Source organism: Bacillus sp. JH7, from assembly GCF_001563515.1.
GTDB lineage: Bacteria > Bacillota > Bacilli > Bacillales > Bacillaceae_G > Bacillus_A > Bacillus_A cereus.
This window is the reverse complement of the sequence record NZ_LPUS01000022.1, coordinates 1-57356: the sequence shown is the minus strand read 5'-3', so window position 1 is coordinate 57356 and position 57356 is coordinate 1. Positions and strand designations below refer to the sequence as shown.

The window sequence follows — 57356 nt, the reverse complement described above, 5'->3', positions numbered from 1 at the left end:
TATCTAATCCGCGTGATTTAAGCGCATGTTTGCCTTTTGATGTGCATCATCATTCTCTTATAAGTGAAGGAGATAGGCAAACGCTATTAGATGGGAAAACTGTGACAAAAATAGGATATGAAGAACATTTTGACCGTAATATTATGGGGGTTGTCATTCCTGTATTGGAAAATAAAAAATTAGTCGGAATTGTCTATTCGTATATTCCTTTAAAAAGTATAAAAGATTTAATCTATGATATGGGTCTTATTTTAGCACCGTTAGCAATTGCTATGATTTTAATTACGATATGGGTTGGAAGAAAAATTATAATTGCAATTACGAAGCCACTTTCGCAAATGGAGCGGGTTGCAAATCATTTGGCTACGGGAGATTTTTCGGAGCGGATTACAGTTTCTTCAGAGGATGAAATTGGACGATTAGGAAAAGCATTTAATAAAATGGCAAATTCATTAGAAACAGAAGATGTAAAGCGTAAGGAATTTTTAGCAAATGTTTCGCATGAACTTAGAACACCACTTAGTTATATAAAAGGGTATAGCGAGGCTATTTTAGATGGTGTTGCAAAGGGAGCTCAGCAGGAAAAAGTAACGCAGCTAATTCATAAAGAAGCAGGTCGTATGCAGCGTCTCGTTCATGACTTGTTAGACTTAGCACAATTAGAAGGTGAGCACTTTCCGTTAAAGAAGCAACCTATCGTTTTTTCACAGCTGATTGAAGACGTATTAGATACGTATGAGATTAAGTTTATAGAAAAGGAAATTCATATTTCAACCAATTTAAATCCAGAGGTCATTGTCATGATTGATGAGGATCGTATGCAACAAGTGCTTCATAATGTGTTAGATAATGCGATACGATATACAAAACAAAAAGGAAATATCGTTATAACTTTAGAGCAAATCGATGATTACTGTGAATTAAAAATAAAAGATACAGGAATTGGCATTGATATAGAGCATTTGGAGAATCTTGGGGAACGCTTTTACAGAGTTGATAAAGCGAGAAGTCGTCAACATGGTGGAACAGGTTTAGGCCTTGCTATTGTGAAACAAATTGTTCATATACATGGTGGACAGTGGAAAATTGAAAGTGAAAAAGATAAGGGAACAACGGTTATTATTAAACTGAATGTACAGGATGAGGGGGGCATGTTCTAATTTTTAGGGCATGTTCTTTATATTGAAGAAAATATTTATCCCGCTATTCGCCGGTCAGTAAGACCCTCACCTCAAAATTCAGCGGAAGCAAAGTAGTTAGGTGGAGGCACTGCTGCCCGTAAAAGCCCGATTGGTGAGGGCTAATAATCAGTGGGGGATGAACAAAACCCTCACTGATTAAAGTTTCACTTTATACGTAAAAATATAAATTAATATGTAATAAATATCGAAAATTTGACTATTTTATGAACAAAACATTTGTACTTCTTATCAATTCGGTCTAAAATAGTTATGATGCAAAGTTCTTATAAATCGTTTCAATTGTTGTTTGGAAGATACTGAGGTGATTTAACTGGAGTACAAATCTATTAAACCGAAAAAAATTTACGAAGAAGTATCTGAAGCTATTTTAACAATGATTAAAAATGGTACGTTAAAACCTGGTGACAAACTACTCCCTGTGCATCAATTAGCTGAGCAGTTTCAAGTTGGCAGATCTGCTGTTCGTGAAGCGCTAAGTGCGCTAAGAGCGATGGGCTTAATTGAGATGAAACAAGGAGAAGGTACATATGTGAAGAACTTCGATTCTTCTTCATTAACGAAATCATTAAACAATAGATTATTAATGAAGAAAGAAGATATTTTGAATTTATTAGAAGTACGAAAGGTGCTTGAAGTGGGGGCAGTTCGAGTAGCGGCGGCAAAACGTACGGAAGATAATTTACAAAATATGAAACATTGGTTAGATGAAATGGCAAAGAGCATTGGAGATGAAAAGGCTGGCGAAAAAGCCGATTTTCAATTTCATATGGGAATTGCAGAGTCTTCGCATAATAGCATTTTGCTTGAACTCATGAATCATGTTTCAGAGATGATTGCTGAAACGATTGGTGAATCAAGACGCATTATTTTATATGGTGAACAAACGACATCAGAACGACTTATAGAAGAGCATCAAGTTATATATGATGCGGTGTTAAAACAAGATGTAGAATTAGCGCAGCAAGCAATGCTAGATCACTTAACAAATGTAGAACATATTGTCACAGGTAAAAACGATATAAATTCGTAATTTAATCTTTTAAAAATTTAATTTTCTGATAAAATAGAGAAAGATTAAGTAAGCGTTTTCTTTAGAAGAGGGAGAGGATAGGCCATGGTTGAGCCTATTTCTTCTCTGCTTAGTCATCTGATGACCATATGTTTGTTGGTGAAGTTGTAAAAAGGGGGAGTAATAGTTATGAAAGTTACTTTATTTGTTACTTGTTTAGTCGATATGTTTGAAACAAATGTCGGTAAAGCAACGGTTGAAGTGTTGGAGCGTTTAGGTTGTGAAATTGAATTTCCAGAAGCGCAAGTTTGTTGTGGTCAGCCTGCTTATAATAGCGGCCATGTAGAAGCAGCAAAAGAAGCAATGAAACATATGATTGAAACTTTCGAAGATGCAGAATATATTGTTACGCCATCTGGTTCTTGTGCGACAATGTTTCATGAGTATCCACATGTTTTCAAAGATGATCCAAAGTGGGCTAAACGTGCACAAAAAGTTGCTGATAAAACTTATGAATTTACACAGTTTATTGTGGATGTTTTAAAGGTTACTGATGTTGGTGCAAGTTTACCAGGGGTCGCTACTATTCATAAATCATGTCATATGACACGTATGCTTGGAATAAAAGAAGCACCAGGAATTTTATTATCAAATGTAAAAGGATTAACTGTGAGAGATTTGCCAAATGTGCAAAATTGTTGCGGGTTTGGGGGAACGTTTTCAGTTAAGATGACTCCAATTTCTGAGCAAATGGTAGACGAAAAAGTAGATAGTGTAATGGAAACAGGTGCAGATTATTTAATCGGTGCAGATTGTGGGTGTTTGTTAAACATTGGCGGACGTATTGAGCGTTTAGGAAAAGAAGTAAAAGTAATGCATATTGCTGAGGTACTGAATAGTCGCTCATGAAGGGGGAACATAAGCTATGTCTATGAAAATCAGTGAGAAAAAATTTAATGATCGCGTTGGTGATGGAATTCAAGATTCGTTTATGCGCGGAGCAGTATCTTCTGCACAAACGCGTTTATATACGAATCGCTTAAAAGCCGCAGATGAACTAGGAAACTGGGAAGAGTGGCGTGAACTAGGTGAACAAATTCGTCAACATACGTTAGAAAATCTTGATTATTACTTAATGCAGTTAAGTGAAAATGTATCAAAAAGAGGCGGACACGTGTACTTTGCGAAAACGAAAGAGGAAGCAGCAAAGTATATTCAAGACGTTGCAAAAAAGAAGCAGGCAAAAAAGATAGTAAAATCAAAGTCGATGGTAACAGAAGAAATCAGTATGAACCATGCGCTTGAAGAGATTGGCTGTGAAGTGTTAGAGAGTGACTTAGGAGAATATATCTTGCAAGTAGATAACGATCCACCTTCACATATTATTGCACCTGCACTTCATAAAAATAGAACGCAAATTCGCGATGTATTTAAAGAAAAGCTAGGCTATGAAAATTCTGATGACCCGTATGAAATGACAAAGTTTGTTCGTAAACAACTTCGTGAGAAATTTATGGATGCAGAAATTGGTGTAACTGGTTGTAACTTTGCTGTTGCAAATACTGGCTCTCTTTGTTTAGTAACGAATGAAGGTAATGCAGATCTTGTTATGTCAATTCCTAAAACACAAATAGCGGTAATGGGTATGGAACGTATGGTTCCGACAATGGAAGAATTAGATGTTTTAGTTGGTTTACTATGTCGTAGTGCAGTAGGTCAAAAATTAACAAGTTATGTAACAGTAGCGGGGCCAATTCAAGAAGAGGAAGTTGATGGACCTGAAGAATTTCATTTAGTTGTTGTTGATAATGGTCGCTCTCAAATTCTTGGATCTGAATTCCGTTCAGTATTACAATGTATTCGTTGCGCTGCTTGTGTTAATGTATGTCCTGTATATCGTCACGTTGGTGGACATTCATATGGATCGATTTACTCAGGACCAATCGGTGCGGTATTAACACCGCTTCTAGGTGGATATGATGATTACAAAGAGCTTCCTTATGCATCTAGTTTATGCGGAGCATGTACAGAAGCTTGTCCAGTAAAAATTCCATTGCATGATTTATTATTAAAACATCGTCAAGTCATCGTTGAGCAAGAAGGTCGTGCACCACTTGCAGAAAAACTGGCTATGAAAATGTTTAGTATGGGTGCTTCTTCAGCTGCTTTATATAAAATGGGTTCAAAAATGGCACCAGCGGCAATGAGTCCATTTACATCTGGTAATCGTGTATCAAAAGGTGTTGGACCACTTAAAAACTGGACGGATATTCGTGAATTCCCAGCTCCAAGTAAAGAACGATTCCGTGATTGGTATAAAGATCATAAGAAAGGCGGGGATAAATAATGACAGGATTAATTCAAAACCGTGATGCCTTTCTAGATAACATTGCAAAAGAACTTGGGCGCACGCGTAAAACAGAAGGTGTAGAGCGTCCAGTATGGAAAAGTAATGTGAATATAGAAACGTTAAAAGATTATTCACAAGAAGAATTACTAGAAGTGTTTAAAGAGCAATGTACAAACATTCATACAACTGTAGTAGAAACGACAAACGACCGTTTAGGTGAAGACCTTCAAAAAGTAATCATGGAAAACGGCGGGGGACCTATTTTATTATCAGCAGATGCGCGTTTTGATGCATATGGTTTAACATCTTTATTTAAAGAAGAACTTCCAAAACGAGATGTTGAAGTAAATGTATGGGATCCAGAGAGAAAAGACGAAAATATGCGTTTAGCTGAAAAAGCGAATATTGGTATTGCATTTAGTGATTATACATTAGCTGAATCGGGTACAATTGTTGTACAAAGTCATAAAGGTCAAGGGCGTTCTTTACACTTTTTACCGACTGTATATTTTGCTATTATTCCACGTGAAACACTTGTGCCTCGTATTACACAAGCAGTTCAGGATATGAACTCACGCGTAGAAAATGGGGAGACAGCGGCATCTTGTATTAACTTTATTACAGGGCCAAGTAACTCGGCTGACATCGAGATGAATCTTGTTGTCGGAGTACATGGACCATTAAAAGCAGTTTATTTCATCGTATAAAAGAGGGGAAAGCAGGCCAGGAAATGGCCTGCTTTTTAGTAGAATAAAGGATAATATGAAGTAGAAGTTCTCTCCTTTTTTTGCTATGTTTTTTGGGAAAGGAGAGGAAGGGATGTTCACTTATTTATATGCACTGTTAGCAGGGATGGTGTTTGGTTCTTTTTTTATGCTAGTTGCGATGAGGGTTCCATTAGGTGCTTCTATTATTACCCCGCGTTCACATTGTGATTATTGCAAATATGTGCTAAGGACAAAAGAACTAATCCCCATCATTTCATTTTATATACAAAGAGGCTGTTGTACGAATTGTAAGAGGAAAATTCCAATTATGTATGTAGCATTTGAATGTATAACAGGAGGTATATTTCTTCTTACAGTGTATATGATTGGAATAGAACGAGAGCTTATTATTATTTTATCCCTTTTTTCGCTGCTTCTTATTATTTCAGTTACAGATTACTTATATATGTTAATTCCTGATTGTATTTTAATTTCGTTTGCCTTTTTACTCACTCTCGAAAGTGTTTTTGTACAATTAGTTACTTGGACAGATAGTATAGCTGGTAGTGGTGTTATATTTATTTTGTTATATTGCATGCAAAAGATATATCCAGAAGGGCTTGGCGGAGGAGATATAAAACTACTTTCGTTACTTGGATTTATAGTAGGAGTGAAAGGAGTTTTTATCGTTTTATTTTTAGCATCTTGTTTTAGTCTTTGTTTTTTCGGGATTGGTATCGGATTAAAACGTATAGAAGTACGAAAGCCACTTCCATTTGGTCCTTTTATTAGTCTCGGGGCAATATGTTATGTATTGGCCGCATATTCAAATTAGAGAGGGAATCGAAAATGAACGTATATATGGATGATCAAAGAAGTTGCCCGTTCGGGTATGTGCCCGCAACTACAGTAGAATGTGCTTTGCAAATGGTTCGGGATTATGATGTGAATATTCTTTCTCTTGATTTTAATATGGGATGGGGAGCGAAAAATGGACTAGATTTTGTAGAAGCTTTTTGTACAGAGGGGTTATATGTAAATGAAATTCGCTTTCATACGAATGATGTCATCGGTATGTACAAGATGAAACAGAGAATGGATAAGGGAAAGGAAGAAGGAGAAATTACTCCTCACCTTGTTATTAAATACGTGGGAAGCTAAAAACTCCAAAGTAAAACTTTGGAGTTTTTAATGTTTCATATGGGCTTGTAAAGGAATAATCTCTTCTTGTTGAGCTGTTGCGATTTCAGTTTCTTCCTGTTGAACTTCAGGCGTTTTCTTTGTTAAGTAGTGGTATACCATACCGACAAATACTGATCCGCCAATAATGTTACCAATTGTAACAGGAATTAAGTTATGAATAGCACCTGAAAAAGAAATTGTCTCAGGATGCGGTGAAACTAAAGATAAAGCAAAGAGTGATAAGTTTGCAATACTATGTTCGTAACCAGATAAGAAGAATGTGAAAACAAGTAGCATCATGACCATTATTTTTGCTGTGTCACCTTTAACCTGAGAAGGTAAGAAGCAAGCAAGACATACGAGCCAGTTACATAAAATGGCTTTAAAGAATAACTGCATCGTAGGTGTATTCATCTTTCCTTCAACGACTTTACTCATTAAGTGACCGTGATCAATTGCTTCAAAAATTCCAGTTGCGTAAAATAGTAAGGCAAAGAATAATGCGCCGGCTAAGTTACCTGCATAACAAGCAACCCAGTTACGAAGTGTATCAGAAATCGTTGTTTCTTTTCTTAAAGTTGCGACAGTAAAGTACATTGTGTTCCCAGTAAACAATTCAGCACCGCCATATATAATAAGTACGAGAGCAATCCCGAAAAACATAGAAGCGGCTAAATAAGTTGCTGGTGAATCTGCAATGTGAAAAAAGTTACCTAATTTAAAACATAGTACAATAATAAAACCGATATAAATACCAGCAAGTGCAGCACGAATGAAATATTGCATTGGGTTTGTATCTAGTATTTTCTTTTTGCTTTTAGCCAGTTTGACAACATAATCTAGTCCTTGTTCTAGCATGAGTAATACGCTCCTTTAGTAAATCTTCTATAAATACTCCTTATATGAATAAAGTACATGGAATTGTTCTTACTTTCAATAAGTTTGTGCAATGTTTCACAAAAAGGACATACATACATTAAGAAAACGTTTACAAAAGGTAGTATAATGGAATTTTTTCTGGACATTGCGAGGAAGAAAGGAAAAAGAAAAAGCGCTGTAATTACAGCGCTTTTTCGTCTAAATTCTTTTCCACTTTTACTTCTACTTCTTTTGAGAAGAACCAACCACCAACTGCGATTCCGACTAATACAATCCAGAATGTAAGCTTCCACGGAGTAGATTCTGGGAATGAATGTGGAATTACATTTAATGCAGGATGTGCTAATGTATAAACTGCTAGCTTCACACCAACCCAACCTACAATTAAGAATGCTGCAGTTTCAAGCCCTGGTTTACGTTTTAAGATTTGTACGAAAGCAGTTGCTGCAAATCGCATAATGATTAATCCGATAAGTCCACCTACAAAGATAACAACGAATTGCCCAGTATCAAGACTACCAATTGTACCTAGTCCTGTTTTTGGTAAAGTCATTGCTAGTGCAACAGCAGCTAAAATTGAATCAACTGCGAAGGCGATATCAGCAACCTCAACTTTAAATACAGTCCACCAAAAGTTCTCTTGTTTTTTCTTTGCTTCTTTTTCTTCTGTTTCTTCATCTGTATTCTTTTTAACATATGTTTTAAATAAGTGATTACCAGCGATAAACATAAGGTAGATGGCACCGATTGCTTGCACTTGCCATACATCGACTAAGAACGAAATCATAAATAACGATCCAAATCGGAAAACGAATGCCCCCGCTAATCCGTAAAATAGTGCTTTCTTTCGTTTTTCTTCTGGTAAATGTTTTACCATAATTGCAAGAACAAGAGCGTTATCAGCCGCTAAAATCCCTTCAAGTGCAATTAGGATGAGTAATACCCAACCATACTCCAATAATAATGATACATCCATGTACATTCTCCTCTCATCTCTATAACTTCTAAATAAGTGAAGAATTTCCCCACTATTTAGTTTCCCCATACTCCTGCCTATTAACTTTGGAAGAATCTGGAAATGAATGCAAAAAAGACCTCTGCCGTTAATAGGCAAAGGTCTTGCTAGACATATGTAATAAAAATGCCAACAAAGCCGGAAGAACTAAGTTCTACGTAATGACGACTTTGTTTCCAAGATATATTCTTGGACGCTACTCCCCTTTGGAGATATGTTATTGTATTCTCATTATATGGATAATTTATACGGTTGTCAACCTGTTAAAATATCTTCATTCGGATATTTTATTTTTCGGTTCTTTTTACGAGCAAATGAAAATGCCAATGTTAAAGGACCCATTTTCCCAAAAAACATCATAAAAATAATAATCGCTTTTCCAATTATAGTTAAGTGGGGTGTTAAGTTCATACTGAGGCCAACAGTCCCAAATGCTGAAAATACTTCGAAAGCACTCATCAATAGAGGAACTCGTTCAGTAATACTCAAAATTAAAATAGCAAAAAAGATAAATGAAATAGAAATAATAGTAATGGTTAATGATTTGACAATGAGAGTATCTTTAATGGATTTTTTAAATACGACAATATCTTCTTGTTCTTGTAAAAATTTAAATACACCAAAAAATATGATTAAAAATGTTGTTAACTTAATCCCCCCACCCGTTGAAGCACTACCAGCACCAATAAACATAAGTAGCATCATTAATAGCAGGGAAGGTTTTGACAATGTAGAAATATCAACTGTATTAAACCCGGCAGTTCGCGTTGAAATTGCTTGGAAATAAGAGGCCATTCCTTCTTCAAATGGGGTAAAACCTCTCATAGAAAGAGAGTTATGGAACTCGAATATAAAAATAAAAAGGGTAGCAATAATGTTGATGATTAGAGTAGAAGAGAGCATAAGTTTTGAATGTAGTGTAAGGTTTTTAAAGTTTTTCTTTCTTTTTATGTCTACGATCACTGTAAAACCAATTCCACCTAAAATGATGAGAGAGGAAATGACGAAATTGACAATAATGCTATGAGAATGGGACATTAAATTATCGCTCCACACAGAAAAACCAGCATTGTTAAAGGCTGAGATTGAATGGAAAAAACTATAATAGATCCCTTTGGTAACCCCGTATTTTGGTACCCACTCAAAAGAAAGAATTAAAGTAGCGATACATTCGACTGTAAAAGAGAATAAAAATAATGCTTTGGCAAGACGGATGACGCCGCCTATATTCGTTTGATTTAATGCTTGTTGTAATAAAATACGGTTTTGAAGACCGATTTTTCTGCCGAGCATAATCGCAATTAAGACAGCAAAGCTCATAATACCAAGTCCGCCAACTTGTATAAGCGTTAAAATGATACATTGTCCAAACAAAGTAAATACTTTTCCAGTGTCCACAACACCAAGCCCTGTAACCGTACAGGCAGAAACTGTTGTAAATAAAGCATCGAGCCATGAAATAGACGTTGTTGTAGCGATTGGAAGCTTTAATAAGCATGTACCTATAATTGATAACATGATAAAAGACAAAGTAAGAACGCGGGGAGGACTCATACGAATGTTAATCCGTTTCATGTTATATATCGTTCCTTTCTGTTTGCTCTTACTAGTATGTGAAAAAGTCCGATTATGTATGTGAAAAATAGAAAGAGGCAGAGAATATCTGCCTCTAAGCCATATGTTATATTATTATCCGCGTAATTGTTGTTGAGCTAAAGAAACAAGACGTTTTGTTACTTCACCGCCAACTGATCCGTTAGAACGAGATGCTGTATTAGACCCTAAGCTTACGCCGAATTCTTGTGCAATTTCATATTTAAATTGATCAAGTGCTTGTTCAGCACCTGGAACTAGTAATTTGTTTGTTTTTGCCATGATGATACACATCCTTATGAGTAATCCAGTCCAGATAAGTACTTATCTGAATTGGTACTGTTATTTTATGTGGAACCGGCGTGCTCATACGCGGAAGTAATCGGTGTGATTAGAAGTTATTGGATAGAAAAAAGAGTAGCAAATTTGCTACTCTTTTTTTAGTATTGTCGCTGTACCTTCCACGACAATATCATCCGATTGATTATATATATTTGTTTGCAACGTAATGATTTTTTTATCGTCACGCTTCTTAATAACCTCTGCCACAACGCGAAGTGTATCACCGATTTTGACAGGGGCACGGAATGAAACATTTTGGGATAAATAAATTGTATTTTTGCCTGGGAGTTTCGTTCCAAGGATGGTAGAAATAAAACTCGAAACGAGCATACCATGGGCAATGCGTTCTTTAAACATTGTCGTTTTTGCAAAAGAGTCTAAAATGTGAATAGGATTCACATCCCCAGTCAATTTTGCAAAATTGATAACATCTTCATCTGTAATTGTTTTTGTAAGGGATGCTTGATCACCGACTTGAATCTCATCATAACGAAGCTCCGGGACGGTTTGTGCTTCTTGGAATGGATTCATTTTGTCCTCCTTCTTTTCCATATCGAAAAATGCCAGCCATCTTGATGTAGTAGGAGGAAGAAAGAGTTTTGTTTGTGCTGCAGTTAGCTCCCACATTTTTCTTACTTGATGGAAGTAAATAGATTTTTTGAGTTTTCCTCGAACTTTTTTGCGAGTTCCAACTGTTTTGACTTGAACTCTTCCAAAAAACCCTCTAACTGTTTTTGAGCCTCTTCACGTTGTAATTGTTGTTGCTCAATAAATTGTTTTGTTGTTTCTTCAAATTGACCGCTTGTTTGTGTAAGAATTGACAAAGATGTTTTTGTAGGAGAAACAGTAAGTTGATGCATATGAGCAGAAAGTTCCTTCCATTTGTCCTGCCACTCGTTAATTTGATCATTTAAGGAGTTTCCAGTTAATTGTTTCACGTAATCTGTATATTGGTTGTTGAACTGAGCAGTGAGTTGTTGTAGTTCTTTTTCTAGTTCATCTACTCCTGATGTTAATTTATGCAAAGCGTCTTGTTGTTGTTTTAATGTTTCTAAAGTAAGCTGCTCTAATTGTTTCCCAGCTGAAGAGAAAAGGGAAAGTGATTGAGACCAGTTTTTCCAAAATGCATCGACTAATTCGTATGGTTTAGTTTCCATTGTTTGACCCCCAAATGTTTTTTTGCATATTGTGAACGCAGATTACTCTGCTGTACCACCAGGTGAAGATGAAGAATCCTTTTCATCCTTTTCTGGAGAAGTAGAAAATGGAAAGAATGCATTGGTGTATAACGTGAAAAACGTTCGCAACATATTTTGATAATGTTCAAAAGAAGTCGCACATGTTGTTAAATATTGCTCTCCATATTCAGTTAAAGAATAAATTCTTTTTGCCGGCCCTCCATCGCTTGTATCCCAAGTAGAAGAAATAAGGTTTTCTTTTTCTAATTTGCGTAGTGTTCTATAAACATTACCTTGGTCAACAGAAGAAAAGCCGATATCCATTAGCATTTGAATAAGTTTGTAACCATGAAGACTCCAGTCTTTTAGACAGAGAAGTAAGAAGGGAACTAAGAAGTTTTTTGGCATGGAGTTTGGTTGCTTCGCTTGGTTGCTCTCCAAACTTTCGCGTTGTTCTGGTTCATTTTGTAGCATGATTGTGCATCACCTCATGAATCAGTTAGATGGAATTTTTTGCTTATAAGTGCAATTTACACCTATCTGTTTTTAAAGTCAACACATTTGTTAGAAAATAGAAAAAAATAAAATATAGACTTGAAGTTTTATTCAGAATATTAGAAAATAGTGAATAGGTTGAATTGTTTCAAAAACGAAAAAGGGAGTGTAGGTAAAGTGATTGATCAAAAATTCGATCCACTACAAGCATGGAAAAATGCTTATGAACAAACCGAAACATTTTGGGGAAAAGCGCTCAATGAAACAATTAAAACAGAAGAATATTCTGCTTGGATGGGCAGCGTTCTAGATTTGAATTTGTTTTATCAAAAAGCATTAAATGATACGACAAAAAACTATTTAGAACAAGTAAATGTGCCGACGAAAGAGGATATCGCAAGAGTAGCTACGCTAGTTATTAACTTAGAAAATAAAGTAGATAACATTGAGGAGTTTCTAGAGGAGAAAGTCGATTCTTTAGGACAAGCTCCTACATTAAAGCGTGATGTGACGAAAGTGAAACAAGATATTCGTACGCTTGAAACAAAAGTAGATCAAATTTTAGAATTGCTAGAAAAGCAAAATGCAGTACTAGCTAAACTACAAGTACCTGTAAAAGAAGAGGTAAAGCCTGCGAATAAGCCAGAAAATAAAAAATGATAAAAGCGCTTGTTTATAACAGATAAAAGAGAGAGGGAGAATCTCTTTTCACGTATAAACAGCGAAACATAATTATATATGGACTCTATAGTATGAGTACCAAAATGATTCATAACAATCGTTCACAAATTCATTTAAGGGGGAAAAGAAATGGTTCAATTAAATGGAAAAGTAGCAATCGTAACAGGTGGAGCAAAAGGAATTGGAAAAGCAATTACAGTAGCATTAGCACAAGAGGGAGCAAAAGTAGTTATTAACTATAATAGCAGTAAAGAAGCAGCTGAAAATTTAGTAAATGAATTAGGAAAAGACGGACATGATGTTTATGCAGTGCAAGCGGATGTTTCTAAAGTAGAAGATGCAAACCGACTTGTAGAAGAAGCTGTGAATCATTTTGGTAAAGTTGATATTCTTGTTAATAATGCTGGTATTACAAGAGATCGTACATTCAAAAAGTTAAATCGTGAAGATTGGGAGCGCGTAATTGACGTGAATTTAAGTAGCGTATTTAATACGACAAGCGCTGTTCTTCCATACATAACAGAAGCGGAAGAAGGAAGAATTATTAGCATTTCTTCTATTATTGGTCAAGCAGGTGGATTTGGCCAAACAAACTACTCAGCAGCAAAAGCGGGTATGTTAGGATTTACAAAATCATTAGCGTTAGAACTTGCAAAAACAAATGTCACTGTAAACGCTATTTGCCCAGGATTTATTGATACTGAAATGGTAGCAGAAGTACCAGAAGAAGTACGTCAAAAAATCGTTGCAAAAATCCCGAAAAAACGTTTTGGTCAAGCCGATGAAATTGCAAAAGGTGTAGTATACCTATGCCGTGACGGTGCGTATATCACAGGTCAACAATTAAACATTAACGGCGGATTATATATGTAATGAAGTAAGAAAAAAGTGCATATCCATAGCAGGAATGCACTTCTTTTTTTAAGAAGGAAATCGACCAAAAAGGAGATAGAAAAATGACTACATTCGCAACAGAATGGGAAAAGCAATTAGAGCTATACCCAGAAGAGTACCGAAAAGCATACCGCCGAGTGAAAAGGGCGAGTGAAATTTTATTACGTGAACCAGAGCCGCAAGTAGGGTTAACGCCGAAAGAGGTTATTTGGACGAAGAATAAGACGAAGCTTTATCGCTACATTCCAAAACAAGAAAAAACACAAAGAGTTCCAATTCTGTTAATATATGCTCTTATTAATAAACCATATATTATGGATTTAACTCCTGGAAATAGTTTAGTGGAATATCTAGTGGATCGTGGTTTTGATGTGTATATGCTTGATTGGGGCACATTTGGTTTAGAAGATAGTCATTTGAAATTTGATGATTTTGTGTTTGATTATATTGCAAAAGCAGTAAAAAAAGTAATGCGAACTGCAAAATCGGACGAGATTTCTTTACTTGGTTATTGCATGGGTGGAACGCTAACTTCTATTTATGCAGCACTTCATCCGCACATGCCAATTCGTAATTTAATTTTCATGACAAGTCCTTTTGATTTCTCTGAAACAGGATTGTATGGCCCTTTATTAGATGAGAAATACTTCAATTTAGATAAAGCGGTTGATACATTTGGAAATATTCCGCCAGAAATGATTGATTTCGGAAACAAAATGTTAAAGCCAATTACGAACTTTGTTGGTCCATATGTTGCTTTAGTAGATCGTTCAGAGAATGAGCGCTTCGTCGAAAGCTGGAGATTGGTTCAAAAGTGGGTTGGTGATGGTATTCCGTTCCCAGGTGAATCATACAGACAGTGGATTCGTGATTTTTATCAAAATAATAAGTTGGTTAAGGGTGAACTCGTTATTCGCGGACAAAAGGTAGACCTTGCAAATATTAAGGCGAATGTCTTAAATATTTCCGGGAAACGTGATCATATCGCTTTGCCATGTCAAGTAGAAGCATTACTAGACCATATTTCTAGCACAGATAAACAATATGTATGTTTACCAACAGGGCATATGTCTATCGTTTACGGTGGAACAGCTGTAAAACAAACATATCCGACGATTGGAAATTGGCTTGAAGAGCGTTCTAATTAAAAATAAAAAAATCCAACTAGCCTATGTTAGTTGGATTTTTTTATGAAAAATAACAAAACATAGAAAGGAGAAATTTATATTTTAGGAGTATAATTATGAAACTTATGATGGGTAAGTTGTTTTGGAATACAGGAGTTTCTGTACCTTGTTATCCACTGTTAGAAAATGATATGATATGTGATGTGCTCGTAGTTGGAAGCGGCGAAGCCGGTGCTCATATAGCGCATTCGTTAGCGAAAATTGGCATGAGTGTTACACTTATTGAAAAAAGAGCAATTGTGTGTGGTAGCACAGCTGCTAATACAGGTTTACTACAATTTCTTCATGATAAATCGTTAACCTCTCTTATTCATACATTTGGTAAAGAAAAAGGGGTACGAGCATATAAGCTTTGTTATGAAGCGCTAAGAACAATGGAAGAGGTTATACCGACTCTTGATATTAATCCCCATTTTATTCCGCGAAATAGTTTATATTATGCAAGTAAAAGTGAGGATGTCTCATTTTTACAAGAGGAATATAATACGTTACAGAATTATGGATTTCCAGTTGAATATTTTACAGAAGCTGATATTAAGAAACGTTATTCTTTTGCAAAACAAGCAGCGTTATATACGCAAGGTGATGCTGAGGTGAATCCGTATTTACTAGCGTATAGTTTTTTGCATAAAGCAAACCAAATGGGAGCTAATATATATGAACATACAGAGGCAATACATATAAAAAAACGCAAAAATGATTTAATTTGTTACACGAAAACAGGAAATCAAATTGTAGCAAAGAATATTATTATGGCGACAGGTTATGAGGCGCTTTTTGGAAAGAAAGAAAAAAATACAACAGTAGACACCTCTTATGCAATTGTAACAAATGAAATAGATCAATTTGAAGGCTGGCATGAGCGATCGTTAATTTGGGAAACGGCACGGCCCTACTTATATTTTCGAACGTATCGAAACCGCATTATTGTAGGCGGATTAGATGAAGCGCTACAAATTCAAACAATTGGTGATACGAAATTATTGCATAAGCGTGATATCCTTATTAATATTGTAAAAGAGATGTTCCCGCAGTATAAAAATATACAGGCAGACTACTATTGGGCAGCCGCATTTGGTGGTACTCATGATGGTCTCCCCATTTTAAAAGAAGACGAAAAGATACATAATTTGTTTTATGCATTGCCGTATGGAGGTAATGGAACTGTATATGGAATGGTCTTTGCCAAATTATTTGAGCAGTTATTTACAAATAAAGAAAGTAAAGATTTTTCTTTATTTAATCGATAGAAAAAAGGTAGCGAAGTGATGGAATGAGAGATATAAAAAAGTTTTTACAAAAATTACGTCCTGTACAACTCATCGTTTTGTTTTATTTATTAGCGGTAGTTGTATCGGTGATATTGCTTAGTTTACCGTTTGTTACGAAGCCTGGTGTGAAATGGACATTTATAGATGCGCTTTTTACATCGGTTAGTGCGGTAAGTGTTACGGGACTGTCTGTTATTACGATTTCAGATACGTTTACTACAGCAGGAATTATTGTTTTAGCTCTTATTTTACAATTAGGCGGCTTAGGAATTATGGCGCTTGGGACATTTGTTTGGATCATTACGGGGAAAAAGATTGGTTTGCAAAGAAGAAGATTAATTATGGCAGACCATAATCAAGGAAATTTATCGGGTCTCGTAGAATTGATGCGTTCTATTTTAATTGTAATTATTTCAATAGAACTTATTGGAGCAATCTTATTGGGGACAAGATTTTTACTTTACTTTCCGACTTGGCAAGAAGCTTATTTTCACGGTTTCTTTGCAGCTGTTAGTGCGACTACGAACGGCGGATTTGATTTAACAGGACAATCATTAATTCCTTATAAAAAAGATTATATTGTTCAAATGATTCATATGTTACTAATTATTTTAGGAGCGATTGGTTTCCCTGTGCTAATGGAAGTGAAACAATTCCTTAGTAAAAGGAGACAACAATTATTCCGTTTTTCATTATTTACAAAATTGACGACAACAACATTTTTTGCACTCGTTGTTGTGGGTACAATTATGATTTTTTTACTGGAGAGAAATCATTTTTTAGTAGGAAAGTCATGGCATGAAACTGTATTTTATACATTATTCCAATCTGTGACGACGCGAAGTGGTGGACTTGCAACAATGGATATACGTGAATTATCACAACCGACGCTTTTATTTATGAGTATATTAATGTTTATAGGGGCATCTCCAAGTTCGGTTGGGGGCGGAATACGTACAACTACATTTGCTGTTAGTATATTGTCACTATACACCTTTGCAAGGGGCGGTAGAACAGTTAGAGTCTTCAAACGTCAGCTACATGAAGAGGATGTACTGAAAGCATCTGTCGTTATGACGATGGGGATTTTGTTATGTGCTACTGCGCTATTCATTTTATCTATTACGGAAAATGTACCGCTTATGAGCTTAATTGTTGAAGTTTGTTCTGCTTTCGGAACGACGGGACTATCAACAGGTGTCACGCCAGATTTAACAACTGTTGGGAAACTTGTACTTATTGTGCTTATGTTTATCGGACGCGTTGGTATTTTAACATTTATTTTAGCTAGTGGTGGAAGGGAACAACCACCTCGCTATAAATACCCGAAAGAGCGGATTATTATTGGATAGTATGAAACCATTCTACCTACGTTAGGTAGAATGGTTTTTTAGTCGTTAATTCCAAATTGTGGATGCATGAAAGCTTCATCTTTATTATCCGCTTCGTTTTTTAGCAACTCTTGATTTTCTTCTGAAATCCACCCAATATCATTTGTAGGATGGATCCACTCATCGCCAGCCATAATGGCAGGATCTACTTCATCACTCCAATTGTTAAGCGGACTGTTCTCGGAATTATATTTACTGTCTCCAATTACAACATTATATTGATTCACAAAAGGTTGTTGCATCGTTTTTCCTGTTCCTTTAAAAGATGGAAAATTCATTTGATGCGGGAGCGTTTCGTCTAAAATGGGTGATTGAATCTTTTCTTTTTTCTTCAAAATTATCGCTCCTTTTTATAATGATTTCTTCATATGTAGTATTTCCATCTAACGCCTCTTATGTACTTGTTAACACTTGCCAGTAATAATTATTTTAAGTTGTTTCAAACTAGAGTAGAAAGTGATTTCTTGAGAGCAGGTGAATGTATTGGTAAAAAGAAAAGTGAAACAAAATGCGGCAATCAATAATAATAAAACTCCGAAAGAAAGCTTACCAGATGCAGAATTTGCATTAGAGTATGAAGGAGAAAATAGCGCAAAGTATGCGAATCGTAATTCAAAAAAAGGGAAACAAAAATGAGGCGTTTTTTACAAACGCCTCATTTTTTTGTGGGATTATAAAGGTTTTTTTAATTATTTGTAAATTTAGTGTTTTCTATTAGCAGAAAAATGCGAAAAAACATAGAAGTAGCAACGTATTACACAAAAACAAACAACAAACAAAAGATTAATGTTGGTTTAATACTGCTTTTACACTAGTTGTTTATATTTGAGTTGTACATAAGATTTGTAAAAGGAGAGAGAAACAGTGAAAAAAACAATCTTTAAAGCTGTAGCGACTGGAATGGTATTTTCGTTATTAATGGGGTGTGGTGCAAAGAAGGAAGAAAGTGCTGGAGCGAAAGTGAAAGATGACAAATTATCTGGATCATTAACTGTTTACACAGCAATTGAAGAAGAGCTTGTACCAATTTATCTTGATTCCTTTAAAAAGAAATATCCTGATGTGAAATTGAACATTGTACGTGATTCAACAGGAGTTATTACTGCGAAATTGCTAGCTGAAGGGAAAAATACACAAGCAGATGTTGTATGGGGAACTGCGGCATCAAGTCTATTAGCTTTAGATAAAAAAGATATGTTAAAAGGATACTCTCCAAAAGGAGCAGATCGTGTTCTTCCACAATTTAAAGATGATAAGCAACCTGAAAAATGGGTAGGAAATACTGCATTTATGACGGGGATTGCTGTAAATAAAGAAGAGTTAAAGAAGAAAAATTTACCGATGCCAGAATCATATGAAGATTTAACGAAACCAGAGTATAAAGGAACACTTGTTATGCCACATCCAGCATCATCTGGAACAGGATTTTTAACAGTTTCTGCATGGCTACAAATCATGGGTGAAGATAAAGGCTGGGATTACATGAAGAAACTTCATGATAATATGGCAAGTTATACGCATTCAGGATCAAAACCAGCGAAATTAGCAGGAGCGGGTGAATATCCAGTTGGCGTATCAATGGTTTATAGTGCTTTGAAAGAGAAACAAAAAGGTGCACCAGTTGAAGTTGTATTGCCGAAAGAAGGATTAGGTTGGGAAGTAGAAGCGAACGCACTTATTAAAAAAGATAATGCAAAAAATGAAAAATTAGCGCAAGCATTTTTAGATTGGGCGATTACTGATGATGTAATGAAGTTATACTTCGAGAAAAATGGATTTGCGACAATTAAAAATGATTATAAACTTCCAGATGGATTCCCTAAAGATGTAACAGAAAAGTTATACAAAAAGAATGACTTTAAGTGGGCAGCAGAAAATCGTGACAAAATTTTAGAAAAATGGGAAAAAGAGTTTGGCCAAAAAGCAGAACCGAAAAAGTAAGTGAGTGGGAGAGAGAAAAAATGAGCGAATATTTATCAATTCAACACATTCAAAAACAGTTTGATGCATTTACAGCGTTAAAAGATATTTCTTTTACTGTGAACAAAAATGAGTTTGTATGTTTATTAGGCCCAAGTGGTTGTGGGAAAACGACATTGCTTCGAATTTTAGCAGGGCTAGAAGAGGCAACAACAGGTAGTATAGCTGTGAATGGAAAAGATATTACAGCATTACCTCCTGGAAAGAGAAACTTCGGAATGGTGTTTCAATCGTATGCATTATTTCCGAATTTAACAGCACTTGAAAATATTGAATACGGCTTAAAGACAAAAAAATATGGAAAAGTAGAAGTAAAAGAGAAAGCGCTAGAGGCGTTAAAACTTGTAGATTTGCTGAATGTAAAAGATAAATATCCTGCTCAAATGTCTGGTGGACAACAGCAGCGAGTGGCACTTGCACGTGCGCTCGCTCTGTCTCCAGATATTTTGTTACTCGATGAGCCGTTATCTGCTTTAGATGCAAAAGTACGTGAAAAGTTACGTAGAGAAATGCGTGATTTGCAAGAGAAAGTAGGAGTAACAACTATTATGGTCACGCATGATCAAGAAGAGGCATTAACGATGGCTGATAAAATTGTTGTAATGAATCATGCGGAAATTATGCAGATTGGAACACCAGAGGAGATTTATCAAAGACCGGCCAATCCGTTTGTGGCAGATTTTATTGGTTCTATTAATTTCTTTTCGAAAAATAACGAAGAGCATGCAATTCGTCCTGAACATGTAACAATTGTACAAAAGGACGGTATTAAAACAGTTGTGGAAAGTATGGAATTTCGTGGATCTGTATATCGAACGGAAGTGCGAGTCGTAGAAGAAAACACACACCTTTATAATGAGAAAATTGTAGTGGATATATTAGCATCAGAAGTAGAAGTAGCTGATATTAGAAAAGGAAAGCCGATTCAAATCTCTTTCTCAGAAAATCATATGTTGTCATATGGAAAGAAGGTCATTGTATAGATGGAGATGTTAGAAAACTACAAGGTAGAAAGTGCGAAAAAAAAGATTAAGAGAAGTATAGGGAAAGAGGAATGGATCCAAAGGCTTGTAATTATCGGTATGATTCTTTCCTTCCTTGTCATACTTGTATTACCACTATTACAACTATTTACACAAGCTTTTTATAATAAAGATGGAGTTTTCATTGGTTTAGCGAATTTCAGTAAATATTTTACAACACCAACTTTAGTTCAGTCTTTACAAAATACGGTATGGATTTCGGGCGCAACAACAATTATTTCAGTTTCAATTGCATTCGTTTACGCATATGCAATTGCCCGTACGAATGTTTTTGGAAAGCGTGTATTTCAGTATGTAGCGTTATTACCATTGTTTGCACCAACGATGATGCACGGTATAGCACTTACATATTTATTTGGTAATCAAGGGCTAGTAACGAAAGGAATGTTTGGGTTATTTGAAGGTATACAAATCCCTTTATATGGACCAGTAGGAATTGTAATAGCTGAAGTTATGTATACATTTCCGCAAGCCTTTCTCATATTACTAATTGCCTTTCAAGGATCCGATTATCGTTTATATGAAGCTTCTAATATGCTAGGGGCGAGTAAAACAAAACAATTTTTCACGGTTACTTTACCTAGTGTAAAGTACGGATTAATTAGTGCAATGTTTGTTGTGTTTACACTTAGTTTCACTGATTTTGGGGCACCAAAAATTGTTGGTGGACAATATAATGTGCTTGCTACTGACGTATACAAACAAGTAATTGGACAGCAAAATATGTCGATGGGTGCAACAGTTGGAATGATTTTATTAATCCCAGCTATATTCGCATTTGCAGTTGATCGTATTACGCAAAGAAAGCAGGCGAATTTCTTATCTTCAAAAGCAGTACCATACAGAATAATAGCTAATAAGAAAAGAGATGTCATCTCATTCATATACTGTAGTGTGATTACATTTATGATCATTCTGTTATTTGTGGCAGTTGGTATTGCTGCAAGTGTGAAAGTATGGCCATATAATATGAGTTTTACATTTGAGCATTTTAATTTTTCGAGTTTAACAGGAGATGGACTTGAAGCATTTAAAAATAGCGTAATTGTTTCAGCAGTTACAGCAGTTATTGGGGCGATTTTAACATTTGTATTTGCATATGCAATTGAGAAAATAGACCAGCTACAATTCTTCCGAAAAACAGGTTACTTTTTCTCTATCGTTCCTTTAGCCATACCAGGTTTAGTACTCGGATTAGGATATGTCTTTTTCTTTAGTCAACCAACGATTCAAATTTTGGGACTATCAGTAACGAACCCGTTTCATTCTTTATACGGAACAATCGCTGTGTTAGTACTAGTAAATATCATTCATTTTTATTCTGTAACATTTGTCACGGCAACGACTGCTTTAAAGAAATTAGATCGAGAGTTTGAGCTTGTTTCGCAGTCGATGGGTATTCCGTTTTATAAAACATTCTTTAGAGTAACGGTACCAATGTGTTTACCAGCAATTTTAGAAATGGTAATGTACTACTTCGTAAATTCAATGGTAACTGTATCGGCAGTTGTATTCCTATATGCAGCTGATTTTAAACTAGCTGCCGTATCAATCGTAAATATGGATGATGCAGGAAATGTGGCGCCAGCAGCTGCAATGAGTGTGCTTATTGTTGTTACAAATATTGTAGTAAGAGTTGTATATGAATGGGGAACGAAAGCACTTCGTAACCGAACTTCACAATGGCAAAAAAGATAAGTAAGAAAGGTGATGGACAGAATGAAAATTGAAGCAGTTATTTTTGATTGGGCAGGGACAACAGTTGATTACGGATGTTTTGCACCACTAGAAGTATTCATGGAGATTTTTCATAAACGGGGTGTAGCAATTACAGCAGAAGAAGCTCGTAAGCCAATGGGGTTATTAAAAATAGATCATGTAAGGGCACTTACTGAGATGCCTCGTATTGCGAGTGAGTGGAATCGTGTTTTCCAACAATTACCAACAGAAGCAGACATTCAGGAGATGTATGAAGAATTTGAAGAGATTCTCTTCGCTATTTTACCACGCTATGCTTCGCCGATTAATGGAGTAAAAGAAGTGATTGCTTCTTTACGTGAAAGAGGAATTAAAATTGGTTCAACGACTGGTTATACGAGAGAAATGATGGATATTGTAGCAAAGGAAGCAGCGTTACAAGGATATAAACCTGATTTTCTTGTTACGCCAGATGATGTTCCAGCAGGCCGTCCATATCCATGGATGTGCTATAAAAATGCAATGGAACTTGGTGTGTATCCGATGAACCATATGATAAAAGTTGGGGACACAGTATCAGATATGAAAGAAGGTAGAAATGCTGGAATGTGGACAGTTGGTGTAATTCTTGGCAGTAGCGAGCTCGGTTTAACGGAAGAGGAAGTGGAGAATATGGATTCGGTAGAACTTCGTGAAAAAATAGAAGTAGTTCGCAATCGTTTCGTTGAAAATGGGGCGCACTTTACGATAGAAACGATGCAGGAACTCGAAAGCGTAATGGAACATATCGAGAAACAAGAACTTATTATTTCATAAAAGGGGAATAGGATCATGACTGAAAATCACTACTTATTATTAACACCAGGACCATTAACGACAACAAAATCAGTAAAAGAAGTTATGCTATACGATTGGTGTACGTGGGATGATGAATATAATACGATGGTGCAAGAAGTAAGAGCTAAACTTGTATCGTTAGCGACGAAGGAAGAAGAGAAATATACAACAGTGTTAATGCAAGGAAGCGGTACGTTTTCAGTTGAAGCAGTAATTGGTTCTGTTATTCCGGCAAATGGGAAGATTCTCGTTTGTACAAATGGTGCGTACGGTAAGCGCATTGTGCAAATGGCAGAGATGTTACAGATTGATGTAGTGGTCAGTCAAACAGAAGAGTGGGAACCTACTAATATTGTAGAAGTAGAGAAGTTATTGCAAGAAGATAAAGAGATTACGCATATTGCAGTTGTTCATTGCGAAACGACGACAGGCATTATAAATCCAATTGTAGATGTATGTAAATTAGGAAAACAGTATGGAAAGGTTACAATTGTTGATGCGATGAGTAGTTTCGGCGGGATTGAAATAGACATTGCTGATTTACAAATTGATTTTTTAATTAGTAGTGCGAATAAGTGTATTCAAGGGGTTCCTGGATTCGGATTTGTAATCGCAAAACGTGATGAATTATTGAAGTGTAAAGGGCAAGGACGCTCTTTATCTCTTGATTTATATGATCAATGGGAAACGATGGAAAAACAAAATGGGAAATGGCGTTTTACTTCACCTACACATGTTGTACATGCTTTTTATCAAGCACTACTTGAACTAGAAAAAGAGGGAGGAGTAAGAGCGCGTTACAATCGATATTACAACAATCAAAAACTACTAGTAAATAGAATGGGAGAAATCGGATTTAAGCCACTAGTAGATGAGGAATACCAATCTCCTATTATTACATCTTTCATTTATCCAAAAGAGGGATTCGAGTTTCAACAGTTATATAACGAATTAAAGCGTTATGGATTTGTTATTTACCCTGGGAAAATTTCGAAAGTAGATACGTTCCGCATTGGAAATATCGGTGATGTACATGAACAAGATATTAATCGCTTAGTTGATAGTATTGCTAAAGGAGCTGTTATTGGGTGAAAGTGTTTTGCTTAGGTGGAGCAGGTAAAATTTGTCGCGAAGCTATTTTGGATTTAGTTCAATTTTCATCTTTTGAGACAATTACAGTAGCTGATTTTAACGAGGTAGAGGGCCGTAAAGTAGTAGAATGGCTCAACGACCCTCGTGTTGATTTTGTAAAAGTAGATGTAACGGATCACGAGGATACGGTTGCAAAAATGATTGGTTATGACATTGTAATGGACGGTACGACGATAAAGTTAAACAGATTGTCGACCCGCTGTATTGCAGAAGCAGGATGTCACGGTGTGAACTTAAATGGATTTGGTGAAGAAAATGAATCGCATGCTATATTTGTTGAAAATGAAAAGATATGTTTACCTGGATTTGGCATGACGCCGGGTGTAACGCAAATGATGGCAATGCATGCAGCAAATCAATTGGATACTGTAGAGTCTGTCCGTGTAAGTCACGGTTCGTATCGTCCGATTGCTTTTTCTGCATCAATTACAGAGACAACGACATATGAATATGATCCATATTTACCATCGCGTACAGTGTATGAAGATGGTGAATTTAAGCAAGTACCTCCGTTTGCGCGTCCGAGAGAAATAGAATTGCCAGAGCCTTATGGTAAGGCAACGCAGTATATCATTCCGCATTCTGAAACGATTACGCTAGCAAAGGCATTAGAAAATAAAGGTGTCAAACTGATAGAGACGAGAGGAACTTGGCCACAGCAAAATATGCAACTTGTACGTGCTTTATATGATTACGGCATATTGCGTAATGATCAGATTGAAATAAACGGGAAAGAAATAGGCATTATGGATTGTATTTCACAGTATTTATTGCAATCGAAAGAAGGGCAAGAAACAGAGCTTTATGGTTATGCACTTCATGTAGAAGTAATAGGTATGAAAAATAATGAGAAGCAAAGACATGTGTTATATCATACACATCCGTTATCTGATGGTTCTGTTGTAGGATGGGAAAAATTAAGAGCGTATACGAGAAACGTCGGTATTCCATTTGGGATTGCTGCAGAGTTAATTGCAAATGGAAATGTAAATAGGGTGGGTGTTGTTACGCCTGAAGAAGCCTTTGAAAATCCACAATTGATTTTTGATGAGCTAGCAAAGCGCGGTATTCATATTCATGAAGAAGTTTCTACTTATAAAGAAAATTATAGCTTTGTATAAGTAAGGACGTTTATAAGGGAGATATAAATGAGGTGAAGCTATGTCTGTAGTAGGAGAAGAAAGAAAGCGAACCATTCTTGAAAAGGTAGAATTTAAAGGGAAAGTAAAGGTTTCAGAATTAGCGAGAGAATTTGCTGTATCAACAGAAACGATTCGTCGATATTTAGAAGAATTAGATCGTGAAAAGAAGCTGAAAAAAGTGTATGGTGGAGCTGTTCAACTTCCAGGCGCTGGAGTAGAGGCACCAATGTTAGAAAGAGAAATGCTACATATAGAAGAGAAGAAAAGAATTGGTTATAAAGCAGCGACATTTGTAGAAGACGGTGATGTCATTGCAATTGATGATGGAAGTACACCGCTTCAAATGGTTCCATACCTTGTTCATCGTAAAAACTTAACGATTGTAACAAGTTCATTTCCAGTCGCAACACAATTAATTTCTTCTATTAATAAAAAGATGTTTCACGGTGAAGTTTTGTTTATAGGTGGAAAAGTATCTCCAAAGCATTCGCGTGTATCAGGGTCTATTTCTCAGCAAGTCATACAGCAATTTCATTTTCATAAAGCGTTCGTTTCGATTGATGGGTTATTACCTAGTTTTGGAGTTTCCAGCTTTGAATTAGAGAAAGCGAAATTGTCAGAGGCGATGATGAAATTAGCTGAGAAAACATATATTTTATGTGATCATACGAAGGTAGGCGTGAAAGGGAATTATCGTATAGCAGCAATTTCGCGTATTCAACACGTAATTTGTGATAAAAAAATGCCATATAGCTTTGAAGAAGAACTTAAGAAGCATAATATTCAGTGGACAGTTTGTTAAATACAGTGAAAGCACATAAACTCCCGCCTAATTTTTAGGAGGGAGTTTTATTATCTGTAAATTGTAAAATAAAAGATTTGCAGTTATGCAAAAAGTGGACACATTTTCTCACCTCTTTCATATAATTTACCAATACAAAAAAAGTTGGTCGAAGGAAAGAAGGGAGAACATGTCAGAACGAATATATAATAAACTTGTATTGTACGCGAATATTTTGCAAAAAATCGGTGTCATCAATGAGAAGGAAAAAAGTGAAATTCTTCATACGATAGGTAAAAAAGCCCTTTGAATAAAGGGCTTTTTTATTTTTTTATCTTTAAAAATATAAATTTAATGTAATATTCTCATTGACAATGATAATGATATTCATTATCATTTATTTGTGGATAATTGATAATACTTATCAATTGTAAAGATTATATATGATAGGGGATATTATTTTGAAAAAAAATTACATGAAGGCGCTAGTAGTAGCGACAACATTAGCAATTCCATTTGCTACGTACTCTACTCCAGCATTAGCGGCATTAAAAGTTGAAGCAAATCAATCGGTAGCAGCAGCGAGTGATCGCACGTATGATACTGAGATTAAAATATATAAGGACCAAAAAGATGAGCCATCTATGGTTTCTCAATATATAAAAGATCCTAAAGTAACGATTGCAGCTGGCAAAAAAATTGTCACTGTAACAATGCAAGATAGTGATTATTTTCAATATCTTAGAATAGAAGATAGAAACCAGCCTGGTGTATTTCATGATGTGAAGGTTTTGTCAGAAGATAAGAGGAAGAATGGAACGAAAGTAGTTCAATTTGAAATTGGTGAGTTTGAGAAGAAGCACAATATGCAAATGCATATACTTATTCCAGCTATTGGATATGATCACAAATATCAAGTTCAATTTGAAATTAAAGATCCAACTGTAGGTAACAAAGAAACAGAGAAACCAGATGATAACTCTAATTCAGGCAATACGGAAACGGATAATCCAGTTGATAATCAAAATATGATAACAGATAAGAAATTAAGAGAGCTTGTTAATAAAAAAGTATTTAATAGAAAAGATTTAAATACACCAATTACGAAAGAAGATTTATTACAAGTAAAGGATTTGTTTTTAAATACAAATGAGATACTTGATTATAGTGCATTAAAATATATGCCAAATTTAAAATCTTTAACAGTTGCGAATGCGAAGATAAAAGATCCGTCGTTCTTTGTGAACTTAAAGCAATTAAGTCATTTAGCTTTGCGTGGTAATGAATTTTCAGATGTAACGCCACTTGTTAAGATGGATAATTTAGAATCTCTTGATTTAAGTAATAATAAAATTACAAACGTTGCACCACTAACTGAAATGAAAAATGTAAAAAGTTTATTTCTATCAGGCAACCAAATAGAAGATGTAACAGCATTAGCGAAAATGGAACAACTAGATTATTTGAATTTAGCAAATAATAAAATTACGAACGTTGCTCCATTAAGCGCTTTGAAAAATGTAACATACTTAACTTTAGCAGGTAATCAAATTGAAGATATTAAAGCGTTATATTCATTACCTTTAACAGACTTAGTATTAACACGTAATAAAGTTAAAGATTTATCCGGCATTGAGCAAATGAAGCAATTAGAAGAATTGTGGATCGGGAAAAATGAAATAAAAGATGTTACTCCTCTAAGTAAGATGACACAGTTAAAACAATTACACTTACCTAACAATGAGTTAAAGGATATTACGCCATTATCAAGTTTAGTAAACTTACAAAAGCTTGATTTAGAAGCGAATTATATTTCAGACTTATCACCAGTTAGTAATTTGAAAAAATTAGTATTTCTAAGTTTTGTTGCAAATGAAATCCGTGATGTGCGACCAGTTATAGAACTAAGTAAGACGGCTTATATTAATGTCCAAAATCAAAAAGTATTTTTAGAGGAAACAGAAGTAAATAAAGAAGTAAAAGTACCTATATATGAAAAAGATGGTGAGGTTTCTACGAAAATCCGTCTGAAGAGCGATAACGGTACGTATAGTAATGGTGTAGTGAAATGGAGTACACCAGGTGAGAAAATATATGAATTTGGTGTGAAAGATCCATTCGCGGATACAGGAATTTTCTTTACAGGGTCTGTTATTCAAAATGTAGTAGAAAGTAAAGACGGTAATACGTCTAAAGAAGATGAGAAAACAGAAGTGGTAGAATTTAAAGATGTACCAAAGGGACATTGGTCAGAAGAAGCAATTAATTACTTAGCGAAAGAAAAATTATTTATAGGCTATGGAAATGGTGAATTTGGATTTGGTGATAACATTACTCGTGGACAAGTAGCTCTTCTAATACAAAGGTATTTAAAATTAGAAAATAATCTAGTACCAAAAACGGCATTTACAGATACGAAAGGAAATATGTATGAAACGGCTATTGATGCAGTGGTTCAAGCTGGAATTATGACAGGCTATGGAAATGGTATGTTCCGTCCAGATGGAGTATTAACTCGATATGAAATGTCAGTAGTATTACAAAGAGTATTTCAGTTAAAAGAAAATGAAAATAGTGCAGAGAATTTTAAAGATATACCAAATGACCATTGGGCGAAAGGATATGTGAAAGCTTTAGTGGATAATAAAATATCAAAAGGCGATGGGGAAGGGAATTTTTTAGGAGATAATTTCGTAACACGTGAACAATATGCACAGTTTTTATATAATGCAATAAAGAAATAAAGTGAAACTTTAATCAGTGGGGGTTTTGTTCATTCCCCACTGATTATTAGCCCTCACTAATCGGGCTGCCCGTTAATGCGGAATAAAAAATGAGGAAAATACGCTATTCTTTAATTAAAGAGTAGCGTATTTTTATGTACAAAATGAAATAGGAAATAGATAGGAGTATAGACATATGAATAGCCTATTTTAAAGAAGAACCACGAAACTATATTGACAAAAAAGCGTTCTCATGTGATAATTCAATTAATTTTTAGAATAATCAAAAAATATTCCTTTTACATAGAAAGGATTTGAACCTTATATGAATATTATGCCGGGGGTGACGAAATGTTATTTTTTCTGAAGAAATGGAATGAATTAAAAGATGTGAAATCTGAATTGGCACTTCGTGATTGGTTTTATGGTACCAAAATTAGCTTATCGCTATGTACGTCAAAAGAGCCGTTAACATTCTTAGTAAATGTTGAAGGAAGAGATAAAGGGCTATTTTCGGAAGAAGATTTTATTGTCGTAAATTGCATGTGCGAGTCAGTATTTGAAAATGAAGAAAAACCAGCTGCAGAGTCATTTATGCATGCGGATATTTATAAAAAAAGTAGTGCAGGATGTATTTTACAAGTGCAGACTGTAGATAGTCATTTAATATCAGAGTTATATGGGGAAGAAGGAGAAGTAACGTTCGATAAACGCAGTGTGGAGCGTGTTTTCGGAAAAGAAGGTATAACAGAAATGACAATTCCAATTGTAGAAGATGAAAAAAAATTCGCTGATTTATTAGAAAGGAATGTTCCGAATTTCATTGAAGGTGGAGGGGTAGTTCTTGTTCATAATTACGGCATGATTGTGTGGGGAAAAACGCCAGAAGAGGCGAAAAAATGGCTAGAGGGTATAGAATATTTAATGAACTATCATGTAAAGTTATTAATGATTAAGGGGGCAAGAAGCTCTGTTATATAAAAATGGATGTGATATAGCTACAAGTTAATAAATAAATGAAAGCGTTTTAAAAATAATTTCACTCATAAAATATAGGTCTCCTTATTATATATAGACTACATGTTGACATGTAAGGAGGAACATATTTTGCGAGTTAAATATCATTTTCTGCCAAAGCAGCAAGTAACATTTTGCAAAATAAATGATTCTGGTGAAGAGGCACTGCAAATGATGAACGAAACGGGATTTCGAGCCATCCCGGTATTAGCAGAAGATGAGAAGAAATTCACGGGGATTATTTATAAAGTAGATTTATTAGAAAAAAAATGCAATAGCGGATTAGAGCATGTAAGTGCAGGGGATATGCTCGACGATTCCAATGCATTTATTTTTGAAAAGGATTCCTTCTTCAGAGCCTTTTATGTAATTCGTCGGCTTCCGTTTTTAGCCGTGCTAAATGATTATAATGAATTTGTCGGTATGTTAACGCATTCGAATATATTTGATGTTATTGAAGATTCATTTGGTATGCGAACAGGTGGTTATATATTAACAATTGCAACACAAGATTGTAAGGGAACGATTAAAGAGCTTGGGACATTGTTAAAAGCATATAATATCGGTGGCCTATTTACGCTAGATAACGGTGATCAATATATCCGCCGCGTTATTGTAAATATATCAGATGAGTTAGATGAAACAAAATTAAAGCAATTAATCGGAAAAATAGAGAAAAAAGGATTCAGAGTGAGTCACGTAGATTATATTTAAGTTAAAAAGAAAAGTACCTATCTGTTATATATAGATAGGTACTTTTTTGTCCCACTATTTGTGGGTAGTAAAATCCACGCCTCAAAATTTGGTGAAAGCAAAGAAGTTAGGTGGGCGGGTGTTACCTGTAAAAGCCCAATTGGTGAGGGCTGATTATATGTGAGTAATGAACTTTATTTTGAAACAGGAGGCGGGGATAATGCTAGATCAGATAAGAAAATAAAGTCTGCATGCTCACGAATTTTAGGGATAGAAGTTTCAATAACGCGTGATGTAATTTCACCTGGGGGGCCCACATGCCCGATAGCTACCATAATAGGTTTTTCTTGAATTTTTTTGATGAGTAATTGGGCTTGTTTTGAAATATGCCCTGCTGTATATACATCATCAAAAAATAGTTGGTTTTCAATAATAGGAACTCCTAATTCTTTTCCGATTTTTGGGACGACACTATTAGGATTCGTTTTACTATCTAAGTAAAATAAACCGTGTTTTTTACAAGCAGCAAGTATAAGGCGAACAATTCTTTCATCCGCTGTTACTTTTGACCCCATATGATTGTTCATTCCAATTGCATGCGGTACTTCTTGAATCGCTTGTTCAAGTCGGTTGTTTATTTCTTCATCGCTTAAATCAGTTGTAATTGCTTTCGGCCCAAGCCATTCTTTTTTACCTTTTATAGGTTCCATTGGCATATGTATAATAACTTCATGTCCTTTCTTATGGGCAGCTATTGCGTCTTCTTTTGTGGAAGGAAGAAAAGGCATAACAGCAACAGTGAGTGGAATGGGAAGTGATAACATTTGATTAGTCCCCTTCATATTATTACCGAAATCATCAATGACAATAGCAACTTTATTCGTATGAGCATTTGCTTGAATAGGAAATAAGAAAGACGGTAAAAACAAAACAATGATGAATAATGCAATCGTATATTTTCGCATATAAATATTTCCTTTCTATTGTTATCCTGCTATTTGTGGGTAGTAAGACTCCCACCTCAACATTGGGCTGGATAGGTGGGAGATTCACTGCCTACCCGATTGGTGAATGCTAATTATCAGTGGGGGCTGAACAAAAAAACACTGATTAAAGTTTCACTTTATCAATCATCATTATGTTTTGCTTTTTTATATAAATTAAACAAAAAATGTCGAAGAAAAGTAGGTGGAAAATTAAGAATCCCCGGTTTACGTAGAATTTATAAAAAAAGAAGATGAAAAAAATGTCTATTATTGCGAATGTATTTACAAAGATAGAATAATTTGTAATAATTCTCAAAGTGAGGGTAAAGATTTGTAAATTACAGGGAGAAAATGTTAAATTTTCTGATTCTTCAAATTTGCATATGATTAAGTAGTTAAAAAAAGTCAATGGAGAAGTGAAGTTAAGAGCATGGAAGTATAATAAGGGGGATATGGATGTTTACTGTAAAAAGGAAGTACACATTAGAAAAGCTTTCACGTGATATTCATATGAAACGTGAAGAAATGATTCAACTAGGATTAACAAGTGGGCTAAATAGTAGGGAGACAATTCAAGTTAGTCAAGAATTGGACAAGCTTATTTTACAATATCAATGTTATAAAGAAAAACAAACACCGAAATGGTTTTCAATTATAAAAATACCTATTTTCCAAATCGGGTATGAAGGAAAATCAAATAATTTTTGGCGAATGCTTGTGGCTGGTTTTATGAAATAAGTATAATTACCCTTATAGGATAAGGATAATTATACTATGTGTAACGGAATTTCGATATGAACTGTCGTTCCTTCATTTTCTGTACTGTCGATAAAAATATGCCCATTATACATCTCTACAATTCGTTTACATATGACAAGTCCAAGACCTGTTCCAGTATCTTTATTAGTAAAGAACGGATGAAAGAGGTGTTTTTGAATATGTTGCGGAATCCCTTTTCCAGTATCTGTAATATGCAGTTGTGCGTGTGTTTCATTGTTTTTTACTACAATGGTTAGTGTATCATTAGAAGTCATGGCCTCAATTGCATTTTTGGTAATGTTTAAAACCACTTGTTTCATATGGTCTTTCGAACAACGGATATGAACAGGATGGTCTGGCAAATGTAAATGGAATACAATGTTATGTAAATTCGCCTCAGATTGAATAATTAATGCTACCTCATTTAGAATTGTTCTTACATCATATGTTTGTTCGATGATGGCGGTTGGCTTTCCTAGAATAAGAAATTCACTTACAATTTCATTGATTCGCTCTATTTCTTGTTCAATTACGGAAAAGTAGAACTGATCTTGTTCATCTTTATATTTCTCTTTTAATAGAGCGACGAGTCCTTTAATTCCAGTAAGAGGATTACGGATTTCGTGTGCTGTACTCGCTGCAAAAGTTCCAACTAATTCAATTTTCTGTAGTTCATTTTGTTGTCTTTCAAGTTTTGTTTGACGTTTTAACAACATATATTGAGCAAGCAAAAATAAAATAGACATTAAAAATAAAGTAGCTATACACTCTATTGCAACCCACTGGTATAAGGTTTTTTGATGAATGGGTAATGGAGAAACAGAGACCTTCCAATTTAATCTTTGGAGTGGGGTAGTAAGCATATTAGAATGCGTATCACTTGTGTCGTTATTATCATCGGTTAGAAAAACTACATCATGTTTATCAGTTACCTCAAAATGGTATTGTGGTTTAATGGCATTTAAAGAAGAGGAAATGTAATCAAAGCGTAAACTAGCTAATAATAATCCTGAGAGCTCCTTCTGTTTATTAAATATGGGGGCAGCAATCATAATAGCTTTATGTCCAAGAACGCGATCAGTAATGACTGATGATACAGTGGTTTTTTTAGTTTGGAGCGCGTCTTGAATATATTTACGGTCTGAAACATCTATAGGCTTTGATTCATCTTCAGATGCGATTGTAATGACTCCTTCTGGTGTAGCGTAATATAGACCAGAAAAGCGTGCATCGTTTCCATCTGTATCATGTACAATTTGTTTAATGCCATTTATATTACCAGTCTCGGTGCCTACAACTTTTGCAAGCATGTCTAAAGCAGAAATTGCTTCACCAAGATGATGATCCAAATAATCTCTATATAAAAAGAGAACTGTATGAGCAGATAATTTGTTTTCCTGTTTCATTTTATATGTATGATACGAATAAAATGTAGCACCAATCCCTATTGTCGGTAGGATAACAAGCAATATATATATAATTATGCTTTGGAATTTGACTTTCAAATGTGGTACTCCTTCTTTTTTTATTATCATTATATATAAACTATGTTAAAATTGTCATGTTTTTATTCAAGAATGATTTTTAATATATTAGGGGAGAGGAAATGGATGAGTGAATGCTCATTCGGAATTCACATGAAGTATGAAGTGGTATTTTCTTTTTATTGCTGAGAATTTAAGTGAAGGGTTGAAAGTTGTATGACATCAAATAATGAACGAGAAGATATTTCTCAATCTTTAAAAGTATTTATTGCATTATCTCGTGTACATCGTTCTGTTATGGATACTACAAATAAATCTATACAAAGTAACGGGTTAAATCCAACTGAATTTGCTGTATTAGAACTGCTATATCATAAAGGCGGTCAACCACTCCAGCAAATTGGTGAGCGCATTTTAATAGCTAGTGGCAGCATTACATATGTTGTAGATAAGTTGGAGAAAAAGGGATTAGTAAAGAGAATCCCATGTCCGAATGACAGACGTGTTATTTACGCGCAATTAACTGAGTCTGGCGAGAACTTTATTGCTTCTATTTTTCCGGGGCATGAGAAAGTTATACATCAGTCTTTTGAAATGTTAACGAAAGATGAAAAAGATGAATTACTTGATTTATTAAAAAAAATTGGGAAGTATGAAAAATAATATGTTCCAAAGGAGCTTTGGATAAATAAATCCAAGGCTTTTTTATTTGTAATGAACTCATGGCAGTCACTGCCGAAATTTGTTGAAAATTAAGAGGGGATTCGAGAATACGTATTGAATTATAATAAAGGTATGTAATGGAGAGGAGGCTCGTTCATGTCATTTAAAGACTATGAATATAAACGCCCAAATATTGAAGAGTTAAAAGAGAAATTTACTGTTGCTTTAGAGAAGTTTGATAACGCAAAAACTGTAGAAGAACAAAAACAAGTCATTCATTCAATTAATGAGATTCGCAACGATTTTGGTACAATGGGAAACCTTTGTTACATTCGCCATTCTGTTGATACGACGGATACTTTTTATAAGGAGGAGCAGGATTTCTTTGATGAATTCTCTCCAGTTGTACAAGGATATGGTACAAAATATTATAAGGCACTCATTAATTCTCCATTTCGTGAAGAATTAGAGGCGTATTATGGAAAACAATTATTTGCTCTAGCAGAATGTGATTTAAAAACATATTCAGATGAAGTCGTGAAAGATTTACAATTAGAAAATAAATTATCATCGCAATATACACAGTTATTAGCATCTGCAAAAATTGACTTTGCTGGAGAAGAAAGAACGTTATCGCAACTGATTCCGTTTATGCAAGGAAAAGAAAGAAGCGAACGTAAAGCAGCAAGTGAAGCATACTACGGATTTTTAGCTGGAAATGAGGAAGAACTAGATCGTATTTATGATGAGCTTGTTAAAGTGAGAACGAAAATCGCAAAATCTTTAGGTTTCAAAAACTTTGTTGAACTTGGATATGCAAGAATGTACCGTACAGATTATAATGCGGAGATGGTGGCTAATTACCGTCAGCAAGTGCTAGATTATATCGTTCCCGTTACAACGGAATTAAGAAAGCGACAACAAGCACGTATCGGTGTAGAGAAGTTAGCTTATTACGACGAAAACTTGGAGTTTGCTACAGGTAACCCAACTCCAAAAGGAGATGCGGATTGGATTGTTGATCATGGAAAGACAATGTATAAAGAGTTATCGGTTGAAACAGATGAATTTTTCAATTTCATGCTAGATAATGATTTATTAGATTTAGTTGCGAAAAAAGGAAAAGCTGGTGGCGGATATTGTACATATATTGAGAATTATAAAGCGCCATTTATTTTCTCAAACTTCAATGGAACATCTGGTGACATTGATGTATTAACACATGAAGCAGGTCATGCTTTCCAAGTATATGAAAGTCGTAAATTTGAAATTCCAGAATATAATTGGCCAACATATGAGGCATGTGAAATCCACTCTATGAGTATGGAATTCTTTACATGGCCATGGATGAAGCTATTCTTTGAAGAAGATGCAGATAAATATTACTTCTCTCACTTAAGTTCAGCACTCCTGTTTTTACCTTATGGTGTATCTGTTGACGAATATCAACATTATGTATATGAAAATCCTGAAGCATCACCGGAAGAGCGTAAGACAGCATGGCGTAACATAGAGAAGAAATATTTACCGCATCGTGATTATGAGGATAATGATTATTTAGAGCGCGGTGGTTTTTGGCAACGTCAAGGACATATTTATAGTTCGCCGTTCTATTATATTGATTACACGCTTGCTCAAATCTGTGCGCTACAATTTTGGAAACGTGCAAGAGATAATAGACAAGAGGCTTGGGAAGATTATGTGAATCTGTGCCAACAAGGTGGAAGTAAATCGTTCTTAGAATTAGTAGAAGTTGCAAATTTAACATCACCATTTGCTGAAGGCTGTGTGAAAAGTGTTATTACAGAAATTGAAGCATGGTTACATGCGATTGACGACACAAAATTGTAAAAAACATGCGCTTTTTTTCACATGTTTAACATCGACATAATGGGAAAATGATGAGATAATAAAAGAAAATTCAGAATACTAAAGAGGTGTTTCTAATAAGGAGCACCTCTTTTCACAAACAAAAGGGGGGAACAAGTATGCTTCAATCTAATATGGATGTAAGTTTAGAAAGTTTAGTAAACTCATTACAGTCTACTCGAAGCACGCTATTATCAGAAATTGAAATGTTAAATGACACAGAAGTGAATGTAAAGCCACGCCGTGATAAATGGAGCATTATTCAAATTTTACACCACTTGCATTTAGTTGAACAATCTGTCACGTCTGCCCTTGTATATGCTTTACAAAAAAAGGAAAGAAACATGACTCCATTTAAAGACCTCCAACTTACGCTTGATCGCACACATAAACGAGAAGCTCCTCAGCAAATGCAACCAACAGAAACTTTAATGAAAAAACAGCAAGGAATTCAATTGCTAGAACATTCACGCCAAGAACTATTACACGCGCTTCATAGTGTTATAGATGAAAAAGATTTATTTGAAAATGGATTAAAGCATCCTGTTTTTAATGATCTGAATTTGTATCAATGGGTTCAATTTCTTGATTTGCATGAACAAAGACATCTTACGCAGTTAAAAGAGGCGAAACATGCAATTTTGCAACGCTAAAGTGGAAGAAGTGGGAAACCACTTCTTTTTTGATACGTGCATAGTTTTCTTTCTTATTTTGGAATACTACATGGAGAAAGAAAAGAAGGAGTTGAAAAAACATGTCTAAAAAGAAGCGAGAAGAAGAGCGCGCCTGGAAAGCACGTAAAGAAAATCAACAACCGCACGGAAAAGTGAAAGCTTTTGCTGAATTAGTTGAAGGAACAGAAAAAACGTGATGAGTATTTCATCACGTTTTTTGTATGAGTGGAAAAGTTAATAAAAAGGTTGTACCGATTCCTTTTTCACTTATAATATCAATTTTTCCATTCATAGCTTGAACAACACTGAATACGACCATCATTCCAAGTCCAGTACCTTTTTCTTTCGTTGAATAAAAAGGAGAGCCAAGACGTTTTACTTGTTCTGAATCCATACCGACTCCTGTATCTTTTATATATAACTGAATATGCTTATGATCAGGAACTAATGTGAAATAAAGATCACCGCCTTTTGGCATAGCCTCAATGCAATTTTTTAAAATATTTAATAAACATTGATTTAGTTTTTGCTTTTCTCCAACGATAAAAAAAGAAGTGCTTTGCTTTATATAATGAGTACGTACATTTGTTAAATTAGCAAGCGGTGTAATTAACGACAATGCATGTAGTAATTCTTCTTCTAACTGTAATGTTTGTTCTTTTTCAATGCTTGGTTTAGCAAAGGTTAAATAATCTGTAAGAACATGATTTGCTTGTTCGATGCCATTAATGGCAATGTCGATATATAATTTTCGTTCCTGCTCAGTGCATGTACCTGATTGTAACAGTTGTAAAAAACCTTTCGTTGAAGTTAATGGATTGCGAATTTCATGAGAGATAGACGCTGCCATTTCACCAATTAAATGAAACTTTTCAGCATTTATAAGTTCGTTTTGGAGACGAACTTGAGTTTGTAATATGTGTAGTAAATATAGAATTAGAATCGTACCAAGCATTGAACATAATTCATACACAATAATATGCGGTATATAATCAGTCTTATTTGTAACCTTTGAAAGGAAGAAGGGTATCCAACTAAATCCGTATGTGAGACTGTAGATAATAGCAAGTGTTATTTTTATACGATTAGAAGTTCGATTGAAAAATTTATATGTTAATAATAGAACAATAAATAGAAGAACAGAACCGATAAGAGATGGGAAAACACCTACCCCACCTAATAATAAGCGATATATGTTTAATACAACTAAGATAGAACCACCAGCAATAGGCCCTCCCGTTAATGTACCGACAATTAATACAATATGGCGCATATCAAATTGAAAACCATTATTTGTTTTTGCTGCAAATGTAATACAGAGTACGGTAGCAAGGCAACAGAGTACAATGAATATAGCTGAATTTAATTTAGGAGAGCGTTTCCCTTTTTGATTCCAAAATAAATGATATACGAGCATTGTAATCAGGATGAATAATATATTTAAAAAGAGATAAATAATAAAGGATTTCAGTGGGATGCCTCCTCTCTTCTTAGATTAAATTAATCATACTATAAAATGAAAGAAATGAAATAATAAATAGCGGAAAAATCAGAAATTTTTACGCTAGTATACAATATGTTACAATAAGCTGTGTCAATGAAAGAAGAAATTCCGTGCATCGCGCGGGAGAGGTTCGCGAACTCCCTCTATAAAAAACTATGGAAACAACAATATCCTTAGGTATTGTTTTGTTTTTTTATTGTGACAGTTCAAGAACGTTCTTTCTTCTTATTTATAGTAGAGAAGGAGAATGAGTGAAATGAAAAAAGAAAAAGCAGTTGTTGTTTTTAGTGGAGGACAAGATAGTACGACATGTTTATTTTGGGCAATAGAGCAGTTTGCAGAGGTAGAAGCTGTAACGTTTAATTACAATCAACGTCATAAGCTAGAAATTGATTGTGCAGCGGAAATTGCAAAAGAACTAGGAATAAAGCATACGGTACTAGATATGAGTCTATTAAATCAACTTGCTCCAAATGCGTTAACGAGAACGGATATGGAGATTACACATGAAGAAGGTGAATTGCCATCGACATTTGTAGATGGACGAAATTTACTCTTCTTATCATTTGCTGCTGTATTAGCAAAACAAGTTGGAGCACGTCATATTGTAACGGGTGTATGTGAAACTGATTTCAGTGGTTATCCAGACTGCCGTGACGTGTTTGTGAAATCGTTAAATGTTACTTTAAATTTATCTATGGATTACCCGTTTGTCATTCACACGCCACTTATGTGGATTGATAAGGCTGAAACATGGAAATTATCAGATGAACTTGGAGCATTTGAGTTTGTTCGAGAAAAAACATTAACATGTTATAACGGAATCATTGGTGATGGTTGCGGTGAATGTCCAGCATGTCAACTTCGTAAAGCAGGATTAGATACGTACCTACAAGAACGCGAAGGAGCGAATAACTAATGGATAACTTTTTTGGATTTCGCATCGTAGAGAATTTGCAAAAAATGGACAAGGATATTCAGCGTAAACAACTCAAATACCATAATAAAAGAGTAATGGTCAGCAAGGAATTTACATTTGATGCAGCACACCATTTACACTGTTATGAAGGGAAATGTAAAAACTTACACGGTCACACATATAAAGTTGTATTTGGAATTAGTGGATATGTAAATGAAATAGGTCTTGCAATTGACTTTGGAGATATAAAAGAAATTTGGAAAAATGAAATCGAAATTTATCTAGATCATCGTTATTTAAACGAAACGTTACCTGCAATGAATACGACTGCTGAAAATATGGTCGTTTGGATTTATGAAAAGATGGCAGAAGCACTAACAAAAGAGAATCGAGTGAACGAATATAAAGGAGCTCGCGTTGAATTTGTTCGTCTATTTGAGACGCCGACTAGTTATGCGGAAGTAAGACGGGAGTGGATGCTTGATGAGTAAAATCCCTGTCTTAGAAATATTCGGTCCGACTATTCAAGGTGAAGGAATGGTTGTAGGGCAAAAAACAATGTTTATCCGTACAGCTGGTTGTGATTATAGCTGTGCTTGGTGTGATTCTGCTTTTACGTGGGATGGATCAGCTAAAGATCAAATTAGACAGATGACACCAGAAGATATTTGGGATGAGCTTGTTGCAATTGGAGGAGAAAATTTTTCTCATGTTACGATTTCAGGTGGAAATCCGGCATTGCTGAAAAATATTGAGTTTCTTCTTTCTATATTAAAAGAAAATGGAATGCGAACGGCAATTGAAACGCAAGGGAGTAAATGGCAAGATTGGTTACTTCAAATTGATGAGGTAACAATTTCTCCAAAACCACCAAGTTCAACGATGAAAACAGATTTTCATAAGTTAGATGCTATTATTCAGAAACTAGCAGGAAAAGATATTAGTTTAAAAGTAGTAGTATTCGATGATCATGATTTTGAATATGCAGTTAAGATGCACGAACGTTATCCAAAGGTACCATTTTTCTTACAAGTAGGAAACGATGATACAAAAACAGTGGATGATGCGATGCTTATAAAAAATTTATTAGATAAGTATGAATGGCTGATTGATAAAGCTGTAAATTGTAAAGAGATGAATGATGCAAAAGTATTGCCTCAGCTTCATGCGTTAGTATGGGGAAATAAGCGCGGCGTATAACGAGAAGGGATGTTTAAAATGACAGGAAGATTAGATGAGGATTTAAAAGATGTAACATTACTAGGGAATCAAAATACAAAATATTTATTTGAATATAGCCCAGAAATATTAGAGGTATTTGATAATAATCATCCAAACCGTGATTATTTTGTAAAATTCAATTGTCCTGAATTTACAAGTTTATGCCCGAAAACAGGACAACCAGATTTTGCAACAATTTATATTAGCTATATTCCAGAGCAAAAAATGGTAGAGAGTAAATCTTTAAAGTTGTATTTATTTAGTTTCCGCAATCATGGTGATTTCCACGAAGATTGTATGAACGTTATTATGAACGATTTAATTAAATTAATGGATCCGCGTTATATTGAGGTATGGGGGAAATTCACACCACGTGGTGGCATTTCAATTGATCCATACTGCAACTACGGGCGCCCAGGTACGAAGTATGAACAAATGGCTGACTACCGCATGATGAACCACGATCTATATCCGGAAACAATTGATAATCGTTAATAGAAAGAAAGGGCCTGTATACTATACAGGCCCTTTCTTTCTATTATATTATGCATTTTGATTAATGACAGTATAGTTTTTATGACTTACAACTGTAAGAGGTTCCATATCTAGTTCTCTAAAATTCTTCATAATTGTTATATCAACAATAACAGAGTTTTGATTTACTTTTTGAACACGGCCTTGCATTCCACCTTTAAATTCGATGATATCTCCAGTTTCTGCGATCTGCATAAGCAACTCTCCTTGTTACAGTTTTCCCAAAAAAAGAATAAATTTGGGTTTTTTTATTTCCTCCTATTTTGAACCATATTTCCTACTTTGTAAATGTTTCCAAAGTAAAAATTCGAAAAATATTCACTTTTTGTAAGAAAATATGTAGAAAATCCATGTTTTTTAGAAAAAATAGCAAAAATGCGAGAATCTTTATATCGAGGTATAATGAAAAAGTAGAATAACCTGCTGAAGTGGGAGAAATTAGAGGCGGTAAAATGATGTTTGAATTTGTGGGGAGTGTTATAGCTTTAATTTTATTTTTATTTTCTTATATGCATTTAAAAAAGATTCGTCAATATGATACGAGTACATATTTTGATGGGATGGATGGTATCCATGCTTCGATAACACATGATAGTGGTGGGGAGATGTAAAGGGATATAACTTTATTTTCTTGCGTGGTATGATGTTTAGAACTAGTGCATAATAGAGTTCATAAGTGATGAATGGAGAGTGAAAAGAATGAAGATTTCTTTTATTCGTCATGGTTGTTTAAGTCGTATAAGAGAACCGATGACAATTAATTCATTTCACGAATGGATGAAACAGTATGATTCCGAGTCAATGATACAAAAAGCTAAAATGCCGATAGAAACAATAGAGGCAATTGAAGCAGCGAAATTTGTCTTAACAAGTGATCAAAGGCGTGCTGTACAATCAGCAGCTGAATTGACGGATTCTTTATCTTTTATGCAAAATTCTCTTTTTAGAGAAGCTGAAGTTCCTTCATGCTTTTTTGCTCCGAAGTGGTTGAAATGCACAATTAAGGTATGGATGTTCATTGGACGAACATTATGGATACTTGGCTACCATAAAGATGTTGAGTCTTATAAGGAAGTAAGAGAGAGGGTAAGGCAAGCGGCTTACCTGTTACATCGTTATGCTCTCGTACATGGAAGTATAGCTCTTGTAGGTCATAATTATGTGAATGTAATGATTGGTGCCGAACTGAGAGCGATGGGATGGTCTGGTTCTCCTATTTTGCACAGAGAGCCATGGGGATGTACAACATATACGTTTCACGAGGCGATGGATGGAAATATATTAAATACAAATTTAACATAAAAGCACACGATTTATATAAATCGTGTGCTTTTATGTTAAGATATAGAAATTTTGACGTTTAATGGTTTTACGAGATGAGCATAAGGTTCCCCTACTAGCATAACAATTTCATCTTTTTTATAACCTAACTTTTCGTATAGTGAATAGGCGCGTTTGTTTTCTAAATTAACAAGTAAAGCGATTTTTTTATGCCCTTTTTCAGTTGCATAGATTTCGGCAGCTTCAATTAATTTAGAACCTATACCTTTTCCGCCGTGTGCACTTGAAACTGATAATGTATCAATGTAATACTCATCAAGCTCAGCTTCTTTTTCTAACGTAATTGATTCATCTTTATGTAATGCTCTTAAGTGATGTACAATTGGTGCGTCAAGCTGTGTTGCTTCACTACCGTGATAAGCGACAATAATTCCAACTGCACTCTCGTCTTGTTCATAGACAAAACAGTTTTCGTAGCTCAGACGGTTATTTTCTTTTGAGAACCATGTCTCAAGTCCTAGTAATACTTCTGCTTCAACTGTGCTACCTGTGATTTTTTCAGCAATTTCATGCAGAGCATTATACAATAAAGGAGCTATTGCCATCGCATCTGTCTTTTTTGCTTTCCGAATCATAGTATCCCTCCTAGTTCTATTTGTATATTGTAGCATAGTGGTATGGAACTTTGCATAATTGAATGCCGAAATGTTTGATATAGAGAAGTAGCTATGTTAGTATATGATATTTAGTGGACATATAGTAAAACAATATTGTTTGCGAAATAACGAAAATAAAATCATGGCATAACAACGAGATAAAGTGAAACGTTAATCAGTAAGATTTTTTGTTCATTCTACGACTGATTAGTAGTCAACACCAATCGGACTACCTGCAAATAGCGGGATAAATTTACAGTTGTTGACCTATAGAATATAAGATAAAATAAAATATTGCAGAGAGGTGAAATACATGGATAAAGAATTAGCAAATACAATTTTAGATCAGCTAAAAAATGGTGAAATAAAGGAGTATGTTGTTACGAAAGATGTATTTTATACGTTCAGAGAAGTTGTTGTAAATAGAGAAGACTTTAAGCATTTCATTGGTAACGCACAGCGAGGCGGGCAAGTGATTTATACATATTCAGAAACGCCACGTTCATAAAGGAGAATTTTGATCAGCAGGGCATCTCTCACTGATTAGTAGCCTTCACCAAATGGACGTTTAATGCGGGATAAATAAAAGATAAAGGAGAGGGGAATTATGGGCGATTTTAAACAAGGCATTTTACCACATTGGGATTATATGTGGAAAGATAGAGCCGGCAATCGATTTATGGGAATGGTTATGTATCCAGAGAAACGAAAATGTTCAGCAAAAATGCTTCAGAAAATAAAAAGAGCATATGAAGAAGCAATAGAAATTAAAGTAACTGTACAAGTTCAACATACATATCAGTACGTAGAAGGACTGATTGTATACTTTGATGAAGAGGCTCCTGTATGTACAATGCTGGATAAAGATGAAAATCCACATCATATATTTGTAAAAGATATTTTGCGCATTGAGTACTCTGAATAAACTTTTCATAAATAAATTGAAGTTCCATAATAATAATCTTTTTCTATAATAGTTATCTTTTAGTATGTAACGAAAAACGAAAGTATATGTATAATATATTTAATAAGGTAAATTTGATAAATGTAATCGTTTTTTAGAGCAGATTATAGTTTCATATCTGTTCTTTTTTGCGTAATGCTGGAGAAATATATTTCTTCAGCATCTACCGTTTTATGACAAAATATATTGTTAACTTTTTTAAAAATAAGGTTAAATTCGTTGACAACTTTTTTGAAAAGCACTTTATTGACATGAGTTTTAGAATGTTGTTTCATAGTCATTGTATTGAAAAAAAACGGCTATCATGTCGAAAAGTAAAAGTTAAAAAAAGAAAGAATTTATACATATATCTTGTGTCTTATTTTGAAACGTAATACAATATATAGAGAAATCAAGAACAACATATAGAGAATATAGATTTGAGAGGGAGGGTCGGAAATGTTAGTTGCATATGATTCTATGACAGGAAACGTGAAGCGTTTCATTCACAAATTAAATATGCCGGCCGTTCAAATTGATGAAGATCTAGTAATAGATGAAGACTTTATTCTTATTACGTATACAACAGGTTTTGGAAATGTACCAGAACGTGTTTTAGACTTTTTAGAGCGCAATAATGAAAAATTAAAAGGCGTATCTGCAAGCGGCAATCGTAACTGGGGAGACATGTTCGGTGCAAGTGCTGACAAGATTTCTACTAAATATGAAGTGCCTATTGTATCAAAATTTGAGTTATCTGGAACAAATAACGATGTAGAATATTTTAAGGAAAGGGTGCGGGAGATTGCGACACATTGAACTGAATAATGAAATCACGCAAATGCAGGACGGTTTTTATCAGCTTCATAAAGATAAAGAGGCATTAGAAGTCTTTATGGAAGAAGCTAGAGAGAATACCGTTCCTTTTAATAGCGTGGCAGAGCGAATGGAGTATATGAAAGAACATGATTACTATTACAACGTTCTGGACGAGTATAGCTTGGAGGAAGTAGAGGAAGTATATAACATCGCTTATGGTGAAAACTTCGAGTTCCAATCTTATATGGCAGCATCTAAGTTCTACAAAGATTATGCGTTAAAAACGAATGATCAAAAACAATACTTAGAAAGCTATGAAGATCGTGTAGCAATTGTTTCATTATACTTAGGACGCGGTGATGTTTCGAAAGCAAGACAATTCGCAAGCATGATTGTAAAACAAAACTACCAACCAGCGACACCAACCTTTTTAAATGCGGGAAGAAGCAGAAGAGGAGAAATGGTGTCTTGTTTCTTGTTAGAGATGGATGATAGCTTAAATTCAATTGGCTTTAACATTAATACTGCGATGCAATTATCAAAAATCGGCGGGGGAGTAGCTTTAAACTTATCTAAGCTACGCGCACGTGGTGAGCAAATTAAAGGTATCGACAACGCTGCAAGTGGCGTAGTACCTGTTATGAAATTGCTTGAAGATTCGTTTTCATATGCGAATCAGCTTGGCCAACGAAAAGGTGCCGGTGCAGTATATTTAAACATTTTCCATTGGGATATTATTGAATTCCTTGATACAAAAAAAATAAATGCCGATGAGAAGAGCCGTATTCAGTCTCTATCAATCGGAATTATCGTTCCAAGTAAGTTCTTTGAGCTTGCTGAGAAAAACGAACCTTTCCATGTTTTCGCGCCTTATACGGTTTATAAAGAATATGGCAAGCATTTAGATGATATTGACATTGATGAAATGTACGATGAATTAATGAGCAATCCGAAAGTGAAGAAGAAGCCACTAGATATTAGTGCACGTGATATGCTTATTAAAATCGCTATGATTCAGCTTGAGTCTGGTTACCCATACTTAATGTTTAAATCAAATGCAAATAATCAACATCCATTGAAGGATATTGGAACTGTGAAGATGTCGAACTTATGTACAGAAATCTTCCAGCTTCAAGAAACTTCAGAAATAAATGATTACGGTACAGATGACATTATCCGTCGTGATATTAACTGTAACTTGGGATCGTTAAATATCGTAAACGTAATGGAAAATAAAGAAATTCGTGAAGCAGTTCATGCGGGAATGGAAGCTTTAACAGCTGTTTCTGATATGACGATTATTCCGAATGCACCAACTGTGAAAAAAGCAAATGACGAGCTTCATTCAGTTGGACTTGGAGCAATGAACTTACACGGATATTTAGCAAAAAATAAAATCGCTTATGAAAGTGCAGAAGCGAAAGAATTCGCTCGTACATTCTTTATGATGTTAAATTACTATTCTATTGAGAAAAGTATGGAAATCGCTACAGAAAAAGGCGAGACATTTAAAGACTTCGATAAATCTGATTATGCGAATGGCACATACTTCGAAAAGTATGAAACGACAGATTACAGTCCTGTAACTGAAAAAGTTCAGCAACTATTTGAAGGAATTCATATTCCGACAAAAGAAGATTGGACAAGTTTAAAAGAGCAAGTGCAGAAGAATGGTTTATACAACTCATATCGTCTTGCCATTGCTCCAACACAATCAATCAGTTACGTTCAAAATGCAACTTCAAGCGTAATGCCGATCGTAAGTCAAATCGAATCAAGAACATATGCGAATGCGACAACATATTATCCAATGCCGTATTTATCAAAAGATACGTTCTGGTACTATAAATCTTCTTACGATATGAATCAGTTTAAATTAATTGATTTAATCGCAGAAATTCAAGAACATATTGACCAAGGAATTAGTACAATTCTTTACGTTAATAGTGATATTTCAACACGTGAATTAGCACGTTACTACATCTATGCACATAAAAAAGGCTTAAAGAGTCTGTATTATACGAGAACACGTAAATTAAGCGTGGAAGAGTGTGTGGCTTGTACCGTTTAATATAAAAAGTGAGACATGATGAGCAGGGTTTTCTGAACCCTGCTCATGCTTAGTTATCATATTTAGAGAAGGGGCGATTTAATGCGTGCGGTAAACTGGAACAAAAAAGAAGATGATTTTAGTTTAATGTTTTGGAAGCAAAATATCGCTCAGTTTTGGACAGAAGAGGAAATCGCGGTATCTTCTGACAAAAATACTTGGGCACAATTATCAAAAGAAGAGCAGATTGCTTATAAGCGTGTATTAGGTGGTTTAACACTTTTAGATACGAAACAAGGCGGCGAAGGTATGCCTCTTGTACTTGTTCATCTTGAAAATTTACAAGCGAAAAGTGTATTAGCTTTCATGGGTGCTATGGAAGAAGTACATGCGAAGAGTTACAGTCATATCTTTACAACGTTAGCTACTGAAGAAGAAATTGATGATATTTTTGAATGGGTAGATACTCATCCATTACTTGAGAAAAAGGCCGGTATTATTACTGGTTACTATCGTCGTTTGCTAAAGCCTGAAGTAACGAAAAAAGAGTTATACATGGCAATGGTAGCAAGTGTGTTCTTAGAAAGTTATTTATTCTATAGTGGATTCTTCTATCCGCTTTACTTAGCTGGTCAAGGAAAACTAACAGCAAGTGGTGAGATTATCAACTTGATAATTCGTGATGAGTCAATTCACGGCGTATTCGTCGGTATTTTAGCACAACAAATCTTCGCAGAACTTTCTGCAGAAGAGCAACAAGAAGTGCAAAAAGAAACACAAGAGTTATTAATGGAACTATATGAAATTGAAATGGCCTATACAGAAGAAATTTACACTTCTATCGGTCTTGTAGAAGATGTAAATCGTTTCGTTCGTTACAATGCGAATAAAGGGCTTATGAACTTAGGACTTGAGCCGAAGTTTGAAGAAGAAGAAATTAACCCAATCGTTTTAAATGGTTTACGTACAGATACGAAAAACCATGATTTCTTCTCTGTAAAAGGAAATGGTTACGTAAAAGCAACGAACGTTGAAAAGTTAGCTGACGATGACTTCGTGTTTAACTTTTAATATAGAATTATAAAGAAAAGCTGTCTTATTGATTGATAAGACAGCTTTTCTTTATAATTTTGTTTACATAACACTATTATTTTTGTATAGCGATTTATATTTGGGAAGTTCTATTCGGTTAACGGATAGAACTTTTTTGTAATTAAATGGGTATTTACAAACCTTTTGTATCAGTGTATTATTTAACTAGTACACCGATACAAAAGGAGGGAAGAAATGAAAATAGAGTTTTCTCCAAATACACCAATTTACATTCAGGTAATGGAATACATAAAAAAAGAAATCGTAACAGGACATTTATTGCCTGGTGATAAAATTCCCTCTGTCCGTGAATTAGCGAGTGAATTACAAGTTAATCCAAATACGATTCAGCGTACATTTCAAGAGCTAGAACGGGATGGAGTTGTTGTAACACGTAGAGGAATGGGACGGTATGTAACGAATGAAGGGGAGAAAATTATGGAGCTGCGAAAAGAGATGGCGAAAGAATTACTTCATTCTTTTATAGATGGAATGGACAATTTAGGTTTTTCAGAAGAAGAAATTCTTACAATTCTTCGTTCTTCATTACATGATAAGAGGGAGGAGAGCCAATGACAGAGCTATTGAAAATAGAAAACTTATGGAAGAGATACGGATTAAAAGCAGTGATCCGTGAATTAAACATAGAGATTACGGAAGGGAAAATCGTTGGGCTTGTTGGAGATAACGGGAGCGGGAAAACGACGTTATTGAAAATGATTGCAGGCTTGCAACACCCTTCTGAAGGTAGTATTACAATAGACGGTAAAAAGGTAGGATTACAGACGAAAGAAATCGTTTCATTTATGTCCGATAAGCCAGTCTTTGATGATTGGATGACTGTAAAAGACGCTTTATTTTTTTACCGAGATTTTTATAAAGACTTCGATATTCAAAAAGCGGTAGATACGATTGCAGAATTTAAAATACCGTTAGAAGAAAAAATTACAGCATTGTCAAAAGGTATGGTTGAGAAGCTGCAGATTATTTTAACGTTTTCTCGAAAAGTGAAGCTATACGTACTGGATGAGCCGTTGGGCGGGATTGATCTTGTTTCTAGAGAACATGTACTTGAGCTAATACTTAAATTTTATCGTGAAGATTGTACGCTACTTATATCGACTCATTTAATAAGAGAAATCGAAAATATATTCGATGAAGTAATCTTTTTGAAAGATGGAGAAATAATATTGCATGAAAATGTGGAAGAACTACGATTTCAAAAGGGTAAAGCAGTACATGAGCTGTTTAAGGAGGCCTATGAGAAATGAGTCAGCTTTTTCGTTATCTGTATAATTGTAATAAGAGAAAGATAGCCATTATTTACTTTGGTTTTATTACAGTTTCATTCATTCTTTTATTTAATATGAAAGGAGTTTCAGGAGTTAGAATTTCAGGTAGGCAAGATATAATTATTATTATATTCTTTATCGTACTAGGTATAAATGGATTTGCAATTCTTTTAACAGGTATATCGTCTTTTCGGAAAATGTTAAAAAACTCTATGCTACGTTATACTTCTATTTCAGCAAAAAAGTATATATGTGTAAATATTTTATTCTGTGTACTACTCTTTATGATTTTACTAGGAATAGGAATCATTTTTCTATACTATTTTTCTTTAAATATTTACAATGGAAAAACTAATTTAGGTATTCAGCAAGCAATACACAGTTTATATAATTATGGAATATTACATCATATATTATCTATTTTCTTATGGGGACTAGATTTTCTTAATATGCTAGTTTCTATTTATTTTATTATAGTAATTGTAAAACTATTCAATGTGAAATCATCGATGAATAAAGTTGCTTGTTTAGTTTTATTCGTCATTTTTACCGCATTTAATGGAGGAATAACGTATATTTTTCAGCAAATAGAAAAGTATGTGTTTGCTATAAATAATATTGGATTTATAGATCAAAATGGTTTTTTAAATACATCATTTTATTCTGGTACAGAGGTTACAATTTTAAATCTATTTTTTAATTGTTTATTAACAATTATATTACTAGTAGTTACAGGTCACATTATCGATAAAAAACTAGAAGTCTAAAGGAGGAATCAGCATTGGGAAACGTAGTAGTAAAGTTAGAGAATGTTCGAAAAAGGATTGGTGGAACGGAAATTATTCGTGGTTTATCATTTGAGGTTCGTGAAGGAGAAGTATACGGATTCCTTGGACCGAATGGTAGCGGTAAGACGACGACGATCCGTATGATGACAGGTCTTATTTCAATGACAGAGGGCGATATTACAATTTGTGGACATAGTATTCGCTCGGAGCGTGAAAAGGCACTAGAGCAAATTGGAGCGATTGTAGAAAATCCTGAACTATATGATTATATGACAGGAATGCAAAACTTAAAGCATTTTGCGAACATGGCCATTACACCAATTAGTAAAGAGCGCATTGCTGAGATTGTCAAGCTTGTTGAATTAGAGCATGCGATTCATAAAAAGGTGAAAACATATTCACTTGGTATGAAACAACGTTTAGGAATTGCACAGGCATTACTTCATCAGCCGAAAATCTTAATTTTAGATGAGCCGACAAATGGATTAGATCCAGCTGGTATTCGCCAAATTCGTGATTATTTACAACGTTTAGCGAAAGAAGAGAATATTGCTGTAATCGTATCAAGTCACTTATTGAGTGAAATTGAATTAATGTGTGATCGCGTCGTTATTATTAAACAAGGTGAGTTTGTACAAGAGTACAACTTACATGAAAAAGTGAAACATGATGAGGCAGCCGTTGTAGCGTTTGAAGTAGGTGAAGTTCAGAAAGCAAATGAAATCATTAAAGGTAAAGCAAAAGGGAATGTAATTGTAGCATCTGTAACAAAAGACAACATTCCGCAACTTGTAAAAAAACTTGTTCATGCTGATGTGCTTGTATATGGCGTTACTGTTCAAAATAAAACGTTAGAGGATGAGTTCTTAGCGATTACTGGGGGAGTGAAAGCGTAATGTTTAAATTAATTCAAAATGAATTTTTAAAGTTGCATGCGAAAAAAGGTATGTATATTTTAATTGGTGTCATTGCGGCACTCGAAATTTTAGGTACTTTAGCAATGTTGAAGTGGGGAAAAGGTGATGAGTTTAAGGGGTCATATTTAGATTATGCAAACTCAGAGATTGGCTTAATTGTTTTATTTACAACGATTTTTGGGATTACACTTGCTGCCCGTACTCTTACTGATGAGTTCCAAAAAGGTACAATTAAACAATTGTTAATCCGTCCAAGAAAAAGACTTGCAGTTTTATTTTCTAAATATATTACAGTGTTATTAGCAATGTTATTTATCGTATTAGCTGGTATGCTAATTGCAATGATTATTGGCGGTATTGTAATGGATGGTAGTAAAACAGAATTAACGTTAGGAATCGTAATGAAGTCAACTTTATATCAACTACTTTCACCGTTCTTTTTTGCAACACTTGCATTTTTCCTAGCAAATGTCTTTAGAAAATCTGTATTACCATTAATTATTACGATGTTCCTATTCTTCTTACAAGGTGCAATTAATATGGTATTAATAATGTTTGCAAAAGGTGTAGCGAAGTTTGTAGTATTCAACCATTTGGATTTAAGAGCTTACGATAGTAATAAATTAATCAATGGTGGAATGGAACCAACATTTACAGAATTTACGTTTACAACTTCATTATTACTTGTAGTTGCATACTTTGTTGTGTTACTTGTAGCATCAAGTGCATTATTCCAAAAACGTGACGTATTATAATAAAAGAAATCCCCGCTTGTAAAAACGGGGATTTTTATTACATAAAATTCACTTAGATTGCAACAAGTATGCAATTTTTCGGTGGAGAAGAAAGTGGTACAATCTCAATTACTGAATTACAAGCGCAAAGTAATTTATGGATTGGTATCGGTCTTACAGTTGTTGGATTACTTTGGTTAATTCCTTATGTTTGGAAACAATGGCGTACAGTAAAAGAAGTTGGCGTGCCACGAGTACGTTTTATAAATGAGCAAAAAGTAGTGAGTTCATCACAAGAAAATGAAGTGTATAGTCAAGTGATCGTAACCGATAGATTGATGGCCATAGAGTTACCAGATGAGGCTGTAAATAAGCTTCGGTTAGAAGAAAATGATTATGTAACAGTATCTGTAGAAGAAGATAAAATCGTTATAAAGAAAGCACATAATAGATAATTAAAAAGTAGCTCCTTAAGAGCTACTTTTTAATTTGTAATAATTTCCACGCGGAAATTATTACCGTTCTTTACATATTTAATATCTGTAACAGTACGGACCGTCTTTAAAATCTCCACTTTTTCACCAATTCGCGGGATGGTCGGAACGTTGTCCCAAATACCAAGCAAGTCATCTAATTGTGCCGTTTTTTCATAAAACCAGATTTTCAATGTAAAGCCCCTTTCTCGAACTTTATGTATTTTAATACATAATATATTATTTTTATTCTTATTGTAAGGGGTTTTTTGATATTTTATGAATAAAAATAAATTAATCTTCTGGGAAGATATGTTCAATATCAGGAGTAAGAGATACTTCTGATAATACGATATGAGAAACTGTCGTTGCATATGAAGAAACATCATTGATAAATTCTTCAAGTTCAACGAGTGAAGGAACAGAAATTTTTACAATGTAACATAAGCTTCCTGTTACTCGGTAACAAAAACTTGCAGATGGATAAGATTGAATAAACTGTTGCATACGTGTTGTATCACCATTTTTTAAAGTGATTTCTAAAATACAATCTAAAACGAGTCCTGCTTTTTTATAATCAATATCGATTGTGTATTTTTGAATAACACCTTCGCTTTCGAGCTTACGAACACGTTCTGAAGTAGATGGAGCAGATAAGTTTACTCGTTTCGCCAATTCACGCATCGAAAGGCGACTATCATTATATAATTCATTTAAAATTTTCCGATCAACACGGTCTAATTGCATTTGTAAATATACCTCCAGTAAAATAATGATTTTTGTAAAGGGAAAATATAAATTAAGATTCATATGAAATGTAAAGTGAACGTTATTTATTTTACAATAAAACAGAAGGAAATAGGAGGGGAAATGATGGAGAGAATTTCATTATCAAATGTAGGAGATACAAAGTTTCAAAAGTTATTAGGGCATAATTCGGATATATTACATTCGTGGAGTACGTTAGAAGATACACTGTACAATAAAGGAACTCTTTCAGCAGAGTTGAAGGAGCAAGTGAGAAGAACATTAGCGTATGGGAATGAATGTCCGTACTGTATGGCAAAAGGAAGACCTGATGATATGCAAAAGGCAGAGGAGATTTGTGTAGCCGTTACTTTTGCGCATACATTTGTTCATGACCGAAAAGCAATAGATGATACTATGTTTCACGTATTAAAACAATATTGGACAGAAAAAGAAATTGTAGAGCTTTGCGCCTATGTTTGCTTTATTACTGCGTCACAACAACTTGGTTTTCTATTTCAATTACAGCCAAATTAAGGGGGGAATGATGACAAATCAAATAGCACTTATCATAATCGATGTACAAAAGGCATTTCAATTACCAGATTGGGGCGAGAGAAATAATATTTTTGCTGAAGAAAACATGAGAATTTTGTTAGAAGAATGGAGAAAAAGGGAACGACCAGTTTTTCATATTCAACATGTAAATAAAGAAAATGCTCAGTCAATGTTTTATGAGAGAGCGGAAACGGTAAACTTTAAAGAAGAAGTGCAACCACTACTTGGTGAAGTGGTTATTCAGAAATTCGTTAACAGCGCGTTCATTGGGACAAATTTAGAAGAGCAATTAAGAAAGAACAAATGTAATGCAGTAGTGGTTGTAGGATTAACGACAAATCACTGTGTGGAAACTACAACACGAATGGCAGGGAATTTAGGATTTACAACATATTTAGTGAGTGATGCAACGGCTACTTTTAACCGTAAAGGTTTAGATGGTAAGGAGTATAGTGCAGAAGATATTCACAATATGACACTTGTAAATTTACATGAAGAGTTTGCTACGATTGTGACGACAAAAGAAGTATTAAAATTATTTTAAGAAAATAATTGCAAATTATGTAGAAAAAAATAAGAATATTTCGTATAATCTAAGTACAATCATTTTGAAAATAGGGGTGGCATCATATGGAGCAAATTTCAGTAAAGAAATTAGAAGAGGTACTTGTTGTAGCAGGGGATGATAAACAGAAGCAAAAGGAATTTTATGAATTGCTCTTATCTACTGAGTTTTATGTTGCTGGTTCACTAGAAGCAGAGGACGGGGCAACAGAGGGAATACTTCGTTTGCGTCATTTCCAAGGAGAAGGTAGATGGATCGTTCCGTTCTTTACACAAATGGAATTTGTAAAAGATGTGTTGCCAGAAGGAACGCCCCTTATTACGATACGTGGGAAAGAGTTATTTGGTAGCATTGAGAAAGATGCTACAGCTGTATTAAATGTTGGTACTGATATAAGTAAAACATTTATTCCAGAAGAAATTGCAGATATCTCATCTGGACGAATTTTTAATTATTATAAGTAAAAGGAAAAGCGTAATCGCTTTTCCTTTTTAATTTGAATATGGAGTAGCTATACCGGAAGAAATAGAGACTGTTTTATTATTCGTGTTTATTGTCGCTGTAGCTCCAAGTGGAATACCGATGTTTGGACTTATATGTCCAATTGGTAAACCGAATAGGACCGGTATATGATATGGTGCGAAATATTCATATAATATTGCTTGCAATGATTGAGATGGCTTTGAAGGAGTGCAGTCGTGACAACTTGTGAAAATAACGCCCCTACATTCATTAAACTTTCCAGATAAAAGTAGCTGATTTAACATACGGTCAATGCGGTACGGTTCTTCACCAATGTCTTCAAGTAATAAAAGTGTATTGTCCGTATTTATCTCGTAGGGCGAGCCAATTATACTTGTTAACACAGCTAAATTTCCTCCAACTAACGTACCTGTAACTGTACTGTGAGAGCTAGATACGATACATTCTGATGCAGATAAAATGGTTGAATACGGATGGAATAGCTGATTGAAAGAGGATAAAGATAGAGAATCAATACCTTTTCCTAGTTCTTCAATCATCGGACCATGAAATGTTATAAGCTTTGCATAACGTGAAACAGCAGTATGTAAAGCTGTAATATCGCTATATCCCCAAAAGATTTTAGGGTTTTGCCGAATGATTTCATATTGAATGTGAGGGAGGAGACGAGCACTTCCGTAACCACCTCGTGCACAGAAAACGGCCTTCACTTCATTATTTGTAAATGCTTCATGTATATCGTCAAGCCGAACTTGATCACTTCCGGCTAAAAATCCATATTTCTCGTAAACGCTCTTCCCGATTATTACGGATAACCCCATCTCTTGTAATACATTCACACCTTGTAATACATTTTCGATTGTAGGTGGACCAGATGGTGCAATGATCATTACTGTATCATCTTGTTTTAATGCATTTGGATAAATCATTAAGCTCAGCCTCCTTCTCTTTCAATATATTCGCTTCATATGAAGTTCAACCCTTGCAAAAGCAGGGGAAAGCTTATCAAATAAAGAAGATATAAAGGAAATAGGAGGGGAAATGATGTTTACAAGTCGAGTAACAGACATATTAAAAATTGAGTATCCCGTTGTTCAAGCCGGTATGGCAGGCGCGATTACGACGCCAGAACTTGTTGCAGCAGTAAGTAATAGCGGAGGATTAGGGACGCTTGGAGCGGGCTATATGAGCCCAGAACAAATTCGTGAAGCGATTTATAGAATAAGAGAACTAACAGATAAGCCGTTCGGTGTTAATTTACTTGTAACGAAAGAGATAGAAATAGAAGAAGAGAAGGTAAATGAGGCGAAAGTATTACTAAGCGGAGTGAATAGAGAATTAGGTATAGAAGTAGAAGGAACGTTAAAGCTTCCAAAAAGCTATAAGGAACAATTACAAGTGCTATTAGATGAAAAAGTACCGGTCGTTAGTTTTGCATTTCAAACGTTAGAAAAAGAAGAAATAAATGATTTAAAAAGAAGTGGAATAAAAGTTATCGGAACAGCTACCCATGTGAAGGAAGCGAAAGTACTTGCTGAGCTAGGAGTAGATATTATTATTGGGCAAGGTAGCGAAGCAGGAGGGCATAGAGGAACGTTTATTGGGAAAGAACGAGATGCTATGATTGGTACTTTTGCGTTGATACCTCAGTTAGTAGAGGCTGTTCCACATATCCCAATTGTCGCAGCAGGTGGTGTAATGAACGGACAAGGGCTTGTTGCGGCATTGGCACTAGGAGCAGAAGGTGTTCAAATGGGATCGGCCTTTTTAACAAGTGAAGAGAGTATTACGCACGATGTGTATAAAGAAGCGGTTTTACATAGTACAGATACGAGCACAACTGTAACTCGTGCGTTTTCTGGGAAATATGCGCGGGGTATTCGGAATGAATTTATAGAGAGACATGAAGGAAAAGAAGAAGGGCTACCGATGTATCCAGTGCAAAACGTATTAACTTCTAAAATACGCCAAGAGGCAGCGAAGCAAAATAAGGAAGAATATATGTCACTTTGGGCAGGACAGGCAGCATCATTAGCTCGAATCGAATCAGCTCAGCATGTAGTGGAGCGAGTTATGAAAGAAGCAGAGAATGCAATCGAACAATTACAAAATATATACAAAAAGACCACTTGAGTAATTCAAGCGGTCTTTTCATTAGTTTGCTTTATAAAATTGTTGGATGGCTTCGTCGATGTAAACCCAGCCTTTCCAACCTAAGTGCATATGATCTTTTAAGAAGTATTTATCGTATTCATGATTTGAGAAGTCGGCAATTGGATAACCAGCTTTTTCAATTTGCTCATGAACTTTCTTATAGTATGCTTCGCGGCGTTCTTTTGGGAAGCCAGCGTAGTCGTACCAAGGACCTTTTACAGGAACAGAAATGAAGAGTGGTTTTGCACCAGATTGTTTTAATAAATCAAGTACAATTTGTAAATCTTCATATTCTGGCGATTGGTCGTAAGCATCATTTTTTAAGTAACCTTCACGTTGCTTTAATTTTTTCTTAATTTTGCTATTGAAGTAACCATCTTCGATACCATATTCATTAGATCCAGATTCTGCTGCACCTGTTTGATCCGCATGTTTACGAGCTTCTTCCCAGTTCATTTGTTTTAATGAAGGATCGAGCTTCTCTTTGTGCGGTTTAATATTAAACATAGCTGTAAATAAATCTTTACGATCTAAAATGTTACGGTAAATATAAGCGAAAGGTTTAGCAGCAAGTGCTTTTACTTTATACTTCGTATCATCATAAGCGATGCCTTCAAGCGAGATTTTTAATAAAGTTTCTTTTTTTACAATCTCAAAGTTTAATAAACGCTTTGCAATTTGTTTTTTCATTTCAGGTTTTAAATCATTGTTGAAAATGAAGTGGTAACCTTGTTGTTTTGAAAAGTTAG

The 57356-nt window shown here is 34.8% G+C and carries 65 protein-coding genes, 1 pseudogene and 2 riboswitches (1 of these 68 running past the window's edge); of the genes and pseudogenes, 49 read left to right on the top strand and 17 right to left on the bottom strand.

The genetic code is table 11. The features are described 5' to 3' along the window. From AU379_RS20865 to AU379_RS20835, 7 genes are all read left to right on the top strand, one after another. Window positions 1-1160 carry the 3' portion of an ATP-binding protein gene (locus AU379_RS20865; protein ID WP_061139681.1) on the top strand. 241 nt of this gene lie to the left of the window's left edge, so the window shows 1160 of its 1401 coding nt (coding positions 242-1401); its start codon lies off the left edge, out of view; its stop codon occupies window positions 1158-1160. 382 nt (window positions 1161-1542) lie between these two features. Beyond that, window positions 1543-2232, top strand: coding sequence for a FadR/GntR family transcriptional regulator (locus tag AU379_RS20860; RefSeq protein WP_254904472.1), 690 nt, complete (start codon window positions 1543-1545; stop codon window positions 2230-2232). Window positions 2233-2400: 168 nt separating this feature from the next. Beyond that, on the top strand, window positions 2401-3120 hold the full coding sequence (locus AU379_RS20855; RefSeq protein ID WP_000869150.1) for a (Fe-S)-binding protein: 720 nt from the start codon (window positions 2401-2403) through the stop codon (window positions 3118-3120). 16 nt (window positions 3121-3136) lie between these two features. Next, entirely contained in the window at window positions 3137-4558 is a 1422-nt protein-coding gene (locus AU379_RS20850) for a LutB/LldF family L-lactate oxidation iron-sulfur protein (protein ID WP_000061922.1), read from the top strand. Further along, a complete protein-coding gene (locus tag AU379_RS20845; protein WP_061139680.1) occupies window positions 4558-5268 on the top strand; it encodes a lactate utilization protein C in 711 nt (236 codons plus the stop codon). The genes AU379_RS20850 and AU379_RS20845 overlap by 1 nt, the downstream gene beginning before the upstream one ends. A 112-nt stretch (window positions 5269-5380) precedes the next feature. Beyond that, window positions 5381-6103, top strand: coding sequence for an A24 family peptidase (locus tag AU379_RS20840; RefSeq protein ID WP_000495717.1), 723 nt, complete (start codon window positions 5381-5383; stop codon window positions 6101-6103). A 14-nt stretch (window positions 6104-6117) separates the two neighbouring features. Beyond that, window positions 6118-6429, top strand: a complete 312-nt coding sequence (locus tag AU379_RS20835) for a cyclic-phosphate processing receiver domain-containing protein (RefSeq protein WP_001103763.1) — start codon at window positions 6118-6120, stop codon at window positions 6427-6429. A gap of 27 nt (window positions 6430-6456) precedes the next feature. On the opposite strand, the gene AU379_RS20830 is transcribed toward AU379_RS20835, so the two are convergent. The 7 genes from AU379_RS20830 to phaQ form a co-directional block, all read right to left on the bottom strand. Further along, a complete protein-coding gene (locus AU379_RS20830) occupies window positions 6457-7308 on the bottom strand; it encodes a formate/nitrite transporter family protein (RefSeq protein WP_000893027.1) in 852 nt (283 codons plus the stop codon). A gap of 202 nt (window positions 7309-7510) precedes the next feature. Then, window positions 7511-8305 carry a TerC family protein gene (locus AU379_RS20825; RefSeq protein ID WP_000383326.1) on the bottom strand — a complete coding sequence of 265 codons (795 nt, stop codon included), beginning with the start codon at window positions 8303-8305 and terminating at the stop codon, window positions 7511-7513. 82 nt (window positions 8306-8387) lie between these two features. Beyond that, a riboswitch (yybP-ykoY riboswitch) is annotated at window positions 8388-8561 on the bottom strand. A 38-nt stretch (window positions 8562-8599) separates the two neighbouring features. Further along, window positions 8600-9919: a TrkH family potassium uptake protein gene (locus AU379_RS20820; RefSeq protein WP_000822329.1), complete on the bottom strand. Its 1320-nt coding sequence runs from the start codon at window positions 9917-9919 to the stop codon at window positions 8600-8602. Window positions 9920-10033: 114 nt separating this feature from the next. Next, window positions 10034-10219, bottom strand: a complete 186-nt coding sequence (locus tag AU379_RS20815; protein ID WP_001140707.1) for an alpha/beta-type small acid-soluble spore protein — start codon at window positions 10217-10219, stop codon at window positions 10034-10036. A gap of 147 nt (window positions 10220-10366) precedes the next feature. Further along, window positions 10367-10810, bottom strand: coding sequence for a MaoC family dehydratase (locus AU379_RS20810; protein WP_001067916.1), 444 nt, complete (start codon window positions 10808-10810; stop codon window positions 10367-10369). A 101-nt stretch (window positions 10811-10911) separates the two neighbouring features. Next, window positions 10912-11436: a polyhydroxyalkanoic acid inclusion protein PhaP gene (gene phaP, locus AU379_RS20805; protein ID WP_000448594.1), complete on the bottom strand. Its 525-nt coding sequence runs from the start codon at window positions 11434-11436 to the stop codon at window positions 10912-10914. Window positions 11437-11478: 42 nt separating this feature from the next. Continuing rightward, window positions 11479-11931, bottom strand: coding sequence for a poly-beta-hydroxybutyrate-responsive repressor (gene phaQ, locus AU379_RS20800; RefSeq protein ID WP_000939955.1), 453 nt, complete (start codon window positions 11929-11931; stop codon window positions 11479-11481). 198 nt (window positions 11932-12129) lie between these two features. Between phaQ and phaR the strand changes: the two genes are divergently transcribed. The 5 genes from phaR (at window position 12130) to AU379_RS20775 (ending at window position 17337) form a co-directional block, all read left to right on the top strand. Further along, entirely contained in the window at window positions 12130-12612 is a 483-nt protein-coding gene (gene phaR, locus AU379_RS20795; protein ID WP_000566942.1) for a polyhydroxyalkanoic acid synthase subunit PhaR, read from the top strand. Window positions 12613-12762: 150 nt separating this feature from the next. Beyond that, entirely contained in the window at window positions 12763-13506 is a 744-nt protein-coding gene (locus AU379_RS20790) for an acetoacetyl-CoA reductase (RefSeq protein ID WP_000250407.1), read from the top strand. Between the two features lie 83 nt (window positions 13507-13589). Beyond that, window positions 13590-14675, top strand: coding sequence for a class III poly(R)-hydroxyalkanoic acid synthase subunit PhaC (gene phaC / locus AU379_RS20785; protein ID WP_000206336.1), 1086 nt, complete (start codon window positions 13590-13592; stop codon window positions 14673-14675). A gap of 95 nt (window positions 14676-14770) precedes the next feature. Continuing rightward, window positions 14771-15964: an FAD-dependent oxidoreductase gene (locus AU379_RS20780; RefSeq protein WP_000772521.1), complete on the top strand. Its 1194-nt coding sequence runs from the start codon at window positions 14771-14773 to the stop codon at window positions 15962-15964. 23 nt (window positions 15965-15987) lie between these two features. Beyond that, complete coding sequence (locus tag AU379_RS20775) at window positions 15988-17337, top strand: TrkH family potassium uptake protein (protein ID WP_001204707.1); 1350 nt, start codon at window positions 15988-15990, stop codon at window positions 17335-17337. Window positions 17338-17375: 38 nt separating this feature from the next. Here AU379_RS20775 and AU379_RS20770 read toward each other — a convergent pair whose 3' ends face one another. Further along, the gene (locus AU379_RS20770) at window positions 17376-17711 is read right to left on the bottom strand and encodes a DUF3905 domain-containing protein (protein ID WP_000726027.1); all 336 of its coding nucleotides are present in this window, start codon (window positions 17709-17711) and stop codon (window positions 17376-17378) included. A gap of 148 nt (window positions 17712-17859) precedes the next feature. Here AU379_RS20770 and AU379_RS30665 point away from each other — a divergent pair, with 148 nt between their 5' ends. The 11 genes from AU379_RS30665 (at window position 17860) to cbpA (ending at window position 30463) form a co-directional block, all read left to right on the top strand. Continuing rightward, on the top strand, window positions 17860-18012 hold the full coding sequence (locus AU379_RS30665; RefSeq protein WP_000240799.1) for a hypothetical protein: 153 nt from the start codon (window positions 17860-17862) through the stop codon (window positions 18010-18012). A 228-nt stretch (window positions 18013-18240) separates the two neighbouring features. Beyond that, a complete protein-coding gene (locus tag AU379_RS20760; protein ID WP_000750895.1) occupies window positions 18241-19317 on the top strand; it encodes a putative 2-aminoethylphosphonate ABC transporter substrate-binding protein in 1077 nt (358 codons plus the stop codon). A 20-nt stretch (window positions 19318-19337) separates the two neighbouring features. Continuing rightward, window positions 19338-20339, top strand: a complete 1002-nt coding sequence (locus tag AU379_RS20755) for a putative 2-aminoethylphosphonate ABC transporter ATP-binding protein (protein WP_000006192.1) — start codon at window positions 19338-19340, stop codon at window positions 20337-20339. Beyond that, entirely contained in the window at window positions 20340-22097 is a 1758-nt protein-coding gene (locus tag AU379_RS20750) for a putative 2-aminoethylphosphonate ABC transporter permease subunit (protein WP_000425518.1), read from the top strand. Between the two features lie 21 nt (window positions 22098-22118). Continuing rightward, window positions 22119-22913 (top strand): phosphonoacetaldehyde hydrolase, encoded by a 795-nt coding sequence (phnX, locus tag AU379_RS20745; protein ID WP_000687363.1) that lies wholly within the window; start codon window positions 22119-22121, stop codon window positions 22911-22913. Between the two features lie 15 nt (window positions 22914-22928). Continuing rightward, on the top strand, window positions 22929-24026 hold the full coding sequence (phnW, locus tag AU379_RS20740; RefSeq protein ID WP_000138230.1) for a 2-aminoethylphosphonate--pyruvate transaminase: 1098 nt from the start codon (window positions 22929-22931) through the stop codon (window positions 24024-24026). Further along, window positions 24023-25207 carry a saccharopine dehydrogenase C-terminal domain-containing protein gene (locus tag AU379_RS20735; protein WP_000862174.1) on the top strand — a complete coding sequence of 395 codons (1185 nt, stop codon included), beginning with the start codon at window positions 24023-24025 and terminating at the stop codon, window positions 25205-25207. The genes phnW and AU379_RS20735 overlap by 4 nt, the downstream gene beginning before the upstream one ends. A 40-nt stretch (window positions 25208-25247) precedes the next feature. Further along, window positions 25248-26030 (top strand): DeoR/GlpR family DNA-binding transcription regulator, encoded by a 783-nt coding sequence (locus tag AU379_RS20730; RefSeq protein ID WP_000117667.1) that lies wholly within the window; start codon window positions 25248-25250, stop codon window positions 26028-26030. A gap of 422 nt (window positions 26031-26452) precedes the next feature. Further along, window positions 26453-28753 (top strand): NEAT domain-containing leucine-rich repeat protein, encoded by a 2301-nt coding sequence (locus tag AU379_RS20720; protein ID WP_061139679.1) that lies wholly within the window; start codon window positions 26453-26455, stop codon window positions 28751-28753. A gap of 330 nt (window positions 28754-29083) precedes the next feature. Beyond that, window positions 29084-29713, top strand: a complete 630-nt coding sequence (locus AU379_RS20715) for a class II aldolase/adducin family protein (protein WP_000896005.1) — start codon at window positions 29084-29086, stop codon at window positions 29711-29713. A 126-nt stretch (window positions 29714-29839) separates the two neighbouring features. Further along, window positions 29840-30463, top strand: a complete 624-nt coding sequence (cbpA, locus tag AU379_RS20710; protein WP_001264207.1) for a cyclic di-AMP binding protein CbpA — start codon at window positions 29840-29842, stop codon at window positions 30461-30463. A 173-nt stretch (window positions 30464-30636) separates the two neighbouring features. Here the strand turns inward: cbpA and AU379_RS20705 are convergent, their stop codons facing one another. Continuing rightward, entirely contained in the window at window positions 30637-31407 is a 771-nt protein-coding gene (locus AU379_RS20705; RefSeq protein WP_001234107.1) for a divergent polysaccharide deacetylase family protein, read from the bottom strand. A 477-nt stretch (window positions 31408-31884) separates the two neighbouring features. On the opposite strand from AU379_RS20705, the gene AU379_RS20700 reads away from it, so the two are divergent. After that, window positions 31885-32166, top strand: a complete 282-nt coding sequence (locus AU379_RS20700) for an aspartyl-phosphate phosphatase Spo0E family protein (protein ID WP_000495536.1) — start codon at window positions 31885-31887, stop codon at window positions 32164-32166. Between the two features lie 29 nt (window positions 32167-32195). On the opposite strand, the gene AU379_RS20695 is transcribed toward AU379_RS20700, so the two are convergent. Next, the gene (locus tag AU379_RS20695; protein WP_000865053.1) at window positions 32196-33692 is read right to left on the bottom strand and encodes a DUF3149 domain-containing protein; all 1497 of its coding nucleotides are present in this window, start codon (window positions 33690-33692) and stop codon (window positions 32196-32198) included. A gap of 195 nt (window positions 33693-33887) precedes the next feature. Here AU379_RS20695 and AU379_RS20690 point away from each other — a divergent pair, with 195 nt between their 5' ends. The 4 genes from AU379_RS20690 to AU379_RS31015 all read left to right on the top strand — a co-directional run bounded on the left by AU379_RS20690 (window position 33888) and on the right by AU379_RS31015 (window position 37074). After that, on the top strand, window positions 33888-34334 hold the full coding sequence (locus AU379_RS20690) for a MarR family transcriptional regulator (protein WP_000203336.1): 447 nt from the start codon (window positions 33888-33890) through the stop codon (window positions 34332-34334). Window positions 34335-34490: 156 nt separating this feature from the next. Beyond that, on the top strand, window positions 34491-36185 hold the full coding sequence (locus AU379_RS20685; protein WP_061139678.1) for a M3 family oligoendopeptidase: 1695 nt from the start codon (window positions 34491-34493) through the stop codon (window positions 36183-36185). A gap of 137 nt (window positions 36186-36322) precedes the next feature. Then, complete coding sequence (locus AU379_RS20680; RefSeq protein ID WP_000941970.1) at window positions 36323-36856, top strand: DinB family protein; 534 nt, start codon at window positions 36323-36325, stop codon at window positions 36854-36856. A gap of 101 nt (window positions 36857-36957) precedes the next feature. Further along, window positions 36958-37074, top strand: coding sequence for a DUF6254 family protein (locus tag AU379_RS31015; RefSeq protein ID WP_000038355.1), 117 nt, complete (start codon window positions 36958-36960; stop codon window positions 37072-37074). An 11-nt stretch (window positions 37075-37085) separates the two neighbouring features. Here AU379_RS31015 and kinB read toward each other — a convergent pair whose 3' ends face one another. After that, complete coding sequence (kinB, locus tag AU379_RS20670) at window positions 37086-38294, bottom strand: sporulation sensor histidine kinase KinB (RefSeq protein WP_000964157.1); 1209 nt, start codon at window positions 38292-38294, stop codon at window positions 37086-37088. A 206-nt stretch (window positions 38295-38500) separates the two neighbouring features. Continuing rightward, window positions 38501-38544, top strand: a riboswitch (PreQ1 riboswitch). A 93-nt stretch (window positions 38545-38637) separates the two neighbouring features. On the opposite strand from kinB, the gene queC reads away from it, so the two are divergent. The 4 genes from queC to queF are packed head-to-tail and all read left to right on the top strand — an operon-like array spanning window position 38638 to window position 41016. Beyond that, window positions 38638-39300, top strand: coding sequence for a 7-cyano-7-deazaguanine synthase QueC (gene queC, locus AU379_RS20665; protein WP_000711595.1), 663 nt, complete (start codon window positions 38638-38640; stop codon window positions 39298-39300). Then, a complete protein-coding gene (gene queD / locus AU379_RS20660; RefSeq protein ID WP_000368414.1) occupies window positions 39300-39791 on the top strand; it encodes a 6-carboxytetrahydropterin synthase QueD in 492 nt (163 codons plus the stop codon). The genes queC and queD overlap by 1 nt, the downstream gene beginning before the upstream one ends. Next, window positions 39784-40500: a 7-carboxy-7-deazaguanine synthase QueE gene (gene queE, locus AU379_RS20655; protein WP_000036298.1), complete on the top strand. Its 717-nt coding sequence runs from the start codon at window positions 39784-39786 to the stop codon at window positions 40498-40500. Before queD ends, queE begins: the two co-directional genes overlap by 8 nt. A gap of 18 nt (window positions 40501-40518) precedes the next feature. Continuing rightward, window positions 40519-41016 (top strand): preQ(1) synthase, encoded by a 498-nt coding sequence (gene queF, locus AU379_RS20650; RefSeq protein WP_001986050.1) that lies wholly within the window; start codon window positions 40519-40521, stop codon window positions 41014-41016. Between the two features lie 48 nt (window positions 41017-41064). Here the strand turns inward: queF and AU379_RS20645 are convergent, their stop codons facing one another. Continuing rightward, window positions 41065-41250 (bottom strand): DUF2187 family protein, encoded by a 186-nt coding sequence (locus AU379_RS20645; protein WP_001165082.1) that lies wholly within the window; start codon window positions 41248-41250, stop codon window positions 41065-41067. Between the two features lie 260 nt (window positions 41251-41510). Between AU379_RS20645 and AU379_RS30660 the strand changes: the two genes are divergently transcribed. Both AU379_RS30660 and AU379_RS20635 read left to right on the top strand, forming a co-directional pair. After that, complete coding sequence (locus AU379_RS30660) at window positions 41511-41666, top strand: hypothetical protein (protein WP_000461432.1); 156 nt, start codon at window positions 41511-41513, stop codon at window positions 41664-41666. Window positions 41667-41754: 88 nt separating this feature from the next. Beyond that, window positions 41755-42357, top strand: coding sequence for a phosphoglycerate mutase (locus AU379_RS20635; protein WP_000703098.1), 603 nt, complete (start codon window positions 41755-41757; stop codon window positions 42355-42357). Window positions 42358-42392: 35 nt separating this feature from the next. On the opposite strand, the gene AU379_RS20630 is transcribed toward AU379_RS20635, so the two are convergent. Next, window positions 42393-42971, bottom strand: a complete 579-nt coding sequence (locus tag AU379_RS20630) for a GNAT family N-acetyltransferase (protein ID WP_000619548.1) — start codon at window positions 42969-42971, stop codon at window positions 42393-42395. A gap of 334 nt (window positions 42972-43305) precedes the next feature. Between AU379_RS20630 and AU379_RS20625 the strand changes: the two genes are divergently transcribed. The 11 genes and pseudogenes from AU379_RS20625 to AU379_RS20575 form a co-directional block, all read left to right on the top strand. Then, window positions 43306-43500: a hypothetical protein gene (locus AU379_RS20625; RefSeq protein WP_000356684.1), complete on the top strand. Its 195-nt coding sequence runs from the start codon at window positions 43306-43308 to the stop codon at window positions 43498-43500. Window positions 43501-43599: 99 nt separating this feature from the next. Continuing rightward, a complete protein-coding gene (locus AU379_RS20620) occupies window positions 43600-43917 on the top strand; it encodes a hypothetical protein (RefSeq protein WP_000502197.1) in 318 nt (105 codons plus the stop codon). Between the two features lie 477 nt (window positions 43918-44394). Next, complete coding sequence (gene nrdI / locus AU379_RS20615) at window positions 44395-44754, top strand: class Ib ribonucleoside-diphosphate reductase assembly flavoprotein NrdI (protein WP_000959447.1); 360 nt, start codon at window positions 44395-44397, stop codon at window positions 44752-44754. Beyond that, complete coding sequence (gene nrdE / locus AU379_RS20610; RefSeq protein ID WP_001215839.1) at window positions 44741-46825, top strand: class 1b ribonucleoside-diphosphate reductase subunit alpha; 2085 nt, start codon at window positions 44741-44743, stop codon at window positions 46823-46825. The genes nrdI and nrdE overlap by 14 nt, the downstream gene beginning before the upstream one ends. An 81-nt stretch (window positions 46826-46906) precedes the next feature. Beyond that, a complete protein-coding gene (nrdF, locus tag AU379_RS20605; protein WP_001203012.1) occupies window positions 46907-47875 on the top strand; it encodes a class 1b ribonucleoside-diphosphate reductase subunit beta in 969 nt (322 codons plus the stop codon). Between the two features lie 216 nt (window positions 47876-48091). Beyond that, on the top strand, window positions 48092-48472 hold the full coding sequence (locus AU379_RS20600; protein WP_000687512.1) for a GntR family transcriptional regulator: 381 nt from the start codon (window positions 48092-48094) through the stop codon (window positions 48470-48472). After that, a complete protein-coding gene (locus AU379_RS20595; RefSeq protein WP_000137748.1) occupies window positions 48469-49167 on the top strand; it encodes an ABC transporter ATP-binding protein in 699 nt (232 codons plus the stop codon). The genes AU379_RS20600 and AU379_RS20595 overlap by 4 nt, the downstream gene beginning before the upstream one ends. After that, window positions 49164-49955 carry a hypothetical protein gene (locus AU379_RS20590; RefSeq protein WP_000080439.1) on the top strand — a complete coding sequence of 264 codons (792 nt, stop codon included), beginning with the start codon at window positions 49164-49166 and terminating at the stop codon, window positions 49953-49955. The genes AU379_RS20595 and AU379_RS20590 overlap by 4 nt, the downstream gene beginning before the upstream one ends. Before the next feature lie 14 nt (window positions 49956-49969). Then, window positions 49970-50872: an ABC transporter ATP-binding protein gene (locus AU379_RS20585; RefSeq protein ID WP_000528818.1), complete on the top strand. Its 903-nt coding sequence runs from the start codon at window positions 49970-49972 to the stop codon at window positions 50870-50872. Further along, complete coding sequence (locus AU379_RS20580) at window positions 50872-51648, top strand: ABC transporter permease (protein WP_000475428.1); 777 nt, start codon at window positions 50872-50874, stop codon at window positions 51646-51648. Before AU379_RS20585 ends, AU379_RS20580 begins: the two co-directional genes overlap by 1 nt. Before the next feature lie 56 nt (window positions 51649-51704). Beyond that, window positions 51705-52082, top strand: a pseudogene (locus AU379_RS20575) (AbrB/MazE/SpoVT family DNA-binding domain-containing protein); the annotation flags it as partial. A 29-nt stretch (window positions 52083-52111) separates the two neighbouring features. Here the strand turns inward: AU379_RS20575 and AU379_RS20570 are convergent. Next, window positions 52112-52294: a DUF3913 family protein gene (locus AU379_RS20570; protein ID WP_000707107.1), complete on the bottom strand. Its 183-nt coding sequence runs from the start codon at window positions 52292-52294 to the stop codon at window positions 52112-52114. A gap of 100 nt (window positions 52295-52394) precedes the next feature. After that, window positions 52395-52847, bottom strand: a complete 453-nt coding sequence (locus AU379_RS20565; RefSeq protein WP_001175505.1) for an Lrp/AsnC family transcriptional regulator — start codon at window positions 52845-52847, stop codon at window positions 52395-52397. A gap of 126 nt (window positions 52848-52973) precedes the next feature. Here AU379_RS20565 and AU379_RS20560 point away from each other — a divergent pair, with 126 nt between their 5' ends. The 3 genes from AU379_RS20560 (at window position 52974) to AU379_RS20550 (ending at window position 54434) form a co-directional block, all read left to right on the top strand. After that, entirely contained in the window at window positions 52974-53384 is a 411-nt protein-coding gene (locus AU379_RS20560; protein WP_061139677.1) for a hypothetical protein, read from the top strand. A 10-nt stretch (window positions 53385-53394) separates the two neighbouring features. Beyond that, window positions 53395-53949: a cysteine hydrolase family protein gene (locus AU379_RS20555; RefSeq protein WP_000184430.1), complete on the top strand. Its 555-nt coding sequence runs from the start codon at window positions 53395-53397 to the stop codon at window positions 53947-53949. An 86-nt stretch (window positions 53950-54035) separates the two neighbouring features. Continuing rightward, window positions 54036-54434, top strand: a complete 399-nt coding sequence (locus tag AU379_RS20550) for an SseB family protein (protein ID WP_000435266.1) — start codon at window positions 54036-54038, stop codon at window positions 54432-54434. Window positions 54435-54461: 27 nt separating this feature from the next. Here the strand turns inward: AU379_RS20550 and AU379_RS20545 are convergent, their stop codons facing one another. Then, window positions 54462-55382 carry an LD-carboxypeptidase gene (locus tag AU379_RS20545; protein ID WP_061139676.1) on the bottom strand — a complete coding sequence of 307 codons (921 nt, stop codon included), beginning with the start codon at window positions 55380-55382 and terminating at the stop codon, window positions 54462-54464. A gap of 115 nt (window positions 55383-55497) precedes the next feature. Here AU379_RS20545 and AU379_RS20540 point away from each other — a divergent pair, with 115 nt between their 5' ends. Further along, window positions 55498-56586 carry a nitronate monooxygenase gene (locus tag AU379_RS20540; protein WP_061139675.1) on the top strand — a complete coding sequence of 363 codons (1089 nt, stop codon included), beginning with the start codon at window positions 55498-55500 and terminating at the stop codon, window positions 56584-56586. Between the two features lie 21 nt (window positions 56587-56607). On the opposite strand, the gene dltD is transcribed toward AU379_RS20540, so the two are convergent. Continuing rightward, window positions 56608-57356 (bottom strand): D-alanyl-lipoteichoic acid biosynthesis protein DltD (gene dltD, locus AU379_RS20535; RefSeq protein WP_082769978.1); only part of this gene is annotated, 749 nt, incomplete at its 5' end.

Excerpts from the sequence above, each read along its gene's own strand:
- AU379_RS20540 (WP_061139675.1), top strand. The coding sequence starts at position 55,498 with ATGTTTACAAGTCGAGTAACAGACATATTAAAAATTGAGTATCCCGTT.
- AU379_RS20620 (WP_000502197.1), top strand. The coding sequence starts at position 43,600 with ATGGGCGATTTTAAACAAGGCATTTTACCACATTGGGATTATATGTGG.
- AU379_RS20750 (WP_000425518.1), top strand. The coding sequence starts at position 20,340 with ATGGAGATGTTAGAAAACTACAAGGTAGAAAGTGCGAAAAAAAAGATT.
- AU379_RS20815 (WP_001140707.1), bottom strand. The coding sequence starts at position 10,219 with ATGGCAAAAACAAACAAATTACTAGTTCCAGGTGCTGAACAAGCACTT.
- AU379_RS30660 (WP_000461432.1), top strand. The coding sequence starts at position 41,511 with ATGTTTGAATTTGTGGGGAGTGTTATAGCTTTAATTTTATTTTTATTT.
- AU379_RS20755 (WP_000006192.1), top strand. The coding sequence starts at position 19,338 with ATGAGCGAATATTTATCAATTCAACACATTCAAAAACAGTTTGATGCA.
- AU379_RS20715 (WP_000896005.1), top strand. The coding sequence starts at position 29,084 with ATGTTATTTTTTCTGAAGAAATGGAATGAATTAAAAGATGTGAAATCT.
- queE (WP_000036298.1), top strand. The coding sequence starts at position 39,784 with ATGAGTAAAATCCCTGTCTTAGAAATATTCGGTCCGACTATTCAAGGT.
- AU379_RS20730 (WP_000117667.1), top strand. The coding sequence starts at position 25,248 with ATGTCTGTAGTAGGAGAAGAAAGAAAGCGAACCATTCTTGAAAAGGTA.
- AU379_RS20600 (WP_000687512.1), top strand. The coding sequence starts at position 48,092 with ATGAAAATAGAGTTTTCTCCAAATACACCAATTTACATTCAGGTAATG.
- AU379_RS20580 (WP_000475428.1), top strand. The coding sequence starts at position 50,872 with ATGTTTAAATTAATTCAAAATGAATTTTTAAAGTTGCATGCGAAAAAA.
- AU379_RS20790 (WP_000250407.1), top strand. The coding sequence starts at position 12,763 with ATGGTTCAATTAAATGGAAAAGTAGCAATCGTAACAGGTGGAGCAAAA.
- AU379_RS20775 (WP_001204707.1), top strand. The coding sequence starts at position 15,988 with ATGAGAGATATAAAAAAGTTTTTACAAAAATTACGTCCTGTACAACTC.
- AU379_RS20840 (WP_000495717.1), top strand. The coding sequence starts at position 5,381 with ATGTTCACTTATTTATATGCACTGTTAGCAGGGATGGTGTTTGGTTCT.
- AU379_RS20625 (WP_000356684.1), top strand. The coding sequence starts at position 43,306 with ATGGATAAAGAATTAGCAAATACAATTTTAGATCAGCTAAAAAATGGT.
- AU379_RS20810 (WP_001067916.1), bottom strand. The coding sequence starts at position 10,810 with ATGAATCCATTCCAAGAAGCACAAACCGTCCCGGAGCTTCGTTATGAT.
- AU379_RS20835 (WP_001103763.1), top strand. The coding sequence starts at position 6,118 with ATGAACGTATATATGGATGATCAAAGAAGTTGCCCGTTCGGGTATGTG.
- AU379_RS20645 (WP_001165082.1), bottom strand. The coding sequence starts at position 41,250 with ATGCAGATCGCAGAAACTGGAGATATCATCGAATTTAAAGGTGGAATG.
- nrdF (WP_001203012.1), top strand. The coding sequence starts at position 46,907 with ATGCGTGCGGTAAACTGGAACAAAAAAGAAGATGATTTTAGTTTAATG.
- AU379_RS20555 (WP_000184430.1), top strand. The coding sequence starts at position 53,395 with ATGACAAATCAAATAGCACTTATCATAATCGATGTACAAAAGGCATTT.
- AU379_RS20705 (WP_001234107.1), bottom strand. The coding sequence starts at position 31,407 with ATGCGAAAATATACGATTGCATTATTCATCATTGTTTTGTTTTTACCG.
- AU379_RS20630 (WP_000619548.1), bottom strand. The coding sequence starts at position 42,971 with ATGATTCGGAAAGCAAAAAAGACAGATGCGATGGCAATAGCTCCTTTA.
- AU379_RS31015 (WP_000038355.1), top strand. The coding sequence starts at position 36,958 with ATGTCTAAAAAGAAGCGAGAAGAAGAGCGCGCCTGGAAAGCACGTAAA.
- AU379_RS20855 (WP_000869150.1), top strand. The coding sequence starts at position 2,401 with ATGAAAGTTACTTTATTTGTTACTTGTTTAGTCGATATGTTTGAAACA.
- AU379_RS20680 (WP_000941970.1), top strand. The coding sequence starts at position 36,323 with ATGCTTCAATCTAATATGGATGTAAGTTTAGAAAGTTTAGTAAACTCA.
- AU379_RS20590 (WP_000080439.1), top strand. The coding sequence starts at position 49,164 with ATGAGTCAGCTTTTTCGTTATCTGTATAATTGTAATAAGAGAAAGATA.
- AU379_RS20820 (WP_000822329.1), bottom strand. The coding sequence starts at position 9,919 with ATGAAACGGATTAACATTCGTATGAGTCCTCCCCGCGTTCTTACTTTG.
- AU379_RS20550 (WP_000435266.1), top strand. The coding sequence starts at position 54,036 with ATGGAGCAAATTTCAGTAAAGAAATTAGAAGAGGTACTTGTTGTAGCA.
- phnX (WP_000687363.1), top strand. The coding sequence starts at position 22,119 with ATGAAAATTGAAGCAGTTATTTTTGATTGGGCAGGGACAACAGTTGAT.
- AU379_RS20700 (WP_000495536.1), top strand. The coding sequence starts at position 31,885 with ATGTTTACTGTAAAAAGGAAGTACACATTAGAAAAGCTTTCACGTGAT.
- AU379_RS20560 (WP_061139677.1), top strand. The coding sequence starts at position 52,974 with ATGGAGAGAATTTCATTATCAAATGTAGGAGATACAAAGTTTCAAAAG.
- AU379_RS20635 (WP_000703098.1), top strand. The coding sequence starts at position 41,755 with ATGAAGATTTCTTTTATTCGTCATGGTTGTTTAAGTCGTATAAGAGAA.
- queF (WP_001986050.1), top strand. The coding sequence starts at position 40,519 with ATGACAGGAAGATTAGATGAGGATTTAAAAGATGTAACATTACTAGGG.
- AU379_RS20685 (WP_061139678.1), top strand. The coding sequence starts at position 34,491 with ATGTCATTTAAAGACTATGAATATAAACGCCCAAATATTGAAGAGTTA.
- AU379_RS20690 (WP_000203336.1), top strand. The coding sequence starts at position 33,888 with ATGACATCAAATAATGAACGAGAAGATATTTCTCAATCTTTAAAAGTA.
- AU379_RS20850 (WP_000061922.1), top strand. The coding sequence starts at position 3,137 with ATGTCTATGAAAATCAGTGAGAAAAAATTTAATGATCGCGTTGGTGAT.
- phnW (WP_000138230.1), top strand. The coding sequence starts at position 22,929 with ATGACTGAAAATCACTACTTATTATTAACACCAGGACCATTAACGACA.
- AU379_RS20595 (WP_000137748.1), top strand. The coding sequence starts at position 48,469 with ATGACAGAGCTATTGAAAATAGAAAACTTATGGAAGAGATACGGATTA.
- AU379_RS20830 (WP_000893027.1), bottom strand. The coding sequence starts at position 7,308 with ATGCTAGAACAAGGACTAGATTATGTTGTCAAACTGGCTAAAAGCAAA.
- phaQ (WP_000939955.1), bottom strand. The coding sequence starts at position 11,931 with ATGCTACAAAATGAACCAGAACAACGCGAAAGTTTGGAGAGCAACCAA.
- queC (WP_000711595.1), top strand. The coding sequence starts at position 38,638 with ATGAAAAAAGAAAAAGCAGTTGTTGTTTTTAGTGGAGGACAAGATAGT.
- kinB (WP_000964157.1), bottom strand. The coding sequence starts at position 38,294 with ATGCTCGTATATCATTTATTTTGGAATCAAAAAGGGAAACGCTCTCCT.
- phaP (WP_000448594.1), bottom strand. The coding sequence starts at position 11,436 with ATGGAAACTAAACCATACGAATTAGTCGATGCATTTTGGAAAAACTGG.
- AU379_RS20825 (WP_000383326.1), bottom strand. The coding sequence starts at position 8,305 with ATGGATGTATCATTATTATTGGAGTATGGTTGGGTATTACTCATCCTA.
- AU379_RS20545 (WP_061139676.1), bottom strand. The coding sequence starts at position 55,382 with ATGATTTATCCAAATGCATTAAAACAAGATGATACAGTAATGATCATT.
- AU379_RS20845 (WP_061139680.1), top strand. The coding sequence starts at position 4,558 with ATGACAGGATTAATTCAAAACCGTGATGCCTTTCTAGATAACATTGCA.
- queD (WP_000368414.1), top strand. The coding sequence starts at position 39,300 with ATGGATAACTTTTTTGGATTTCGCATCGTAGAGAATTTGCAAAAAATG.
- AU379_RS20565 (WP_001175505.1), bottom strand. The coding sequence starts at position 52,847 with ATGCAATTAGACCGTGTTGATCGGAAAATTTTAAATGAATTATATAAT.
- AU379_RS20720 (WP_061139679.1), top strand. The coding sequence starts at position 26,453 with ATGATAGGGGATATTATTTTGAAAAAAAATTACATGAAGGCGCTAGTA.
- nrdI (WP_000959447.1), top strand. The coding sequence starts at position 44,395 with ATGTTAGTTGCATATGATTCTATGACAGGAAACGTGAAGCGTTTCATT.
- phaC (WP_000206336.1), top strand. The coding sequence starts at position 13,590 with ATGACTACATTCGCAACAGAATGGGAAAAGCAATTAGAGCTATACCCA.
- AU379_RS20780 (WP_000772521.1), top strand. The coding sequence starts at position 14,771 with ATGAAACTTATGATGGGTAAGTTGTTTTGGAATACAGGAGTTTCTGTA.